This window comes from Bacteroides sp. OM05-10AA (assembly GCF_003439055.1).
Taxonomy (GTDB): Bacteria; Bacteroidota; Bacteroidia; order Bacteroidales; family Bacteroidaceae; genus Bacteroides; species Bacteroides intestinigallinarum.
In genome coordinates this window covers 1-57,671 of the sequence record NZ_QSUR01000015.1, presented here as the reverse complement: position 1 = coordinate 57,671, position 57,671 = coordinate 1, and the positions used below count along the sequence as shown (strand labels likewise).

General features: G+C 42.3%; 39 protein-coding genes (1 of these 39 running past the window's edge). 24 read left to right on the top strand and 15 right to left on the bottom strand.

The annotated features are described in order from the left end of the window. The 5 genes from DXB58_RS13300 to DXB58_RS13280 form a co-directional block, all read right to left on the bottom strand. A protein-coding gene (locus tag DXB58_RS13300; protein WP_117935592.1) for a fimbrillin family protein crosses the window boundary here: on the bottom strand, window positions 1-307 show its start. Its footprint begins 1,319 nt before the window's first position; 307 of the gene's 1,626 nt are visible here — the first part of the coding sequence; it begins with the start codon at window positions 305-307; the stop codon falls past the left edge of the window. A gap of 35 nt (window positions 308-342) precedes the next feature. Next, window positions 343-1,854 (bottom strand): DUF6850 family outer membrane beta-barrel protein, encoded by a 1,512-nt coding sequence (locus tag DXB58_RS13295; RefSeq protein ID WP_122137041.1) that lies wholly within the window; start codon window positions 1,852-1,854, stop codon window positions 343-345. Next, window positions 1,847-3,079, bottom strand: coding sequence for a DUF4876 domain-containing protein (locus tag DXB58_RS13290; RefSeq protein WP_122137087.1), 1,233 nt, complete (start codon window positions 3,077-3,079; stop codon window positions 1,847-1,849). Before DXB58_RS13290 ends, DXB58_RS13295 begins: the two co-directional genes overlap by 8 nt. A 4-nt stretch (window positions 3,080-3,083) precedes the next feature. Then, complete coding sequence (locus tag DXB58_RS13285; RefSeq protein ID WP_122137040.1) at window positions 3,084-5,894, bottom strand: TonB-dependent receptor; 2,811 nt, start codon at window positions 5,892-5,894, stop codon at window positions 3,084-3,086. Window positions 5,895-6,134: 240 nt separating this feature from the next. After that, window positions 6,135-7,142: an aspartate-semialdehyde dehydrogenase gene (locus tag DXB58_RS13280; RefSeq protein ID WP_122137039.1), complete on the bottom strand. Its 1,008-nt coding sequence runs from the start codon at window positions 7,140-7,142 to the stop codon at window positions 6,135-6,137. Between the two features lie 252 nt (window positions 7,143-7,394). On the opposite strand from DXB58_RS13280, the gene DXB58_RS13275 reads away from it, so the two are divergent. The 3 genes from DXB58_RS13275 to DXB58_RS13265 are packed head-to-tail and all read left to right on the top strand — an operon-like array spanning window position 7,395 to window position 10,910. Then, a complete protein-coding gene (locus tag DXB58_RS13275; protein ID WP_122137038.1) occupies window positions 7,395-9,530 on the top strand; it encodes a cation:proton antiporter in 2,136 nt (711 codons plus the stop codon). Further along, a complete protein-coding gene (locus DXB58_RS13270; protein WP_122137037.1) occupies window positions 9,512-10,246 on the top strand; it encodes a ThiF family adenylyltransferase in 735 nt (244 codons plus the stop codon). The genes DXB58_RS13275 and DXB58_RS13270 overlap by 19 nt, the downstream gene beginning before the upstream one ends. A 7-nt stretch (window positions 10,247-10,253) precedes the next feature. Further along, window positions 10,254-10,910 (top strand): ABC transporter ATP-binding protein, encoded by a 657-nt coding sequence (locus DXB58_RS13265; RefSeq protein WP_122137086.1) that lies wholly within the window; start codon window positions 10,254-10,256, stop codon window positions 10,908-10,910. Between the two features lie 182 nt (window positions 10,911-11,092). Here DXB58_RS13265 and DXB58_RS13260 read toward each other — a convergent pair whose 3' ends face one another. Together DXB58_RS13260 and DXB58_RS13255 are read right to left on the bottom strand one after the other, a co-directional pair. After that, window positions 11,093-12,010 (bottom strand): helix-hairpin-helix domain-containing protein, encoded by a 918-nt coding sequence (locus DXB58_RS13260; RefSeq protein WP_122137036.1) that lies wholly within the window; start codon window positions 12,008-12,010, stop codon window positions 11,093-11,095. Then, window positions 12,010-13,380 carry a sodium-dependent transporter gene (locus DXB58_RS13255; protein WP_122137035.1) on the bottom strand — a complete coding sequence of 457 codons (1,371 nt, stop codon included), beginning with the start codon at window positions 13,378-13,380 and terminating at the stop codon, window positions 12,010-12,012. The genes DXB58_RS13260 and DXB58_RS13255 overlap by 1 nt, the downstream gene beginning before the upstream one ends. Before the next feature lie 103 nt (window positions 13,381-13,483). Here DXB58_RS13255 and DXB58_RS13250 point away from each other — a divergent pair, with 103 nt between their 5' ends. Beyond that, on the top strand, window positions 13,484-13,876 hold the full coding sequence (locus tag DXB58_RS13250; RefSeq protein WP_117935458.1) for a VanZ family protein: 393 nt from the start codon (window positions 13,484-13,486) through the stop codon (window positions 13,874-13,876). Between the two features lie 118 nt (window positions 13,877-13,994). Here the strand turns inward: DXB58_RS13250 and murF are convergent, their stop codons facing one another. Together murF and DXB58_RS13240 are read right to left on the bottom strand one after the other, a co-directional pair. Continuing rightward, a complete protein-coding gene (murF, locus tag DXB58_RS13245; protein ID WP_122137034.1) occupies window positions 13,995-15,290 on the bottom strand; it encodes a UDP-N-acetylmuramoyl-tripeptide--D-alanyl-D-alanine ligase in 1,296 nt (431 codons plus the stop codon). 77 nt (window positions 15,291-15,367) lie between these two features. Then, entirely contained in the window at window positions 15,368-17,383 is a 2,016-nt protein-coding gene (locus tag DXB58_RS13240; protein ID WP_122137033.1) for a HAMP domain-containing sensor histidine kinase, read from the bottom strand. A gap of 117 nt (window positions 17,384-17,500) precedes the next feature. Between DXB58_RS13240 and folP the strand changes: the two genes are divergently transcribed. The 7 genes from folP (at window position 17,501) to DXB58_RS13205 (ending at window position 28,742) form a co-directional block, all read left to right on the top strand. Further along, on the top strand, window positions 17,501-18,400 hold the full coding sequence (gene folP / locus DXB58_RS13235; RefSeq protein ID WP_199487955.1) for a dihydropteroate synthase: 900 nt from the start codon (window positions 17,501-17,503) through the stop codon (window positions 18,398-18,400). Further along, window positions 18,379-19,143, top strand: coding sequence for a diadenylate cyclase CdaA (cdaA, locus tag DXB58_RS13230; protein WP_004309664.1), 765 nt, complete (start codon window positions 18,379-18,381; stop codon window positions 19,141-19,143). The genes folP and cdaA overlap by 22 nt, the downstream gene beginning before the upstream one ends. A gap of 205 nt (window positions 19,144-19,348) precedes the next feature. Further along, window positions 19,349-21,685, top strand: coding sequence for a beta-galactosidase (locus tag DXB58_RS13225; protein WP_122137032.1), 2,337 nt, complete (start codon window positions 19,349-19,351; stop codon window positions 21,683-21,685). Between the two features lie 45 nt (window positions 21,686-21,730). Next, on the top strand, window positions 21,731-22,708 hold the full coding sequence (locus DXB58_RS13220) for a glycoside hydrolase family 43 protein (RefSeq protein WP_032842920.1): 978 nt from the start codon (window positions 21,731-21,733) through the stop codon (window positions 22,706-22,708). Window positions 22,709-23,028: 320 nt separating this feature from the next. Then, on the top strand, window positions 23,029-25,494 hold the full coding sequence (locus DXB58_RS13215) for an alpha-L-arabinofuranosidase C-terminal domain-containing protein (protein ID WP_122137031.1): 2,466 nt from the start codon (window positions 23,029-23,031) through the stop codon (window positions 25,492-25,494). Between the two features lie 35 nt (window positions 25,495-25,529). Beyond that, window positions 25,530-27,500, top strand: coding sequence for a glycoside hydrolase family 97 protein (locus DXB58_RS13210; protein WP_122137030.1), 1,971 nt, complete (start codon window positions 25,530-25,532; stop codon window positions 27,498-27,500). 96 nt (window positions 27,501-27,596) lie between these two features. Further along, window positions 27,597-28,742 (top strand): ATP-binding protein, encoded by a 1,146-nt coding sequence (locus DXB58_RS13205; protein ID WP_122137084.1) that lies wholly within the window; start codon window positions 27,597-27,599, stop codon window positions 28,740-28,742. A 609-nt stretch (window positions 28,743-29,351) separates the two neighbouring features. Here DXB58_RS13205 and DXB58_RS13200 read toward each other — a convergent pair. Beyond that, window positions 29,352-31,832, bottom strand: a complete 2,481-nt coding sequence (locus tag DXB58_RS13200) for a glycoside hydrolase family 31 protein (protein WP_122137029.1) — start codon at window positions 31,830-31,832, stop codon at window positions 29,352-29,354. An 84-nt stretch (window positions 31,833-31,916) separates the two neighbouring features. Next, a complete protein-coding gene (locus DXB58_RS13195) occupies window positions 31,917-34,508 on the bottom strand; it encodes a helix-turn-helix domain-containing protein (protein ID WP_122137028.1) in 2,592 nt (863 codons plus the stop codon). 205 nt (window positions 34,509-34,713) lie between these two features. Here DXB58_RS13195 and DXB58_RS13190 point away from each other — a divergent pair, with 205 nt between their 5' ends. From DXB58_RS13190 to DXB58_RS13170, 5 genes are all read left to right on the top strand, one after another. After that, on the top strand, window positions 34,714-36,714 hold the full coding sequence (locus DXB58_RS13190; RefSeq protein WP_122137027.1) for a DUF2264 domain-containing protein: 2,001 nt from the start codon (window positions 34,714-34,716) through the stop codon (window positions 36,712-36,714). Window positions 36,715-36,763: 49 nt separating this feature from the next. Continuing rightward, window positions 36,764-38,497 carry a BNR repeat-containing protein gene (locus DXB58_RS13185; protein WP_122137026.1) on the top strand — a complete coding sequence of 578 codons (1,734 nt, stop codon included), beginning with the start codon at window positions 36,764-36,766 and terminating at the stop codon, window positions 38,495-38,497. A gap of 222 nt (window positions 38,498-38,719) precedes the next feature. Continuing rightward, window positions 38,720-39,760: a glycoside hydrolase family 43 protein gene (locus tag DXB58_RS13180; RefSeq protein ID WP_199487957.1), complete on the top strand. Its 1,041-nt coding sequence runs from the start codon at window positions 38,720-38,722 to the stop codon at window positions 39,758-39,760. A gap of 9 nt (window positions 39,761-39,769) precedes the next feature. Next, window positions 39,770-41,065: a BNR repeat-containing protein gene (locus DXB58_RS13175; protein ID WP_122137025.1), complete on the top strand. Its 1,296-nt coding sequence runs from the start codon at window positions 39,770-39,772 to the stop codon at window positions 41,063-41,065. Window positions 41,066-41,069: 4 nt separating this feature from the next. Further along, on the top strand, window positions 41,070-42,203 hold the full coding sequence (locus DXB58_RS13170; protein ID WP_122137082.1) for a glycoside hydrolase family 88 protein: 1,134 nt from the start codon (window positions 41,070-41,072) through the stop codon (window positions 42,201-42,203). Between the two features lie 69 nt (window positions 42,204-42,272). Here DXB58_RS13170 and DXB58_RS13165 read toward each other — a convergent pair whose 3' ends face one another. The 4 genes from DXB58_RS13165 to DXB58_RS13150 are packed head-to-tail and all read right to left on the bottom strand — an operon-like array spanning window position 42,273 to window position 45,411. Then, window positions 42,273-43,289 carry a GNAT family N-acetyltransferase gene (locus DXB58_RS13165; protein ID WP_122137024.1) on the bottom strand — a complete coding sequence of 339 codons (1,017 nt, stop codon included), beginning with the start codon at window positions 43,287-43,289 and terminating at the stop codon, window positions 42,273-42,275. Between the two features lie 13 nt (window positions 43,290-43,302). Beyond that, window positions 43,303-44,220 (bottom strand): DUF2156 domain-containing protein, encoded by a 918-nt coding sequence (locus DXB58_RS13160; protein WP_122137023.1) that lies wholly within the window; start codon window positions 44,218-44,220, stop codon window positions 43,303-43,305. A 55-nt stretch (window positions 44,221-44,275) separates the two neighbouring features. Continuing rightward, a complete protein-coding gene (locus DXB58_RS13155) occupies window positions 44,276-44,971 on the bottom strand; it encodes an LrgB family protein (RefSeq protein WP_004299735.1) in 696 nt (231 codons plus the stop codon). After that, complete coding sequence (locus tag DXB58_RS13150) at window positions 44,968-45,411, bottom strand: CidA/LrgA family protein (RefSeq protein ID WP_004299736.1); 444 nt, start codon at window positions 45,409-45,411, stop codon at window positions 44,968-44,970. The genes DXB58_RS13155 and DXB58_RS13150 overlap by 4 nt, the downstream gene beginning before the upstream one ends. Window positions 45,412-46,116: 705 nt before the next feature. Here DXB58_RS13150 and DXB58_RS13145 point away from each other — a divergent pair. The 8 genes from DXB58_RS13145 to DXB58_RS13110 all read left to right on the top strand — a co-directional run bounded on the left by DXB58_RS13145 (window position 46,117) and on the right by DXB58_RS13110 (window position 57,571). Further along, complete coding sequence (locus DXB58_RS13145) at window positions 46,117-47,349, top strand: PEGA domain-containing protein (RefSeq protein ID WP_233527293.1); 1,233 nt, start codon at window positions 46,117-46,119, stop codon at window positions 47,347-47,349. Between the two features lie 25 nt (window positions 47,350-47,374). Next, a complete protein-coding gene (locus DXB58_RS13140) occupies window positions 47,375-49,015 on the top strand; it encodes a hypothetical protein (RefSeq protein ID WP_147338729.1) in 1,641 nt (546 codons plus the stop codon). Between the two features lie 10 nt (window positions 49,016-49,025). Continuing rightward, complete coding sequence (locus DXB58_RS13135) at window positions 49,026-51,110, top strand: leucine-rich repeat domain-containing protein (protein WP_158571567.1); 2,085 nt, start codon at window positions 49,026-49,028, stop codon at window positions 51,108-51,110. A 14-nt stretch (window positions 51,111-51,124) separates the two neighbouring features. Further along, window positions 51,125-52,930: an LPP20 family lipoprotein gene (locus tag DXB58_RS13130; RefSeq protein WP_122137019.1), complete on the top strand. Its 1,806-nt coding sequence runs from the start codon at window positions 51,125-51,127 to the stop codon at window positions 52,928-52,930. Between the two features lie 82 nt (window positions 52,931-53,012). Next, window positions 53,013-53,696: a hypothetical protein gene (locus tag DXB58_RS13125; protein WP_122137018.1), complete on the top strand. Its 684-nt coding sequence runs from the start codon at window positions 53,013-53,015 to the stop codon at window positions 53,694-53,696. A gap of 32 nt (window positions 53,697-53,728) precedes the next feature. Further along, entirely contained in the window at window positions 53,729-55,177 is a 1,449-nt protein-coding gene (locus tag DXB58_RS13120) for a hypothetical protein (protein ID WP_122137081.1), read from the top strand. Between the two features lie 135 nt (window positions 55,178-55,312). Then, window positions 55,313-56,332, top strand: a complete 1,020-nt coding sequence (pta, locus tag DXB58_RS13115) for a phosphate acetyltransferase (protein ID WP_117935486.1) — start codon at window positions 55,313-55,315, stop codon at window positions 56,330-56,332. Window positions 56,333-56,371: 39 nt separating this feature from the next. After that, window positions 56,372-57,571 carry an acetate kinase gene (locus tag DXB58_RS13110; protein WP_122137017.1) on the top strand — a complete coding sequence of 400 codons (1,200 nt, stop codon included), beginning with the start codon at window positions 56,372-56,374 and terminating at the stop codon, window positions 57,569-57,571. Window positions 57,572-57,671 lie beyond the last annotated feature (100 nt).

The window sequence follows — 57,671 nt, the reverse complement described above, 5'->3', positions numbered from 1 at the left end:
TGCCCTCTTTATAGGGATAATAGGCTACTATTTGCGATTTGTCATTTCCTTCCGGGTACCAGAGTAAATCACCTGCAAATATTCCGTTACTATATGTCATCTGCTTATTCTCTGCATATACGAAGTCACCGTTTTGGGTGATTGTAACACCGATTTTATCTCCGGTCTCAAAGTTAACTTCCGTAGCACGTGTAATAATAGGAGAGATAGTAATGCGACTGTTTGCAGGAGTCGTAGCTTCGTTCTCCTCTTGTTGGCAAGATACCAAAAGTGCTGCTGCAAAGATAAATGTCAAACTCTTTTTCATTGCTTAATAATTTAGTTTATATATATTCATTGTTCTCAAAAAGTATATCCTAATTTGATAGTCTCGTTCCAACGGTTCGAACCATCTATATATTGCAGGTTGAAACCGTGCGTATAACTACCCTGTACTTCCGCATAAATTCCATAGTTGAAATGATAGCGCAATCCGAGATGAAATGTAGCTTGTGGGGTAGTTGCATATTCATTTTTCAGATTGTAATAATCTGTCAGCCGATAAGGCGGATCACCCGGTTCCGTATCTGTTGCCGTAGTCCTGTTTTTCTCGGTAAAGTTTCCTATGGCAAAGGATGCAGCCGCTTTCAGGTCGAGTTTCCCCAGATGAAATACACCGGAGATATAAGTCTGGCTACAAATCATCTTTTCCGAAGCCACATAAGGATACATCTGTGTGGTCAGTCGTCTGAATGTTGATATATTCGTTCCCAGGCGAAGTTCCGTGCGGGGACTAATCCATTCATATTCGGGATGGACAGAGAAAACATCCTGCTCAAAAATACGATTGGAACCGTGTACGTGAGTGGTCGTTATCCCGTTTACCGTTTCCTTGGTTATCACATTCTCATTGTTGACCAGATGTGACCATTGCAAGTTCAGTCGTAGAAAATGCTCTTTCTTTCCCTGTTTGAAATGATAACTCAAATGGGAGGTAATCCGGTGGGTTGGAAATTTAAACCAGATAGCATCCCTTTCACCGGCAGAACCTGAAGAATAGGTGTATTCAGCATCTCCGTAAAATCCTTTCCATTGAAGTTGCAAGGCTCCCCCGTTCGACAATTCTTTGATGGGGAAACCGTTGACACCCGATTCACTAAGATGGATTCCACTCCCGTCCCATGCCTCATAAGCTCCATACATAAGTCCTTTATCCAGAAAAGCATTGTAAGAGTTTTCGGCTGTACCGATGACTTCTGCTTTTACTGATTCGCTATTTTTGCCGAGAATATAGGAAAAGCCGATCGCCATATCTCCCGAATGATACATGATGCTGGGGGCTATTTTCAAATCCAGTCGGTAATTGGTATGCCGCAAGTCCTTTCGTTTGGAATAGTTGGAAGCGGCAAAGTCAATCTTTCCTCCTAATCGCCAGTTGGGGGAAATATCAGTTGCAATACCACCCATGAAAGCGTAAGTTTGCAAGTCTTTACGTCCGGGTGTGAACTCCAGGAGGTCTACGGGATAAAATCCCGGGTGGATAAACATCGAACCGCTCATATCCTTGCCTGAAGTATGATCGAATGAGAATGAACCCGTCAGTGAATAGCCTTTCAGATGAGTGATGGACTTTGCTACCGCTCCGGCACTCCATGCTTCTTTTGCTTCGTAATAGTTGCGGAAATCACCGTGGTTATTCTTTCCATACAGTTCGGCATAGGAAGCGGAAATACTGTCCATCATGATGCCTGTGACATTTGCCCCGGCATTCCAGGAGTTACGCCGTTCGATGATGTCATAAGTCTGTGCCGAAACTCCGGATGTCAGACATAGGATCCAAAGACCTGTTATATATATTTTCTTCATCTCACTCATGCAAAGATTGTTTTTCCCGTTCATAAAAATCGGTAGAAGAGTTGTTTGTATCTACCAGTACTTCGTAACCCGCTTCCTGTGTCGCTTCTTCATCCACATGACGGTATAAACTGCGTCCGTTGTATGTGGCACTTTGAGTGACATATCCCGCATCGATGGATGGAGAAATACGCTTTTTATTGTTGGAAGAACCGCCATAATATACTTCCGTGCCATCAATCACCCAATCGAGTGGTACCGCTATCACCTGATCCGTAGTGCTTCCCGGTTTTTGTATGATGCTTCCCTCTTTAAGAACAAAGTCCTGTATCGTGGTATCCTTGGCTTTAAAAATAACCGCGGCAGGAGAAAATATCGAGAATGAATAGGCGTTCGCCTGGCCAGTCTTCAACACTACGTTCAGGTAATGATCCGGTGTGATCTGGTCGCCCGGAGCCGGATGATACTGTGTGTTCGGAAAATAAACATTATTATAGCATACAAAATATCCGGGTTTGTTCAGGTTGACAGATTGCGGATATTGTGCCGCATGGTCAACCGCTCCGTTGATGGCAATCACTGCATCTTCTCCCGGCTGAAGTGGGAACGTTTTACCGGTACCGCCAAATTGCCAGATGCACTGAACGATGGGAGCGAAGTCCTTGAAGATGGTTGCTCCGGTTGCTTCATCCTGTGTCACCCATACATTAGTGGCTTGTGAATTGTAAGGGTCGAGTGCTCCGAAGCATAAACTATCCAGATATTGCACTTCCGAGTCGTTATTATGCAGGATAATGTACTTGTCGGACTGATAATTTCCTTCCAGCGGTAACTTTGTGCATCCTCCGCAGTAAATCTCTTTAATAATGATCGTCCCGGCCTTGGAATGAATGAGCGGGAGATTAAAAGACATGTCTCCGCTGGTTAGTTTGACATTATCAGCTAATCCGTTGAAAATATCCTTTCCGTCTTTGTCGCTGACTTGTACGCGGTATATACCTTTGGTCAAAGAGAATTGTGCGACTCCATTCTTGTCGGTTTTAGCCTTGTAAGAATTCCCACGGTCGACATCTTCAATCTTTACGGTCACTCCTTCCCGGAGATGCTCCGTGTATCCGTCCGGATATACGGCAGTAACCTGCAGGCTGTGCAACTGGTTGTCATACGGATTCTCTTTATCGATATCCGTGCATCCTGCAAAGATGCCAGTCACTGTTAGTAATAATATGTAGATGGATTGCTTCATATAGTTAGAATTTGATACGGCAAGTAAGTCCATAATAGAAATCCGGGGTGAAGAGAGCGCTTACACCCGTTGCATGAGATTTTACATAAGGCCGTGAGTTGGTGAAATTAATCGCATTGAGAGAAAGAGATACATAGTCTCCAATCTCTTTAGTGATATTGATATTGGCAGAAAAATAAGGATCATATCCGTCTGCTGCAAATGTATAGGCATTGCCCGATTTACGTATCAGATAGGAAAATTCCGGATTCGCGGCTTCCGCTGATGTGAAAGGATGCATCTCATTATTCAGGTCGAGGTATGCCACCGGCCAGATGGCAGTATAAGAGTCACCGTCATAGATGCTTCCCCCGGTTTGGGTATTACTGCTTTCGCTCACATTGAAAGCATATTCTTTTCCTTGATACTCGGAGATGTTCTGAGAACGCTTCACAAGCGAAGCTTCCAGTCGGCACGAGATAATCAGTCTGGCTTTCGGAATACGGGTGATGGCTGTGATATTGGCATCCAGTGAGTGGGTACGCTTGCCGTTGGCGTAGATACCTACATATTGGTAAGAACGATTGGCAAGACTGGTGTGCGACCATCCATTCTGATAATAATACGATAAAGAGTTGTCGATGTATTTCGTATAAGTATAAGCGGCATCTACCCGGAATTGCGTGCGAATCGGGGTAATTTCCGGGAAATCAACAATCATTTCCGCTCCGCGACGAATCACGTCCATTCCATTATCGGGAGACGTTGACTTTACAAAAGTCTGGTCGGTCACTTTGACATCCATAGGAGTCCAGTAACTAGATGCATTGTCGCGTATGTAAACCATCCCTGTTTGGTTATCTACATTGATTTGCGGGTTAGTCGGCATCGTGAATCCATCCGGCAATTGGAGCACATCGTAGGAGAACGGAGTATAAGTACTTGTGTACTTATACGGCAGCTTGGTGCGGTTGAAATAACCGACTAATGAAATCCGGGTACGGGCGATGTTGACGTCCAGACCGATTTCTGCGTTCTGATTCCGTTGCCAGCGTAGGTTTTCATTGTGCAATAACGTGTAGGGCTGACTATAATATATATAAGATGATTCAATCTTATTATAAGAAAAGCCGAAAGTCTGTATATCCCGATATTCCTGTTTGGGATACAAGGTATAGAAAGAGGGAAGTTTTTCGGTAATTCCCCAGCCGCCACGGATAGCGATATATTCGTTCAACTGCCATCTGGCATTGAAACGTGGAGACAGAGTATTCAGATTTTTATATTTCGTTCCCTTGATAAACAAATGTTCCCAACGTACCCCTGCCATCAGTCTAAGCATGGTATTTCCCACAGGAAATGAGAGACTTTCTTCTGCATAAAGTGAAACATTATGCATATATGGATAAGTAGTGTAAGGACGGGGACGATAACCGTTCGGAGCCAATGCTGGGTCTTTGTAATATTCTCCTTCGCCCACATTGCCTGTTGCTTTCCATTGAACGCCCGCTTTCAGGTTGCTGTTTACAGTCTTAAATCGTCTGTTCCATTCATATTTTAACGATGCGGCATAATCCAGTTCTTTGGAGTCGATGATTTGGTCGGCAAAGTAAGTATATGGCAGTTTGTTTGCCATAAAATATCCTTCCTCTGTGGCATGAACAGCCGGTTGCTCCGATGCATACGAGTAGAACGTATGCGCGTGGGAGTTGTTATCATTGTAGTATATTGATGCGTCGAACTTAAGGTTGGTTATCCACGATTTGTTGAGCAGCCAGGCCAGTGAAGTGTTTGCCCGGAATACGTTATCTCTCACTTTGTTGTATTCTCCCGAATAGGCATCAGGATCATCTTTGGTATTCATTCCTCCGATATTGCCTGTAACACCGATGTCGAATCTCAATACGTTGCGGAACGTGTTGCTATATCCGGCAGAGAATCCCCTTCTTGTATAAGAAGAATAGGGAGATACCAACTTTTGAGTAGCCTTGGTCCACTCACCGTTTATGTTGATGACACCTTTATCGTTTCCTAAATCCAATCCTTTAGCAAATGAAACCTGTTCGGTGCGAGGATTGATAGACAGCAATATGTTCCAGGGTGTTTTCCCTTTCCGGGTGTGAATCTTGACCATACCACTATTCAAGTCTCCATATTCTGCCGAAGGCACTCCGGTGATGACTTCCACCGATTCAATATCTGCAACAGTGATATTCCGGGTATCCACTCCGCTCATATTGCCAAACGAACCATTGTTTCCAATACGAACTCCATCCACTTCTACGGCTGTTCCAAATGCGGCATTACCGGCTGTTGAGCCTCCGTCACGTAATGAGAAGATATGATTGACGGTAAGATCCGGTACTTTGGTCTTTCCTCCCGGAAGGAGAGCGGAGATATCGCTCACGTTGGACACCTGTAGATGTTCCAATGCATGATTTCCGATAGTGAGCGTCGTGTTTAATTCATTCTTGGGTGCTTGTGCAGTAACGACTACATCATCCAGTGCAAGTGTATTTTCTTTGAGTATGATAGGAAAGTTATTGATATTGCTGCGTACATTTACGGGAATTGTTGCCGGTACATAACCAAGAAAAGAGACCTCCAGATTATATTTCCCCTCCTGTACTCCTTGTATCATAAATTCTCCTTTCTGATTGGAAACGGCCCATAAATAGGTGCCTTTAATGAGAATAGAAGCACCGGGCAGGGGGGAATTCGTTTTTGCCTCGGTCACACGTCCCGAGATTGTATAGATGTTTGAATTAGCTGCGGCCTCAAATAAATTGAAAAATAGTAGCCCCCAAAATGCTATATTAAAAAGACAATACTTCATAGATAAGTTTTGCGCAAAATTCGATAAAAACCGAGTTTGTATCAATCGCTATAAATAGTTATTTTGGCAAATCCTGATACCTACAACTAGTGACTCATTACCTGCGAATAGGTATTTTTTCCCTAATTGCAGCTTGGAGAATAAAAAACCGGCTTGCATTGCGATTACTATCACATTGCAAGCCGGCTGATTTATTGGGCTTATCTATAGTTGTCCGGATATTATTTCCAGTCCGCTATATTAGACATTTTTTACTTTAATCAGATATTCGGCAATCTGAACAGCGTTCAGGGCAGCCCCCTTCTTGATCTGGTCACCTACAATCCAGAAAGTCAATCCGTTTTCGTTTGTCAGGTCTTTGCGGATACGGCCTACGTATACCGGATCTTTACCTGCCAGGAACAACGGCATCGGGTATTCTTTTTCGGCAGGATTGTCCTGCAGAACCAGACCTTCACCGTTAGCGAATGCTTCACGAGCCTCTTCTACGGAAATCGGACGTTCAGTTTCTACCCAAATACTTTCAGAGTGAGCACGTAATGCAGGAACGCGTACACAAGTTGCACTAACTTTTACGTCAGAATGCATGATCTTGCGTGTTTCATTATACATTTTCATCTCTTCTTTCGTATAACCGTTTTCTGTAAACACGTCGATCTGCGGAATCAGGTTGAAAGCCAACTGATAGGCAAACTTCTCTACAGTCACAGGTTCGTTTGCCAATACCTGACGATATTGTTCGTACAATTCGTCCATGGCAGCGGCACCCGCACCACTTGCTGCCTGATAGGTAGACACGTGCACGGTTTTTATATGAGAAAGCTTTTCGATGGCTTTCAGTGCAACTACCATTTGGATAGTCGTACAATTCGGGTTGGCGATAACGCCGCGCGGACGTTCCAATGCATCCTCTGCATTTACTTCAGGCACCACCAAAGGCACATCGGCATCCATACGGAAAGCGCTGGAGTTGTCGATCATCACAGCACCATACTTGGTGATTGTTTTCTCGAACTCCTTAGATGTTCCTGCACCGGCAGAAGTGAAAGCAATGTCTACCCCTTTAAAGTCATCGTTGTGTTGTAAGAGTTTCACCTCGATCTGTTTACCGCGGAAAGTATATGTTGTTCCGGCACTACGTTTAGAACCGAACAAAACTAACTCGTCCATCGGGAAGTTTCTCTCATCGAGCACGCGCAGGAACTCTTGTCCTACGGCTCCGCTTACGCCAACAATAGCTACTTTCATCTTTTTCTTTTGTTAAATTGTGAATATTGAATTTCTCTCCTTATCCTGTCGAATAGAAAAGATTTGGCTGCAAAATTATAACAATTTAGCATATAAACATCGATTTTGAGAGAAATATTTCAGTTTTTCGGCGGATTACTCATGCTTCCGTATAGTTGGACGTGGTTATTGGAGTAAAATGACCATTAGACATTCATTGGATTCTGCAAACTTTTTTGTTCCTTTGCAGAAAATTCCTAAAAAACACAGCCTATGAACCTGTTTGATCTCAATTTAACGCTGCCGATTTCTGATCCGACCTGGGTGTTCTTTTTGGTACTAATTATCATTCTTTTTGCTCCGATGATTTTGGGGCGTCTCCATATACCTCATATTATAGGCATGATTCTGGCGGGTGTGCTGATTGGCGAACACGGCTTTCATGTGCTCGACCGCGACAGTAGTTTTGAACTGTTCGGCAAAGTAGGACTCTATTACATCATGTTCCTTGCCGGTCTTGAGATGGATATGGAGGACTTTAAGAAGAACCGGACGAAAAGTTTCGTGTTCGGCTGGCTCACCTTTCTGATTCCTATGGCGTTGGGAATATGGAGTAGTATGAGTATGCTGGGATATGGTTTTCTCACGGCGGTGCTGTTGGCAAGTATGTATGCTTCCCATACCTTAATTGCTTATCCTATTATTAGCCGTTACGGATTGTCTCGTTTGCGCAGTGTCAATATCACCATTGGTGGTACTGCTGTCACCGTCACCCTTGCTTTGATTATTCTTGCTGTCATAGGAGGCATGTTTAAGGGAACTGTCGATGGCTGGTTCTGGGTATTTCTTGTGGCAAAAGTGGCTTTCCTCGGATTTCTGATTGTGTTCTTTTTCCCCCGTATCGGACGCTGGTTCTTCCGGAAGTACGATGACAGCGTGATGCAGTTTGTATTTGTGCTGGCGATGGTTTTCCTCGGAGGAGGATTGATGGAATTTGTAGGAATGGAAGGAATCTTAGGAGCTTTCCTGGCGGGCTTGGTATTGAATCGCCTGATTCCTCATGTATCTCCTTTGATGAACCGGTTGGAATTTGTGGGAAATGCACTGTTTATTCCCTATTTTCTGATTGGCGTCGGAATGATTATTGATGTAAGAAGCCTGTTTACCGGAGGTGAAGCATTGAAAGTGGCTATTGTGATGACAGTGGTGGCAACCTTTAGTAAATGGCTGGCTGCCTGGATCACACAAAAGATCTATCGGATGCAGTCGAATGAACGGAGCATGATATTCGGTTTAAGTAATGCGCAGGCCGCAGCTACACTGGCAGCAGTGTTGATCGGTCATGAAATCATTATGGAGAATGGAGAACGGTTGCTGAATGATGATGTATTGAACGGTACGGTAGTGATGATACTTTTCACTTGTGTCATCAGTTCTTTGGTAACCGAACGTTCGGCACGTCGTTTTGCTCTGGATGAAAATGTGCAGGCGGAAGAAGAAGCTAAGAAAGTAAATACGGAACAAATCTTGATTCCGGTGGCTAACCCGGAGACGATTGAAGATTTGATTAATCTGGCTTTAGTAATAAAGGATGCCAAGCAGAAAAATGCATTGGTGGCATTGAACGTTATCAATGACAATAATAGTTCGGAGAAGAAAGAGCAGCAGGGTAAACGTAACCTGGAAAAGGCTGCCATGATTGCCGCTGCTGCCGATGTGCCTGTTACAATGGTGAGCCGCTATGATTTGAATATTGCTTCGGGGATTATTCATACAATCAAGGAGTATGAAGCTACGGATATTGTGATCGGTCTGCACCGGAAAGCAAATATTGTCGACTCTTTCTTCGGACATCTGGCCGAAAGTCTGTTGAAAGGTACGCATCGTGAAGTGATGATTGCCAAATTCCTGATGCCTGTTAATACCCTGCGTCGAATCAATATTGCCGTTCCGCCAAAGGCCGAATATGAATCGGGATTCTCTAAATGGGTGGAACACTTCTGCCGTATGGGAAGTATCCTGGGCTGTCGGGTGCATTTCTTTGCCAATGAGCGTACGTTGATGCGTATTCAGCAACTTGTGAAAAAGCGACATGCAGGTACCCCGACGGAATTCTCCATATTGGAGGAGTGGGAGGATCTCTTGCTGTTGACAGGGCAGGTGAATTATGACCATTTATTGGTAGTTATCTCTGCCCGTCGCGGATCTATCTCTTATGATCCCTCTTTTGAACGTCTCCCGGCACAATTAGGAAAATATTTCTCTAATAATAGTTTGATAATCCTGTATCCCGACCAGTTTGGCGAACCGCAGGAAATTGTGTCATTCTCCGATCCTCGTGGACATAATGAGTCTCAACATTATGAGAAGGTCGGCAAATGGTTCTATAAATGGTTAAAGAAAAACTAATGGAAAGATACGACTGGCAACAGAGAACGGAACTCCTGTTAGGGGAGGAAAAGATGGAACGCATCCGGAACGCGCACGTATTGGTCGTGGGACTGGGTGGAGTAGGTGCTTATGCCGCCGAGATGATTTGCCGTGCAGGTGTCGGGCGGATGACGATTGTAGATGCCGATACAGTGCAGCCCACCAATATGAATCGTCAGTTGCCGGCCATGCATTCCACACTTGGGAGGACGAAAGCGGAGGTGTTGGCAGCCCGTTATAAAGATATAAATCCGGAGATTGAGCTGGCTGTCCTGCCTGTTTACCTGAAGGATGAAAATATACCGGAACTGCTGGATGCCGATAAATATGATTTTATAGTAGATGCTATTGATACGATCAGTCCGAAATGTTTTCTGATTTATGAAGCGATGAAACGTCATATAAAGATAGTTTCCAGTATGGGAGCAGGGGCGAAGAGTGATATCACCCAGGTTCGTTTTGCTGATCTTTGGGAGACGTATCATTGCGGTTTGAGTAAGGCTGTGCGGAAGCGTTTGCAGAAGATGGGAATGAAACGGAAACTTCCGGTGGTATTCAGTACGGAACAAGCCGATCCGAAAGCAGTATTGCTGACGGAGGATGAACAGAATAAGAAATCGACATGTGGAACAGTTAGTTATATGCCGGCCGTGTTTGGGTGCTATCTGGCTGAATATGTCATTAAACGATTATAAGGCTATGATGATAAAACTAGAAGGGATTATGAAGAGTTTCGGCTCATTACAGGTGTTGAAAGGCATTGATCTGGAAATCAACAAAGGAGAAGTTGTTAGTATTGTAGGCCCGAGCGGTGCGGGTAAAACTACGTTATTGCAGATAATGGGCACTTTAGATGAACCGGACGCAGGGGTGGTACAGATTGACGGAACAGTGGTGAGCCGGATGAAAGAGAAAGAACTATCTGCATTTCGTAATAAGAATATTGGTTTTGTTTTCCAGTTTCACCAACTACTGCCGGAGTTCACGGCATTGGAAAATGTGATGATTCCCGCCCTAATCGCCGGAGTATCTTCGAAGGAGGCGCACGAACGCGCAATGAAGATTCTGGATTTTATGGGACTGGTTGACAGGGCTTCTCATAAACCGAATGAATTGTCGGGAGGCGAGAAACAACGGGTAGCGGTAGCGAGGGCTTTAATCAACGATCCGGCAGTTATTCTGGCAGACGAACCATCCGGTAGTCTGGATACACATAATAAAGAAGATTTACATCAACTGTTCTTCGATTTGAGAGACCGGCTAGGGCAGACTTTTGTCATTGTGACGCATGACGAAGGGCTTGCCAAAATTACGGACCGGACCGTTCATATGGTGGATGGTATGATTAAAAAAGATTAATTAGAGAACCTAATTTCTAAAAATGTATACCAAAAAGGTAGAGCCTTGCAAGTGTTCTATCTTTTAGCTATATATTTATAGTCGCTTCTCTACGGAAGTCTGTGAAGATGATAGTAGAGTGTTTGTTTTGTTTGTGTGTGATGCATTCTTGTCTGGTGTGATAGGAATGCATCTTTTTTTTATTAATTATAACAAATGTAGGGCTCTAGCCGTTCAAGATCAATAGGAGTGAACTCCTCGTAGAGAGATAATTGCTTCAGACTTTTTAAGAATCCTTTCTTTTTCCGATATTCTATGATAACCTTTGCTTGGTAGTAGTTTATGTATGGATGATGCATCATTCGTTCCATACCGGCTTTATTTACATTGATGCGGCGTGTCTGATGGGTGTCAATGGAAAACCACGGACGGAGTTTCTCTGCCTTTAGATGAATCTCCTGTAACTGCTCTATCTGGAAAAAGCCTCCCAGCCGTTCGCGGTAATTCACAATCATCCGGGCAATGCTGCTTCCGATTCCCGGGATCTTCTTCAGTTCGGTGGTATCTGCGGAGTTGAGGCTGATGATAGTTCCCGGGAGATATTTCACAAGGGTGTCCCGTTGTATGCTTGGTGTGGTTAACAATCGTACCGTGTCTTTATTTGTCGAACTGAAATCTTCTGTAATTTGTATATAAGGACGAAGAGTCCGGTATTGTTCTTCCGTGAGTCCATATATCTTTCGGAAATCTTCTGGGTGGCGGAATTTACCTTGTTTATAGCGATAGTGCAGGATATTCTTTATCATCCAGGATGGCAATCCAAGCGAAAGAAAAGTAGTAGAGTCCGCGATGTTCGGATCGAACACCGCAAGTTTGATTTCCCTTTGAGGGGATGATTGAAAAGAATGACCGGACTTTTGGTGAGGTTGGGTTTCCCGGAGGGAGGAAATAAAGTCGTTGTATTCCTTATCGAACTTCTCGTTCTCTCTGCAGTCGGTATCTTCAGCGCGTGTGAAAAAGGAGAAGAGCTTAGGGGTGGCATATACTCCTAAAATAAGAACGACAAGGACGATAATGCCTTGTCGTTCAGTTTTAGTATAATAAAGGAAGTCTTTCCACATTATAGCTTGATTAATCCCAGTTCATTGATAAATATCAGTGAGATGGCGATTGGGGCGATATATTTTAATATAAAGATAATGAGTTTGTATACCGGTACCTTTAATGAACCGTCATTGGTAATCTCCGACCATACAATCTTCTTGTCCAGATACCATCCGGTAAAGAGGGAGATGCACAATCCGCCTAGTGGTAACATGATTTTAGCTGTTACAAAGTCGAAGAGGTCGAACATGCCCAGTCCGAAAACGGTAAATCCTTTCATGACTCCCAGTGATAATGAGCAGAATATTCCGAGAAAGACACAACCGCCGGTGACTAATCTTGCTGCTTTTCCACGGGAGAGGTTGAACTCCTCATGTAAATAAGCGGTTACTACTTCGTGCAAGGAAATAGTAGAAGTTAAAGCAGCCATTGCCAACAACGCGTAGAACATGACAGAGAATATATATGCCAGTATGGGAACTCCGCTAAATGCCTGTTGGAATACATTAGGCAGGGTGATAAAGATCAGACTCGGACCAGAATCAGGTTGTATGCCTACGGAAAAAGCTGCCGGGAAGATGATAAATCCGGCTAGTATCGCCACAAAGGTATCAATGATTCCTACGCTGAAAGCTGTTTTAGTCAGGTTGGTTTCTTTGCTGAAATAGGAGGCGTACGTACAAAGGCATCCCATTCCCAAACTCAATGAGAAGAACGCCTGTCCCATGGCACTCAAAAATACATTTCCGTCCACTTTGCTAAAGTCGGGCTTGAGCAGGAATTCGATACCTGCACCGGCTCCCGGCAGAGTGACCGAGCAAACAACCAGTATGAGGATGATGATAAACAGGGTGGGCATCATGATCTTGGAGGATTTTTCGATTCCTTTTTCTACCCCTTTCACAATGATGAAATGAGTAATCAACAAGAATGCCACCAACCATACAACCGGTCTCCATGGGCTGCTGGAGAATTGTTGAAAAGAGGATATGAACTCTCCGGAGGTTTTTCCGGCAAAGCCATTAGTAGCAGCCTCAAAAATATATTCGAGCGTCCATCCTGCTACTACAGCATAATAACTAAGTATCAGGAAGCCTGCCAATACTCCCATGCGTCCTACCCAACGCCAATGTGTTCCAGGCGCTAATTTCTGATATGCTCTAGCTGTGTTAGCTCTCGAACGACGTCCTATCAGGAACTCGGCAATCATAATAGGCAATCCCAGGAGAAAAATGCAACCCAGATAGATCAATATAAAAGCAGCGCCTCCATGGTTTCCTGTTTCATAGGGAAACCTCCATATATTACCCAATCCGACTGCAGAGCCGGCAGAAGCGAGTATGACCCCTAATTTACTGCCGAAGTTTGCTCTATCATTTTTTGCCATAAATCTTGTTTTATCTTACAAATCGTTATAAAATATACGTATTAAAGTGCAAATATAGAAAATGATACTTATATTTGCACGAAAATTGTAACATTATTTAGATATGCTATCTTATATTAAGAAATATCCGATCTCGCTTTTTATCATTCTGACAGTGATTTATCTGTCGTTCTTTAAACCGCCTAAGACGGATTTAAATGAAATTCCCAACCTCGACAAACTGGTTCATGTTTGTATGTATTTTGGTATGTCGGGAATGTTGTGGTTGGAATTTTTGCGTGCGCATCGCAGGGATCATGCTCCGATGTGGCATGCATGGGTAGGCGCATTCCTTTGCCCTGTACTTTTTAGTGGTTGTGTGGAATTACTACAGGAATATTGCACTACTTACCGGGGGGGAGACTGGTTGGATTTTGCAGCTAATACTACGGGAGCGATTCTGGCTAGTTTAATAGCCTATTATGTCGTACGACCGAGGATGATGAAGGCTGATTGAAATTTGCTGGCTAGAAGGATTTTCAGGCACGGATTACGCGGATTACACGGATTTTAGAATTAGCATTTATAAAGCAACCGTGTAATCCGCGTAATCCGTGCCTGAAAAAATAGTATAATTATAAGTATTCTACCGTTGAGCTAAGTTTGATTCCGTTAGAGCCTTTGATAAGAATAGTATATCCTTTGGGTTTGTCAGCTTGCAGGTCCTTTATAACTTCCTGCGCATTGGCATAAGTCTTAAAAGAATGTTCGCTTGCGGCAAACAGTTCTCCTACGAGCCATACTTTCTCAAAACCACTTTCCTTTATGTAGTCAACGATTTTCTGATGTTCGGCCGGGCTTTCAGCACCCAGTTCGCGCATATCTCCTAATATGAGCATTTTGTGGGGGACTGTCATGTTCCGGAAGTTTTGCAAAGCAGCCATCATGCTGGTTGGATTTGCATTATATGCGTCGATGATAAGCGTGTTATCTTCTGTCTTTTTAAGTTGGGAGCGATTGTTCTGTGGCGTATAGCTTGCCAAAGCCTCATCAATCTTCTTCGCTTCCACTCCGAAGAAACGTCCGATAGTGATGGCAGCCAGGGCATTCGGGAAATTATATTCTCCGATCAACTGTGTGCGAACTTGATGGCGTTCACCGTCCTTACCGGCTTTCCATTCGAAAGCGAGATAAGGCGAATTGTCAGTAATTTGTCCGTTGACATAGAGATCATCTTCAGTTCCATAAGAAATCAGGTTCAATCCCTGCGCGATATTCATTAAATAAGCGTTATTGTGATGAATAAAGGTGATGGCATCTTTCTTACGGAGGAAGTCATATAACTCTCCTTTAGTCTTAATCACTCCTTCGAAAGAACCGAATCCTTCCAGGTGAGCTTTACCTACATTGGTGATAATGCCATAATCCGGTTCGGCTATTTCACAAAGAAACTTGATTTCTCCCGGATGATTGGCACCCATCTCGATAACAGCAAGGTCATGCTCCGGTTTCAAACGCAATAGAGTGGTCGGTACACCGATGTGGTTGTTGAGATTACCTAAAGTATAAAGCACGTTATGGGCTTGGCAGAGAACACTGGATATTAATTCTTTGGTGGTCGTTTTCCCATTAGTGCCCGTAATACCGATCACACGCGTTCCGAGTTGGCGGCGATGATAGTTGGCAAGTTGCTGCATTGTCTGCAAGCAGTTGTCTACAAGTATATATCGTTTATCACCTTCTACGGCATATTCGGCTTCATCAATAATGGCAAATGCGCATCCGGAGTCTAGCGCTAGTTTTGCGAATGCATTACCGTTGAACGACTCACCCTTCAAGGCGATAAACAAAGAACCGTCCGGGCAGTTCCGGCTATCAGTAGTTACTGATTGGCAATCCAGAAAAATCTGGTAAAGAGCAGAAAGTTTCATAACCTGATCTTTTATTTAAAACGCTGCAAAGATAGGCTATTCTTTCGGATTTGATGGGAGTTCGGACAGATTTTTACTTAGGCATATACCAAAGGAAGAGTCAGTATCATCCGGCATCCGTCCGTATAAGAAGAGTCGATCCGGAGGTTGCCTCCTAACTTCTCGGCAATGCTCCGGCATATCGGCAGTCCGAGACCGGTGCCCTGTGTGAAAGAATTCATTTTGTAGAAACGTTGAAATACCGCCTCCTGCTGATCTTTCGGGATACCAGTTCCTGTATCGGTGACACTGATTTCAATTTTCTTTTCAGCTTCCAGTACGGAATAAGCTATGCGGATACTGCCGTGAGTTGTAAATTTGGCGGCATTATGCGCCAAGTTGTTCAACACCTGTGATATGCGTTCCGAATTACTGCGTATGAGCAGGTTTTCTTTTGCAGGTTCGAACAGAACTTCCACATCCTTTTGCCTGTTGTCTTTGGCCACTTCAGAGGCAAGCTGACAGATCGTATTCATATCTGTTTCATCATCTGTGGGCAGTTGCTCATATTGATCCAATTCCGACAGGGCGAGCACGTCAGTGACCAGTCGGAGCAAGTCGTTACTGTTACTCTTGATAATATTAACAAACTCCTGTGTTTCCGGACTATTGCTGTAGTGATCGCTTAACACCTGCGAGAAGCCTACAATAGAGTTGAGCGGTGTACGGATTTCATGGGTCATGCTCTGGATGAACGTTGTCTTCATCCGGCTGCTCGCTTCCGCTATGTCTTTGGCTTTACGTAATTCTTCCCTCGACACCGTAAGTTCCTCATTCTTTGTTTTGAGTTCTGCTTCCGAAACCTTCAGTTTGCGTTTCAGGAAGTTTTCTCTATAAAGGAATAAGAATAGAATACCTAATAAAATAATCAATGAGATAATCAATGTTGTTTTATTATGCAACTCCTTTTCCTGTGCCTGGAGCATTAGTTCTTTCTTTTCGGCATTGAGTTTCTCAACGTTTAGCAAGGTGGCAAATTCGCTGCTGGCTACTTGCTCATTGGCTATTTTTAAGGAGTCATCGGTGTTGATATACATTTGCAGATATTTGACTGCCATGTTCATATTCCCCATCTTCTGGTAGATTTCTCCCTGTGTGCGATAGTGACTGCTGCTAAGTATACTTTCGCTTAAACGGTGCTCTTCCTTTTCTTGCATCTCTGCAGCTTCCAGTGCTTTTTGATATTGCTTGGTCTGCTGATAGTACAAACATTCTATATTATACAGTCTCTTTTTGATCGATTCCAGTCTTTTATCCTGTTCGAATGCAATCTGACATTCCTTCAATATTTTTTCGGCTGCCTGAAAGTCACCGAACTTGCTGTAGTAGTTAACGTACTCCAACTTGGCAGATATTTGCTGTGTAGAAGAATTGGCTGTCGAAACGGCCTTTTCCACAGCTCTCAATGCTTCTTTTTGCTTTTTCTGGCTGATGTAATAGTTGGCTATCTGGGCATACGTCTGGGAAATATTATAGTTTTCGATATTGTATTTTTCAGTTAGTTCGATTTCCTTCAACCGCCATTCGAAGGCCATCGAATCGAATCTTTTGATAGTGTAGATTTGCGACATAATGTTGTAGCAACGGGACAAACCGGTTTTGTCATCCTCTTCCTGAGCTTCTTTTAACATATTTTGCACTTCATAAAGTGCTATGTTTGTTCTGCTTGTTTTTAGATAATAGGTAATAAGTCTGTTAGCCCATGCAAAATAATAATATTTAGGCTGATGGGTGGCTTTGGCGAATTCTTTTACTTTGTTGGTATAGTGAATAACACTATCTTCATTGGTTCCCTGAAAATAATAGTAATCCAGTCGGGTGGCTATGGCTACTGCCTGCATTCGTTCATCATGCCGTTCACCGGCCATTCTGAACAATGTGTCGGACATGCTAAGCACAACAGGCTCTAGTAAGTATTCTTGACAACGTTGATAATATTCATAGAGAGTAGAGTCAACATTGAAAGTTTCAGCCTCTTTTTGAGCTTTAGCAGTAGTGGTAAAGAACAAAATGAGGAAAAGAAATCCTACGTGAAATAGGGTTAATCGGCTCATGGTATGAATTTTTCGGTTTCTTCTATAGTTTGCAAATATACGTTTATTTCTTCTTTTTAGTACGAATACTTGCTTTTTTTATCTACATTTGTAGGCGATCTAAAAGGAATGTTGTCAATGATGAAACCTATATCTCCTATTTATATAAATGTAAAAGGGCGGTTGCTCGATCTTGCTACTCCGCAGGTGATGGGAATATTGAATGTAACTCCCGATTCTTTTTATTCCGGCAGCCGGATGCAGACCAAAGAGGACATTGCTGCCCGGGCCCGTCAGATACTTGATGAAGGTGCTTCGATTATTGATATAGGCGCCTATTCTTCACGGCCGAATGCCGAACATATTTCTGCTGAAGAAGAGATGAACAGACTGCGTACCGGTCTGGAAATCCTGAACCGTAATCATCCGGAAGCCATTATCTCTGTTGATACTTTCCGGGCTGATGTAGCCGAAGAATGTGTGAAAGATTATGGAGTTGCTATGATTAATGATATAGCTGCCGGTGAAATGGACCACCGGATGTTTCAGACAGTAGCCGATTTGGGAGTGCCCTATATTATGATGCATATGCAGGGAACTCCCCAAAGTATGCAGAAAGAACCGTCTTATGATAACCTGATTAAAGACGTTTTCCTGTATTTCGCTCGTAAAGTGCAGCAACTTCGCGACTTGGGAGTGAAAGATATCATTCTCGATCCGGGATTCGGATTCGGAAAAACATTGGAGCATAATTATGAACTGATGGCGCATCTGGAAGAATTCCACATATTCGAACTTCCCGTTTTAGTGGGAGTTTCGCGGAAATCAATGATTTATAAATTATTGGGAGGAACCCCGCAAGATTCATTAAACGGGACAACCGTATTGGACACTGTTGCGTTAATGAAAGGAGCGCACATCCTGCGTGTACATGATGTGCGTGAGGCGGTGGAAGCTGTCCGGATCACAGAGAAATTAAAAATAGAGAGTGGATATGACAAATATGAGGAGGGTGCATGTTTTTTGAGTTTGGCATAAAAGATTTTATAGATATCCTGCTGGTAGCTTTTGTTTTGTACTATACCTACAAACTGATGAAAGCTTCCGGCTCCATCAAGGTATTCACCGGAATTTTGGTTTTTATTCTGATCTGGCTGGTGGTGACACAAGTGCTGGAGATGAAACTGTTGGGTTCTATTTTCGACACATTGATGAATGTGGGTGTAATAGCGTTGATTGTGCTTTTTCAGGATGAGATACGCCGTTTTCTTTTGACTTTGGGATCTCACCGGCATGTCAGTGCATTGGCCCGTCTCTTTAGCGGATCGAAGAAAGAATCGTTGAAGCACGATGATATCATGCCTGTGGTAATGGCCTGTTTAAGCATGGGGAAACAAAAAGTTGGCGCATTGATTGTCATTGAGCATAATACTCCTTTAGATGAAGTCGTTCGTACAGGCGAATTGATTGATGCGGCAATCAATCAGCGTTTAATCGAGAATATATTTTTCAAGAATAGTCCATTGCACGATGGAGCGATGGTTATCAGCAAAAAACGTATCAAGGCGGCGGGATGTATCCTTCCTGTTTCCCATGATTTGAATATACCGAAGGAACTTGGTTTGCGGCATCGCGCAGCGATGGGAATCTCTCAACAGTCGGATGCACATGCCATTATTGTTTCAGAGGAAACGGGCGCTATCTCCGTAGCCTATCGCGGACAATTCTACCTCCGCCTGAATGCGGAAGAACTGGAAAGTCTATTGACAAAAGAAAACTGATTTCATTGTAATCACATACCGGACAAATGGTCGGAAGATGAGAGGCATTTTACCATGCTCATCTTCCGACCATTGTTGTTTTATCTGCTATTTGGCGCTATTTTGCTTTATTTCCAACCCTTTTTGAATGATAATTATGCCCTCCTTTTTAGGTGAATCGCCTACCTTTGCCGTATACTATTAAAATTCTATTTTTGAATAAACCATGAAAAACAGATTGATTGCTTTACTGGTACTTTTTACAGTTATTTTCTTTAGTACTGCACAGGCGCAAACTACTGCACGGAAGTTTGAGGCAGGCAAGAACACATTCTTGCTGGATGGAAAACCGTTTGTGGTGAAGGCTGCCGAGTTGCATTACACCCGCATCCCGCAAGCTTATTGGGAGCATCGCATTGAGATGTGCAAGGCGTTAGGCATGAATACTATTTGTATTTATATTTTCTGGAATATCCATGAACAGGAAGAAGGAAAGTTCGATTTTTCCGGTCAGAATGATATTGCAGCTTTCTGCCGTGCGGCACAGAAACACGGTATGTATGTCATTGTCCGTCCTGGTCCGTATGTATGTGCGGAGTGGGAGATGGGGGGACTTCCCTGGTGGCTGTTGAAGAAAAAAGATATAGCCTTGCGTACGCTCGATCCCTATTATATGGAACGGGTAGGCATCTTTATGAAAGAGGTCGGTAAGCAACTGGCTCCGCTGCAAGTGAATAAAGGAGGAAATATCATCATGGTACAGGTAGAGAATGAATACGGTTCTTATGGAATCGACAAACCTTATGTTTCTGCCGTGCGCGACCTGGTTCGTGAATCCGGTTTTACCGATGTACCTCTGTTTCAATGCGACTGGAGCAGTAACTTCACCAATAACGCGCTCGATGACCTGATTTGGACCGTGAACTTTGGAACAGGTGCCAATATCGACCAGCAATTTAAAAAACTCAAAGAACTTCGTCCCGAAACTCCGTTGATGTGTAGCGAGTTCTGGAGCGGATGGTTCGACCACTGGGGACGCAAACATGAGACACGTCCTGCAAAAGATATGGTACAGGGCATCAAGGATATGCTCGACCGGAACATCTCTTTCAGTCTGTATATGACTCACGGAGGAACGACTTTCGGACATTGGGGAGGTGCGAACAACCCAGCTTATTCCGCCATGTGCAGCTCATACGATTATGATGCTCCGATTAGCGAACCCGGATGGACGACCGATAAGTTTTTCTTGCTTCGTGACTTGTTGAAAAACTATCTTCCGGCAGGTGAGACGTTGCCCGCAGTGCCCGCAGCTCTGCCTGTTATTGAAATCCCCGAGTTTCATTTCCATAAAGTGGCTCCGCTTTTCTCAAATCTGCCGGAGGCAAAACAAACGGTGGATATTCAACCGATGGAACAATTCAACCAGGGATGGGGAACGATTCTGTATCGTACCACATTGTCCGAAACGACTCTTGCAGGCACCACTTTGAAAATTACGGAAGTGCATGACTGGGCGCAGATATATGCCGACGGTAAACTGCTGGCACGCTTGGATCGTCGTAAGGGAGAATTTACAACGACCCTGCCCGCGCTGAAAAAAGGCACACAACTGGATATTCTTGTGGAAGCAATGGGACGTGTTAACTTTGACAAATCCATCCACGACCGCAAAGGAATCACCGAAAAGGTGGAACTTATTTCGGGTAACCAGACTAAGGAATTGAAAAACTGGACTGTGTATAACTTCCCGGTAGATTATTCCTTTATAAAAGATAAGAAATATAGCGATACAAAGATATTACCGACTATGCCTGCCTATTATAAGAGTACCTTTACACTGGATAAAGTAGGAGATACTTTCCTGGATATGAGTACATGGGGAAAAGGTATGGTCTGGGTGAACGGTCATGCAATGGGGCGTTTTTGGGAAATCGGTCCGCAGCAGACTCTCTTTATGCCGGGTTGCTGGCTGAAAGAAGGAGAGAATGAAATCCTCGTTCTGGATTTGAAAGGTCCTACCCGGGCTTCCATCAAAGGTTTGAAGAAACCAATTCTCAATGTACTTCGTGAAAAAGCTCCCGAAACACACCGCAAGGATGGAGAAAAACTGAAACTGACGGGTGAGAAAGTGGCCCATGAAGGAGCTTTCACTCCGGGTAACGGCTGGCAGGAAGTGCGATTTGCCACTCCGGTGAAAGGACGTTATTTCTGTCTGGAAGCACTTTCTCCGCAAGCAAATGATAACATCGCAGCGATAGCAGAGTTTGATGTCCTGGGAGCTGATGGTAAACCGGTATCCCGCGAACATTGGAAGATTCGTTATGCCGATAGTGAAGAAACGCGTAGTGGCAACCGTACAGCCGACAAGATATTCGACTTGCAGGAATCCACTTTCTGGATGACAGTGGACAATGTTCCTTATCCTCATCAATTGGTAATTGACTTGAGCAAAGTGGAAAATGTGACCGGTTTCCGCTATCTGCCCCGCGCCGAAAAAGGGTATCCGGGTATGATTAAGGAATATCGTGTATATGTGAAACCTGCTGATTTCAACTACTAAACAGTGAATGAACAAGAATAAAACAATGGATGAAAAAGCATTGAAATGATGATGAATATGAAGAAAAATATAATTCTTTTCGCATTCCTATTTGTGGGAGTGTTGACTGGGTATTGCCAGCAATCTGCTTACCTGTTTGTTTACTTCACCGGCAATCGCATGAGTGAAGAAGCCGTTCGGATGGCTGTTAGCCTCGATGGATATAATTATAAAGCCTTGAATGGAAATCAGCCGGTACTTGATTCCCGTGTGATTAGTTCAACAGGTGGAGTACGTGATCCCCATATCTTGCGCTGTGAAGATGGGAAGACATTTTATATGGTGGTGACAGATATGGTATCCGGCAATGGATGGAGTTCTAACCGTGCCATGATATTATTGAAATCAAAAGACCTTGTACACTGGACTTCCAATATCGTGAATATCCAGAAAAAATATCCCAATCAGGAGGATTTGAAACGTGTGTGGGCTCCACAAACTATTTATGATAGGGAAGCAGGAAAGTACATGGTTTACTGGTCCATGCAACATGGCAATGGTCCCGATATCATTTATTATGCTTATGCCAACAAAGATTTTACCGATATAGAAGGAGAGCCGAAGCCACTGTTTCTTCCGGAAAACAAAAAATCATGTATTGACGGCGACATTATTTACAAAGATGGACTCTATCATTTGTTCTACAAAACGGAAGGGAATGGAAATGGAATTAAAAAGGCCACTACCTCCTCTCTAACCTCCGGCCAATGGACAGAATCGGATGACTATAAACAGCAGACGAAGGATCCGGTAGAAGGTTCGGGTATTTTCCCGCTGGTTGGTTCCGATAAGTATATTTTGATGTATGATGTATATACGAAAGGTAAATACCAGTTTACTGAAAGTTCCGATCTGGAACATTTCAAAGTGATTGACCATGCTATCAGTATGGATTTCCATCCGCGCCATGGCACTGTCATACCGATTACCCCAAAAGAGTTGAAACGCCTCTTCAAGGTCTATGGTAAACCCGAAGGTTTCTGAACTAAAATATCTCGTGGGACAGGAGAAAAACACCTGTCCCAGATTTGTTAAACCAATTGTTTTTCAGGCGGGTAATCTTCGCTTCCCAGTGAGTATTCCCATCTTTTTGTTTTCTTTTGAGTTATTCTGATAAGATGGATTCAACTAGTTGTAATCCAGGAAAACAGTATACGATACGGGAAAAAGTGTATATTTTACCCTTGTTTACTTGTTTCTTATATATTTTTAAGTGTATAATTACCAATTATTATATGAAACACGCTTGTTAGAATGATGAAAATCTTAACTTTGCGATTGATAATCTTAATGCAATATATACCATGAGAAAATTATTCCTCTTTTTAGTTGTCTTGTTTTTGTCGTTTCAGCAGGTCACTTTAGCTGCAATCAAAGAAATGACGAGTACACCCGATTCGGTTTATCTGTTTTCTTTTGCAACTTCCGGAGACGACGGACGCAGCGGACTCCGTTTTGCCTGGAGTACAGATAAAGAAAATTGGTTTGAAATTGGCCGGAACTACGGATATCTCCGGTGCGATTATAGCCGCTGGGGATCACAGAAGAAAATGCTCGATCCTTATTTGAAACAATCGCCCGATGGCGAATGGATTTGTACCTGGAAACTGAATGACCATGATGGATACGGCCAGGCTACTTCCAAGGATTTAATCAACTGGACCAGTCAGAAATATCCCCGTACTACGCCGGATTTTGACGGAGTGAGAGTGAAAGCTATTGTTGCCGGAGAAGAGCAGAAAGGAAATATCAACCGGGTAGCTTGGACCTTGGTGGATGGATTGGATAAAAATTATGGCTGGAATCAATATCGGAACTCATTACATGGAGAACGTCCGGTACAGGATGGAGAACGTTTTGCCGGTTTGAAGCCTGTAAAAGCAACGGTCACTGTACAACCGGAAGGCGCAAAAGCCATTAGTGATGTGTTGCTGGGCGCTTTTTTTGAAGACATCAATTATTCTGCAGACGGAGGACTCTATGCAGAACTTATCCAAAACCGCGACTTCGAGTACGACCCTTCGGACAGGGAAGGAGATAAGAACTGGAACAGCACTCATTCCTGGGCACTGAAAGGAGAGAAAACGACTTTCACTATTGATACTACCGACCCTATTCATATCAATAACCCACATTATGCCGTGCTGAATGTAGAACAGCCGGGAGCTGCATTAGAAAATACAGGTTTTGATGGAATCGCACTGAACACCGGAGAGAAATATGATTTTTCCATCTTCGCCCGTGTTCCGCAGGGTAAATCAAATAATTTGCAGGTTCGTCTGGTAGATGGAAAAGGAAATGTGTGTGGAGAAACTTCTCTAACAGTGTCTTCCCGTCAATGGAAAACATATAAAGCAGTGATAACTGCTAAAGCTACTGCGGACACTCATCTCGAAATCATCCCTCAATCTGTTGGTGAATTAAATCTGGACATGATTTCCCTATTCCCGCAGAATACATTTAAAGGACGTAAGAACGGGCTTCGCAAAGATCTGGCTCAAGTGTTGGCTGATATTCATCCCCGTTTCATCCGTTTCCCCGGTGGCTGTGTGGCTCATGGTGATGGCTTGAAAAACATTTATCAATGGAAAAATACAGTAGGTCCGTTGGAAGCAAGAAAAGCACAGCGTAACCTTTGGGGATACCATCAAAGCATGGGATTGGGTTATTTTGAATATTTCCAGTTTTGCGAAGATATTGGTGCGGAACCGCTTCCAGTGCTGGCGGCCGGTGTTCCTTGCCAGAACTCTGCCTGTCACGGCGACTTGAGAGGAGGACAACAAGGTGGTATCCCGATGAGCGAAATGGGAGCTTATATTCAGGATATTCTTGATCTGATAGAATGGGCAAACGGTGACGCTAAGAAGACAAAGTGGGGAAAGGTACGTGCCGAAGCCGGGCATCCGAAACCATTCAATCTGAAATACATCGGTATCGGAAATGAAGATCTTATCACTGATATCTTCGAAGAACGCTTCACGATGATCTTCAATGCCATCAAAGAAAAATATCCTGAAATGATTGTTGTCGGTACAGTGGGACCGTTCAATGAGGGTACAGACTACGTGGAAGGATGGAAGCTGGCGGACAAACTGGGTATTCCGATGGTCGACGAACATTATTACCAGACTCCGGGATGGTTCCTGAACAACCAGGATTTCTACGACAAATACGATCGTTCGAAAAAGACAAAAGTATACTTGGGCGAATATGCAACTCACATACCGGGACGAAAGGCGAATATCGAAACAGCACTGACAGAAGCTCTTTATCTTGCAGCCTTGGAACGTAATGGAGATGTTGTACACATGACTTCCTATGCCCCTCTTCTCGCTAAAGAAGGACATACCCAGTGGAATCCGGATTTGATTTACTTCAATAACCGGGAAGTGAAACCTACCACCGGCTACTATGTTCAGAAACTCTACGGACAGAATGCCGGAAATGAATATTTGCCGTCAAAGATCACTCTTGATAATAGAGACGATCAAGTGCGGAAACGCATTGCTTCTTCTATTGTCCGTGACTCGGCAAGTGGTGACGTGATTGTGAAACTGGTCAATTTACTTCCCGTAGAAGTGAATACGAATGTCGACCTTTCCGGAATCGGTGCTATACAGTCTTCTGCAAAAAGAACCGTACTGACCGGCAAACCGACCGATACCCCGCTACCTGTTGAAGACACGATGGAAGTAGCAGAAAAGTTTGACTATCAATTACCTGCCTATTCTTTTACGGTGATCCGCATAAAGAAGGCAAATGAGAAATAACAGAAAAAAGTGAAGATAATAACGACATAAATAATATGAAGAAGATAATAAGTACCCTGCTGGCTAGTTGCTGTCTGACTTCTCTGATAGCACAGGAAGTGGTAGTGAAAGGGCCGGATGAAAAACTGCAATTGGTTGTATCTGCTTCTCCAGCCGAAAAGCCAAGTTATTCGATTACCTACAATGGAAAGACAATGTTGGAGAAATCTCCTTTGGGTATGAATACGAATATCGGTGACTTTGCAAAAGGCATGAAATTTACAGGACACGCTGTTACTCCGATTGATACTGTCTATCATCAGGGTCGTATTAAAACCTTCAAAGTGCATTATCAGGCAAACGAACTGATTTGTAATTTTGAGAATCCGAAAGGGCAGAAAATAGATGTAGTCTTTCGTGTCAGCAATCACGATGTAGCTTTTCGCTATACTCTTCCGCGTCAGGATGGAAAAGGAAGTGTAACGGTAACTGCTGAAGAAACCGGCTTTCGCTTTCCGCAACAAACAACTACTTTCTTATGTCCGCAAAGCGATGCCATGATAGGTTGGAAGCGTACCAAACCCAGTTATGAGGAAGAGTATAAGGCAGATGCTCCCATGAGTGACCGTTCGCAGTACGGGCATGGCTACACATTCCCTTGTCTGTTCCGTATCGGTGACGATGGTTGGGTATTAGTCAGCGAAACAGGTGTGGACAGTCGTTATTGCGGTTCTCGTTTGAGCGATGTAAGCGAAGGTAATCTGTATACGGTTGCTTTCCCGATGGCAGCAGAAAATAACGGTAACGGAACTTCTGCTCCGGCGTTTGCCCTTCCCGGTGCTACTCCCTGGCGTACCATAACTGTTGGCGAAACCTTGAAACCGATTGTGGAAACAACCGTTATATGGGATGTCGTACGTCCTCTTTATGAAACGAAGCATGACTACCGTTTCGGACGCGGCACATGGAGCTGGATTCTCTGGCAGGATGGTAGTATTAACTATGACGATCAGGTGCGCTATATTGATTTTGCAGCTGCAATGGGGTATGAGTATGCTTTGATCGATAACTGGTGGGATACGAACATCGGCCGTGACCGCATGAAATCTTTGATAGAATACGCACGAAGCAAAGGAGTGGAACTCTTCTTATGGTATAGCTCTTCCGGCTATTGGAATGATATTGAGCAGGGGCCGGTGAATCACATGGACAATGCTATTATCCGCAAACGTGAAATGAAATGGTTGCAAAGCCTTGGAGTGAAAGGAATCAAAGTTGATTTCTTTGGTGGCGACAAGCAGGAAACGATGCGCCTGTATGAAGATATTTTGAGTGATGCTGACGACCACGGTCTGATGGTAATCTTCCACGGTTGCACCATCCCTCGCGGATGGGAACGTATGTACCCGAACTATGTAGGCAGCGAGGCTGTACTGGCCTCCGAAAATATGGTTTTCGGCCAGCACTTCTGTGATGAAGAGGCTTTCAATGCCTGTCTGCATCCGTTTATCCGCAACGCGGTGGGTTGCATGGAATTCGGTGGTTGTTTCTTGAACAAACGCCTGAATCGCAACAACGACGGAGGAACTACCCGCCGTACTACTGATATCTTTCAATTAGCCACTACCGTATTATTCCAGAATCCGGTACAGAATTTTGCGCTTGCCCCCAACAACCTGAAAGATGTTTCCCCTGTTTGTATGGACTATATGAAAGCGGTTCCTACTACGTGGGATGAGACACGTTTCATTGACGGATATCCGGGAAAATATGTAGTCTTGGCACGTCGCCACGGTGACACCTGGTATTTGGCGGCTGTGAATGCCGGGAAAGAAATCGTAAAGTTGAAACTGGATTTAGATATGTTTGCCGGAAAAACCATTTCTCTGTATAAGGATGATAAAAAAGGAGAACCTCAACTTGTGCCGTTGAAAGTAAAAGAAAGCGGAAAAGTGCAACTGGAAATCCTTCCACAGGGAGGCGTTGTATTGGTGAATAGAAGCGTGGCGGGATCATATGGGAAATGATTGTTCGGCAAAAGTTTGGTAAAATCAATATTTATAGCGTAATTTGTGTAGCATAAAAAGTGCTACAACAATTACGCTATAAATAATTGCTTGAATATGAATGACGTAAATAATCCTTTTTTGATTTATGCCTATGCTGGTCCTAAGTATTTCTGTGATCGGATAGAAGAAACGGAACATTTGATTTCCGCTTTACGGAATGGAAGAAATGTGACCTTAATGAGTCCTCGCCGTATGGGTAAGACCGGATTAATACAGAACGTCTTTCATCAGATACGACGGGAGTATCCGGAGACAGCTTGTTTTTACATGGATATTTTTTCTACGACATGTCTGGATGATTTTATCATTCAGTTCGGGCAGACTGTGATTGGTAAATTAGATAATTTATCGCAGAAGACGTTGGCGGCAATCAGTGGCTTTTTTAAAAGTTGTCGTTTAGTGTTTTCCCCCGATGTTTTAACGGGAGTGCCACAAGCAACTCTTGATTTTCAACCTTCCCAGGCACAAGCAACATTAAAAGAGATTTTTGATTACCTGGAACATTCGGGAAAAGAATGTTATATCGCTATTGATGAGTTTCAGCAGATCACTGAATATCCGGAAAAAGGGGTAGAAGGCTTGTTGCGCTCTTACATCCAGTTTTTACCTCATGTACATTTCATTTTCTCAGGAAGCAAACAACATCTGATGGCAGAAATGTTTGGTTCAGCAAAACGTCCTTTTTACCGGAGTACGGAAAAGATGAATCTGACATCCATCCCTTTAGAGCATTATTCTCTTTTTGCCATACGTTGGATGCAGGCCGGAGGAAAAGATTTGAGTGATGAACTCTTTCAGATAATTTATCAACGTTTTAATGGGCATACATGGTATATACAGTATGTGTTGAACCGACTTTATGAACAAAAGGAACCCATATTGAATGAAACTATATTTGAGAAATGTTTGGCAGATATAGTTCGTTCCGAGGTGGATGAATACCAGCGCTTATATGGTATGTTGACCGAAAATCAATCAACTTTGTTGCGCGCTATCGCCCGGGAGCAATTCGTAGCGGCTATTAATAGTTCTATATTTATTAAGAAATATGGATTGAAAGGTTCGAGTAGTATTAATGCAGCCCTTAAATTTTTGATTAATAAAGAATATGTATTTAAGGCGGAAGAGGGATATTGTGTATACGACCGTTTTATGGAATTGTGGTTGCAGACATTGCCTTACGCTGGTATACTAAAATAATCATATTCAAGAAAATACCCTTCACCTTTCACAATGCCCTATTCATCGGCATTAGCGGGTGAAGGGCAGGCTTTCACTTTCCTTTCACCTTTCTACCCTGGCTTTCACAGATTGTCTTCTGCTAAATCTTTTATCTATAGTTGGCAGAAGAAGTGTTAGCAGATAGCTTCCGGACTATTATAGGAAAACTTCTTTTCTATAAGGGATAAACTTCCTTTGTATAGGGACCAAACTTTCTTTGCATCATAAGAAAACTATAAATGCAAGCTTTGATTGTATAAATGAAACTTGCATTTATATAATCAAAGCTTTTGTTTTTATAAACGCAACTTGCAATTATAGATTGCATTTAATGAAAAGCAAGTTTACATACTGGTAATAAGAAGTTTACCAGTAATCAAAAGAAAGTTTGTTATTAATGAAAAAGAAGTTAGTTAGTAATGAGTGGGAAACAGGTTAGATATGTCTTTAGAAGTAACAGGTGGAGAAGAATTATACAGGGTTAAGAAAACGGAGGGTGAAAGGCGGATGAAAGAGCAGCCTTCACCCGATAATGCCGATGAATAGGGCATTGTGAAGGGTGAAGGCTGTATTTGTAAAGTTGAAACTTTATAATTTTAAGTCTACTCTCTTTCCCCTATAAGAAACAGATTGATCGAATGTCGTAGCATCACCGTCACCACAACCTTTTCCCGGTTCTACAATGATAATGTTGAATTTACGATTTTTCAGCATTCCTTTGTAGTTACCTTGCCGGTCGTTAATCGTCAGGGTGCGGTCTTTATCATTCCATTTCATGGCAATGGTAGTGTATGCTCCCTTTTCGTAATTGTAGTTGTCGAACTCATCTTCGTAAAGAGTAAATTCAGCGTCGGCACCCGGATAAATGCGAAGTGTCAGATTATCCCATTTCTTTTCGGTGGAATATTGTACAGCCGGTCCCCAGGGTAGGATAGAACCTGCACGGACATAGACAGGCATGATGTCGATAGGCACTTCACGCTGGATGGTTTGTCCGCCTTTCAGGCTTTTTCCAGTCCAGAAATCAATCCATTGGGCACCTGCGGGTAGATAAACATCTGTCTTTCCTATCTTATTCATATTCTTCTGATAGCCGTTCTGTTTGTCGTCCTGCCATGTATAAAGCGAATCAGTTACGGGGCGGACAAGGAAATTACGGCCAAACATATACTCTGTATCCATCTCGAGTACTTTCTTATCTTTAGGAAAATCCATCATGAGTGGTCGGATGATGCTGCCCGCTTTGTTGGTAACTTCCCATGAAGTGCTGTAGAGATAGGGCAAAAGGCGATAGCGCAGGTGAGTATATTTTTCGAGTGCGTCATAAGCCCAGTCTCCTTTCTTGCCGAACTGGTATATTTCCACAGCTACCGGACTGGAATTGTGTGAACGCATGATCGGCTGGAATGCTCCCCACTGATACCAGCGCACGTGCAATTCATGATAAGCGATATTGTGTACATTATTGTTATATTTCCATGCGAAGAAGCCTCCTAGGTCGGTATTCCAGTATGGTATGCCGCATAGTGAGTAATTTAGTCCTGCCGCCAGTTGTTTCTTCATCACTTCCCAGGTAGAGACTACATCGCCGCTCCATGAATGTGACGCATAACGTTGCTGTCCTAGGAAAGACGAACGTGTGAGCAGGAATACCCGCTTGTCGGAAGTGGTGGCACGTTGATGTTCGTATACACCCTTATTGGACATCAAAGGAAAAGCGTTGTGCACTCTGCGGAATGAACCCAGATAAGTGGGGGTATCGAAATCTTTGTCCTTGATTTCCAGATGATCCGGCTCGGTAGAGTCGAGCCACCAGCCATCCATTCCGAGATCGAAGATATTCTTTTTCATTTCTGCCCAATACATATCGCGTGCTGTCGGATTGAACGGGTCGTAAGGTTTTACTCCGGCTTTGGGAGGCCATGTCTCGAAGTGAAGCAATGCTTTCAGGCTATCCATTTTCTGGTACATCTCTGTCCACGGACCGAACGAGGCCCATACTGAAATCATGATATGTGCATTCTGTTTATGTACATAGTCGATCATTTCTTTCGGACTTTTGATGCGTGGCGTTCCATAATTAGCATTTCTGTCTTCTCCGTTCGGGAGGAATTTCATGTATTCCGGATCACCCATTTTGTTGATATAGCGTGGGTTTTGGAATTTCATCGAGTTCCAGTTTTCATTGCATCCCCAGTATTGCCAGTCCTGGATGATACCGTCCAGAGGTACTTTCAGTTCACGGTACTTGTCTACTACTTCGCAGAGTTCGTCCGGACTTTTATAGCGTTCGCGGCATTGCCAGAATCCCAGTGTCCAGAGCGGATAGAGCGGGGCCTGACCGGTCAGCTCGCGCACTCCGGCTATTACACCGTCCGCATTGCCACCGTAAATGAAATAATAATCAGCGCAATCGCCTACTTCCGAGTCGAACGACATCTCTTGCGGATTGTCGAGGAAAGTAGTGGGAGAGTAATTATCCCAATAAAGGGCATATCCTTTGACGGAATGAATAAACGGAATACAGATACTCATATTTTGATTGCGGAGAAACAGTTTCTGATTGCGTTGGTTCACTTTACCCGTCTGCTGCTGTCCCAAACCGTAGATTACTTCGTCTTTATCCAGCAAAAAAGCCTGGCGGACATTGAAAGACGGAACACCTGCATCATTGAAAGGAGTGAATTGTGTTCCGTAATCCTTGTCCGTCAACAGACGTTGGCCGGACGAATCGAAAAAATGGATACCACCAGTCTCCGGGTTCACTTCCACTTGGATAAGACGGCTGCTTAATGTCACTTTTTTCCCCTTTTCACCGAAAGAAACAGGAGTCGACTCGGGCGTTTTGACAATGACCAGACTTTCTTTATTGCAAGATTTCTGACTGGGCGTCTTATAAACCCTGACAATGGAGGGTGAATAAAACTCTACGTTGACATCCATCCCCTGTGTGGCACACTTGATGCCTTGTGAGGTACGCTGTACATTTTGTGCTGTACCATTGCCTGCTGCAACCATTGTTGCACATACAAGCAAGAAACCGGCTTTTCTAATAAGATTCATTTTCATGGTTTTTTTAAGTGCTTTATGATGCAGCAAAAGTAGGGCGGAGGCAAGCAAAACGGACAACAATCAGGTTGAAACAAACAGTAATCACGTTGATTTCTTCGCTTTTTCGGCATATTCTGATGGGCGGCATCCATACATTTCCTGAAAACATTTGCTTAAATAACTGGAACTGCTAAAACCTGTGTGTTCCGCAATTTCTGTAATACTTAGCTTGCCCTCTGTTATCAGTTGTGCTGCCCGTTGCAGGCGAATGTTACGGATAAAGAGGCTGGGAGACTGATCGAGCATAGTCACCAGTTTGCGGTATAATCCCGTTCGCTCCATACAGAGATCGCGGCTTAGTTGCTCCACCGAATAGCCATTGACGTGCAGATTCTGTTCCACCAGTTTGATGGCTTGTGCCAGAAATGCAGACTCTTCCGTATCCTGTTGCTGATGGTCGGGAGACGTTTCTTCTATGCCACAGGTTAGAGAATTATTTTGTTCGATCAGGTTGCGGATACGGAGTAATAGAATCTCTTCTTTATGCTTGCGTTCCATTTCCTTTCTGCTCCAATAGATATACAATCGGATACCGGTGAAAGCAATCAGTAATAAAATGACTGCATACAGGATATAAGCCGTGGTTGTTTTCCACCACGGTGCATGGATGGTTAATTTTATAGCTGTCACTTTGCCGTTCCACTGAAGAGGATTGTCCGAGGCCATGACTTTGAATGTATAATCTCCCGGTGGTAAATTGGTGTAAACAGCTTGAAGAAGACCTTTCCCCACAGTCGCATTTCCCTGTCTTCCTGCAAATGTACTCATCCATTGCGGGTCGATACCTTCCAGTTGATAACGGTAGTATGTGCGTTCATGATTGATATAATTCAATGCTGAAAATTCGAAAGTCAGGAAGTTTTGGTTATAGTCCAGTTCGGTTTCGGTTGTATAAGGAGCAGCCTTGGACAGGATGATGCGGTTGCCATATTCTTTTCCTGTATTCACTTTTTCTCCATACAAGCGTAAGGCTGTGAAAACAGGCGGATCAGGAAGCATCGGATGAATGGAGTCCTTGTCGGGATGGAATATGCTAAAGCCATCAATACCACCCAAATAGAGAGTGCCGTCGGAAGAACTGAATACGGCATCTTTTATGTATTCGCCGTCCAAAGCACCGTCCAACTGATTGAACCGGGTGAAACTGATGTTCTTATTCTCCGGATTTATGTGGATGCGTGTGACACCGTTACTGGTCGTTACCCAGATGTCTCGATATTTGTCCTCAATAATGCCTTGGATAAAGTTATTGCTCAATCCGTTTTCACGATAGAAGATACGTGGGGCAGAGTCGTTTTCGCTGGTAAAAAGTTCCAGCCCGTCAGGAGTTCCTGCCCATGTCCATCCGCGTGTGTCGGTATATAATGTATTGTATACTTTATTTCTGAAATGATGGTTCTTGTTGGGGTTCAACCGATTCAGTATTTCAGGAGAGACAGACGGGATAGCTGCTGACTTTAATACATAGGATTTTTGTTCATTAGCTGTCAGTCGATAAATTCGGGAATGAGCTTTCAGATAGATATTTCCATTTTTATCTTCGGCGAAAGATTCAATATTGATTTCTTCTTCGGGGGAGACGGGAAATGCATTGCGACCTATATGAGTCAGTTTATGCATGGACGGGTGATGATATAATAATCCCCGATTGAAAGTTCCGAGCCATAACCCTCCTTGTCGGTCTTGAAAGACAGTGCTGATTTCGGTAGAGACAATCTGTCCGTTTCCGGTTTCCAATAGGGGAATGTATTTTTGTGTTCCTGTGTGGAGGTCAATCATCCAAACCCCGTGAACGCAACTGATATAGGCTTTCTCACCATTAGGGGTAATGATAAGGGTGTTGAGAGTATAGTTCTGTTCGAAGAGTTTTTTCCATGTGCGCTCGTGGCTATTGAAATAGAATAAACCGCCTTTACGCCCGTTGCGTAGTTGATAGAAGCCGTCTGCACTTTTGACGACGAGAGAAGTCTTTTGATATTCAGCCTGTTCGGATGCAGGATAAGCGGCTATATTGTATACAGTTTTTTGGTCGGCTATGTGATAACAGGACACTTCGCCTGTGTCATAGAATAAATATAGGGAGGTACTGTCGGCATTCAGGTCCTGCAATTTTCCGGAATACTTGTCGGGCAAGGTTATACGGGTCTTGTTGTTTAATTCCAGTAATTCGTTAGCAATGAGTAGCCAGGTGTGTCCTGAATCGTCTACAAAAAGGTCTTCTACGGGGGCTTGTATCTCTCTATTCTTAAAGTAAGCATCTAAATCAGGAATGTATTCCTCTCTGTACAGGTCAATGCACATCAGTTTGTGAGTATCTTTAATCCATAAAAGAGAATCCCCACTCTGGTAAATGCGGTAATGCCCGTTATATTGGTTTAATGGATATACGTATTCCGTGGTGCGGTGAAGATAGCTGAAATGTACACCGTCGTATAAATTTACATTACCGCTGGTGGTGAATACCATTCTTCCGTCGGGCAATTGGAGGATATAACGTATTTGGTTATCACTCAATCCTTGCGACGCATTGATGGTGGTGAACAGGAATTCACCGGCATATATGAACGGTGTCATCCTGAAACAGAAAAATAAGCAGAGCAGAATCCGTATGTTTCTCAAACTATTGGTAGTCATGGCTATGTTTCAAGATTACAAAGATAAAAAAAGTCGGCTTATGAAGCACGACTTTTCTATCTGTTAAAGGCAGTTATTTATCATTCAGCTGAAAAAAGTGGCATTTTGACTTAAATTTGGGCTTTTATGAATGATATTCAGACGAATGTTTGTATATAAAGCTTTACTTTTGCGATGAATCTGACATTATAAACATATCATTACCATGAAAGCAAGATTTGCATTATTTTTATTGTTTGCTATTTTATCATTAAAACTCTCTGTGGTCTTTGCGCAGGAAAACATATTCACCGTCCGGCAGCCGGATTATCAGAAAAGCCCTTATACGGGAATGACTCGTCAGCACTGGATACAGGCGGGCGAGTATTTATTAAAAGGTGCATTTAACTATATACACACATTAGACGATCAAATGTACTTTCCGAAGCAGCTGGATAAAACATATCCGAGAAATACGGGAGAAATTCCGGTAGCAAAGCTGGAAGGTTTGGCACGGACTCTATTTGTAGCTGCTCCTCTTTTGAAAGATAATCCAGAACTGGAGATGAACGGGATAAAAGTGGCAGACTATTATCGTTATCAACTGATAAATATCTCTAACCCTGAAAGTAAAAGTTATATTCCGCATCGTACGGGAGGTCCCAGTCAGACATTGTTGGAACTGGGCTCTTTGGCAATCTCGATGAAAGCTGCACAGGAAGTATTATGGAATCCTCTCACTAAGAAACAGAAAGATTCACTGGCTGCTACCATGTTGAGTTATGGAGAGGGACCGACTATTGGTTCCAACTGGATGTTTTTCAATGTCTTTATCTTGAGTTTTCTGAAAGATCAGGGATATGCCGTGAATGAAAGCTACCTGGAGTCGAACCTGCAAAAACTTCTTGCACGCTATCGGGGCGAAGGCTGGTACAATGATGCTCCGGCTTATGACTATTATAGTGCGTGGGCTTATCAGACTTACGGACCTATTTGGGCGGAAATGTTCGGGAAGAAACAATATCCTCAATATGCAAGGCAGTTTATGGAAAATCAGCATGACATGGTTGATAATTATCCATTTCTGTTCAGCCGTGATGGCAGGATGAATATGTGGGGGCGGAGTATCTGTTATCGTTTTGCCGTTACTGCTCCTTTGTCTTTGTATGAATATGACAAAAGTGGTAATGTGAATTATGGATGGATGAGAAGGATAGCTTCTTCTACGTTGTTGCAATTTTTAGAACGTCCGGAATTTCTGGAAGATGGTGTTCCGACAATGGGTTTCTACGGACCTTTTGCTCCTGCTGTTCAGATTTATAGTTGCCGGGGTAGTGTTTATTGGTGCGGAAAAGCTTTTCTTAGTTTGTTGTTGCCGGAAAACTCTAACTATTGGTCGGCTACAGAAAATAACGGTCCTTGGGAGAAAGAACTGAAAAAAGGGGAAGTGTATAATAAGTTCCAGCAGGGAACTAATCTATTGATAACCAATTACCCGAATTGTGGCGGATCTGAAATGCGTTCATGGTGTCATGAGACTGTGGCAAAAGATTGGCAGAAATTCCGGAGTACCGAGAATTATAATAAACTGGTTTACCATACAGAGTTCCCCTGGATGGCAGATGGGAAGAATGGGGAGATTTCCATGAATTATGGAACAAGGAATAAAAAAGGGGAATGGGAAGTGTTGCGGTTGTATACGTTCAAAAGTTTCGAAAATGGAATTTATCGTCGTGACGCTGTGCTCGAAACGGATAGCACTGTGAAGTATCAGTTGGCGGATATTCCTCTGCCGGATGGAATTCTGCGGGTAGATAAGGTGACTGTTTCAGAACCGGCGGAGATTTGTTTGGGACATTATTCCCTGCCTCGTCTGGATTCCGATATAAAGGAAACAGGTTGTAAGGTGGGTAAACAGAATATTCCGGTACTCTCTAACGGAAAATATGAATTGGCAATGATACCATTGACAGGTTGGGAGAAAACATATACGGTATATCCGGAGGGAGTGCATCCTGTAAGTGAGAAATGTGCATTAAATATGGTTTCCGATCAGTTATCCGGTGAAAAAATATATGTGACACTTCAATTATGGAAGAAGAATGAGAAAAGAGGTTTTACTTCAAAAGAGCTGACACCGGTGAAATCTGTCCATGTGTCAGAGGATAAGAAACAGGTGACGGTTTGTTTATCAAACGGTGAAATAAAAACTATTTCGTTTGAGTAATGAATCCCATTCAAGTAACTGATATTTAATTAAGAAACATATTGCTATCATGAAAGAGAAGATTGTTTGGATTTTTGTCGTTTTATATCTATGTAGCTTTCATTTGAATGCCCAAAATGCAGAAAATAATCCTACTGGCGGTGGGTATCAAGTTGCAGCTGAAGGAGCTTGGTGTTGGTTTGCCGATCCGAGAGCCTTGCATTATGAAAACAAGGAGGGAACTATAAATAAGACATATATCGGTTACATCGATATTCATGGTAATATAAAGGCGATGCAGTATGACTTTCAAAAGAAGGAACAGGAAGAAGTATTGATCCGTTCGTATTTTCAGCCGGACGATCATAACAATCCCACTTTTCTTGTATTGCCCGATGAAAGAATCATGATTTTCTATTCAAGACATACGGATGAACCTTGTTTTTATTACAGAGTCTCCCGAATCCCGGGGGATATTACTACTTTAGGTGAAGAAAAGAGGATTGAAACAAAAAATAATACGACTTATCCTTCTCCGTTTATTCTGTCGGATGATCCTGAACATATTTATTTATGCTGGCGTGGAATCGGTTGGCATCCGACTATTGCCAAGCTTTCATTACCGGACGACAAAGATGAGGTGGATGTAGTATGGGGACCGTATCAAATCGTACAATCTACCGGCGCCCGTCCGTATGCGAAATACATGTCTAACGGGAAAGATAAGATTTATTTGACTTACACCACGGGACATCCGGATAATGAACTTCCCAACTTCCTTTATTTTAATTATATCGATATCAAAACATTGCAGTTGACTGATGTCAGGGGAACCGTACTTTCTACTATTGCCGACGGTACATTTAAGGTGAACAAGACAGGTGATTATGCGAAGCAATACCCGTCTACGGTAGTGGATAATCCTTCTGAACGTGACTGGGTATGGCAAATAGCTTCGGACAGGAACGGAAATCCGGTGATAGCAATGGTACGTATCAGCGATAATAAAGAATCTCATGATTATTACTATGCAAAATGGAACGGACACGAGTGGAAAAAGACTTTTCTTATTAATGCCGGTGGACATTTTCATCAGACGCCGAATTTAGAAAAGTGTTATAGTGCCGGTATGGCTATCGATCCGTCGAATGTTAATGAGGTATATTGCTCATTACCGGTAGAGGGAAAATATGGTAAGGTGTATGAGATTGTAAGATTTATCATGAGTGAAGATGGAGAGGTTATTTCTAAGGAGGCAGTCACAAAAGACTCGCAACTGAATAATGTCCGTCCTTATATGATACCGGCTTCAGAGGGTACCCCATTGCGGCTGACTTGGATGTATGGCAACTATTATGATTGGATTGTCAGTTTACAACATCCACAAGGCTATTCTACAGGAATAGCCTGCGACTTCAAAGGATTCCCCGATAGAAAAAAGAAGAAGATGATAGCGGCATCCGGCAAAGAAATACGATTTAATCCTGAAAAGCCTTTTGTGCTGGAACAGACGATTACTCTTGGCGCAGATAATTATCAAGGTTGCTTGTTGCAACTCGGTGATCTGGAATATTATCTAAACGGAGAAACGATGAAACCTGAAATCAGATATAAAGGGAAGGTATGTACCAGCACAAATGTATTGGGAACATCGGATTGTTGGAAAACACAGGCTCGTGGAACCGGTGGCAAGTGGTATACTCCGCAGAAATATGGAGAGGTTCGTTTGAGGATGGAATATAAGAAAGGTGTTTTATGTGTATATATAAATGACTTGCTCGATCAGAGAATTGACTTTGATTGAAAGCGAGCGAACTTTTTTATGGAGTAGGCTAATAAGTGGAATCCTCGTTTATATCGTATTATATAATAAATGAGGACTAAGTTCGAAGTACAAATTTTCCATAATATCATACATTTAATAGAGAATGATTGTTTTTAGCCCTTTTTTGACATATAAGTAGACCTTTATATTTTATGTATCATCTATCTTTGCAGACAAGAAATCTTATTTAATATCATGAATATGAATAGACATTGTGGAATAATTAAGTTTATATTATTAGGGGTGGTTTGTATATCATTACTGCCTGTATCAGTGCATGCACAGAAGTATACGGAGTTTATCCCCGGTGAAGTTTGGAAAGATACGGACGGGAATCCGATCAATGCCCATGGTGGTGGACTTCTATATCATAACGGCACTTACTATTGGTATGGTGAATACAAGAAAGGGAAAACCATTTTGCCTGACTGGGCTACGTGGGAGTGTTATCGTACGGATGTGACCGGAGTAGGTTGTTACTCTTCTAAAGACTTGCTGAATTGGAAATTTGAGGGTATTGTACTTCCGGCAGTTAAAGACGATCCGAATCATGACCTGCATCCCTCCAAAGTATTGGAACGTCCGAAAGTGGTTTATAATAAGAATACGGGCAAATTTGTAATGTGGGCCCATGTGGAAAGTGCTGATTACAGTAAGGCTTGTGCCGGAGTGGCAGTTTCCGATTCTCCTGTCGGTCCGTTCGTTTATCAGGGAAGTTTTCGTCCGAACAATGCGATGAGCCGCGATCAGACTGTTTTTGTGGATGATGATGGACGTGCTTATCAGTTTTATTCTTCAGAAAATAATGAAACGATGTATATCAGCCTTCTGACTGATGATTATCTGAAACCGAGCGGACGTTTTACACGCAATTTCGTAAAAGAATCGAGAGAGGCTCCGGCAGTATTTAAATATAATGGTAAATATTATATGTTAAGCTCCGGTTGTACTGGCTGGGATCCTAATATAGCCGAGATCGCAGTAGCCGATTCTATTATGGGAACATGGAAGACAATCGGAAATCCTTGTACGGGACCGGATGCGGATAAAACGTTTTATGCCCAGAGTACTTATGTCCAGCCTGTTGTCGGAAAGAAGGATGCATATATTGCCATGTTCGACCGTTGGAAGAAGAAGGATTTGGAAGATTCCCGTTATGTATGGTTGCCTGTGTTGGTAAAAGAAGGGAAAATAACTATCCCTTGGCATGAAAAATGGAACCTTTCTATCTTTGACAAATAAAAAATAAATATGAAACGGATACTGCTACTACTTTGCGGAATAATGCTCGTTCCCGTTATTGCCTGTTCCCAGCATTTGGTTGAAGTGGGAAAGGGGTATAGCTGTACTTCGGTCAATACGACGGTCTTTCGGAATAACTCGCTGGTTACACACGGTGATGAACAATATATCAGTTATTACGATGACGATGGCTATCTGGTACTTGGGAAGCGGAAACTGGATTCGGAACAATGGACATTACATCGCACCCAATATCAGGGAAATGTGAAGGATGCTCATAATATAATTAGTATGATGATAGATGGAGAAGGATATATACACGTATCTTTTGACCATCATGGACATCCATTGAATTACTGCCGGAGCATTGCTCCCGGTTCTCTGGAACTGGGGGATAAAATGCCCATGACCGGAGTTGACGAAGGAAATGTCACCTATCCGGAGTTCTATCCTTTATCCGGAGGAGATTTATTGTTTGTTTACCGCTCCGGTTCTTCGGGTCGTGGAAATCTGGTAATGAACCGTTATTCGCTGAAAGAACATAAATGGACTCGTGTGCAGGATATATTGATCGACGGGGAAAATAAACGGAATGCCTATTGGCAGTTATATGTTGATGAGAAAGGGACGATTCATCTTTCATGGGTATGGCGCGAGACTTGGCATGTGGAAACAAACCATGATATTTGTTATGCCCGTTCTTTTGATAATGGGGTAACTTGGTATAAGACGAGTGGAGAACGATATGAACTCCCGATCAAATTGTCCAATGCGGAGTATGCCTGTCGGTTACCTCAAAACTGTGAGTTGATAAATCAGACGAGTATGAGTGCCGATGCGGGAGGAAATCCGTATATAGCTACTTATTGGCGGGAACCCGATAGTGATGTTCCTCAATACCGCATCGTCTGGAATGATGGGAAGATGTGGCATCAACGGCAGATAACCGATCGCCGGACACCTTTTACCTTGAAGGGCGGAGGTACGAAAATGATCCCTATTGCCCGTCCGCGTATTGTGGTAGAAGGTGGAGAAGTCTTTTATATTTTCCGTGACGAAGAACGGGGAAGCCGTGTGTCGATGGCACATGCGACTGATGTGGGTACCAGTAAGTGGACGATAACGGATCTGACGGATTTTTCGGTGGATGCCTGGGAACCCTCTCATGATACGGAACTTTGGAAAAAGCAGCGGAAACTGCATCTCTTTGTACAACACACCCGTCAGGGAGACGGTGAACGCACAGCGGAAATTGAGCCTCAAATGATATATGTATTGGAAACGAATATGGATACAAATAAATAAAGATATGAAGAAACTATATGCAACTCTTTTTTCTGCACTCTTTCTAGGCGGTGCAATCTGTGCAAGTTGTACGGATAAGAAGGATGTTTCTGCTGAAGAAGTGATAAACACCATTCATAAAGTGAATCATTATTGGCAGACGAATCATCCGGAACACGGACGTTCTTTTTGGGATAATGCCGCCTATCACACCGGAAATATGGAAGCTTATTTTTTGACTAAGCAGCCGGAGTATTTGGAATACTCGAAAGCCTGGGCGGAACATAATGAATGGAAAGGGGCAAAATCAGAGCATAAGGAAAACTGGAAGTACAGTTACGGTGAAAGTGATGATTATGTGCTTTTCGGTGACTATCAGATTTGTTTTCAGACGTATGCCGATCTCTATAATCTGGAACCGGATACACAGAAAATAGCCCGCGCCCGCGAAGTGATGGAATATCAGATGAGTACCCCCAATCATGATTATTGGTGGTGGGCAGATGGCTTATATATGGTCATGCCGGTCATGACAAAGATGTATAACATAACTAAGAATCCGCTCTATTTGGAGAAACTGCATGAATACCTCGCCTATGCTGATAGTATTATGTATGATGAAGAGGCCGGACTTTATTACCGGGATGGAAAATACGTGTATCCTAAACACAAGAGTGTGAACGGCAAAAAGGATTTCTGGGCACGTGGAGACGGCTGGGTATTGGCCGGATTGGCAAAAGTCTTGAAAGAACTTCCTGAAACAGATAAGTATCGTCCGGAATATATAGATCGTTTCCGTACCCTGGCTAAGTCGGTTGCTGCTTGTCAACAGCCGGAAGGTTACTGGACACGCAGTATGCTCGATCCTCTGCATGCACCGGGACCGGAAACCAGTGGAACGGCTTTCTTTACCTATGGTTTACAATGGGGAATCAATAACGGTTTTCTGGATGCTACAGAATATCAGCCGGTGGTTGAAAAAGCATGGAAATATCTCTCAACAGTTGCTTTGCAGCCTGATGGCAAGATTGGTTATGTGCAACCGATTGGTGAGAAAGCGATACCCGGTCAGGTGGTAGACGCAAACTCAACTTCGAATTTTGGAGTAGGTGCGTTTCTATTGGCAGCCTGCGAACGGGTTCGTTATTTGAATAAATAAATACAGGCACGGATTACACGGATTTTACAGCTCTTAGAGGCATGCCTTAATATAAGTCAACAGCGTATTTTAATTCAGCATCAAGCTCATATATGGCTTTAACGGCTGAAATATTCTATTGGTTAATTCACTAATATTCATTTGTATGTGTGCACCGGGCAGTCGCTCGGTATTATACATGCATTTTCCTTTGCATAGGTAATAATATCCGTTATTGACAGATAATTGTTTATCCGATAATTCCAACTGCATTTCATCTTCGGGAAAAGCCGCAGCATAGACTTGCAGCACTTCTTTGGCATTGATGATACGTGCCATGCCTAGCGGATGTTGAGGCTGTTTATCTTCGGGAGGCAGCAGTTGAACCATGCGCTTGCATCCGGTGTGTTGCCTGATCGCATACAATAAACTATATTCCACATCCTTATCATCAGCGCAAAGTTCATTGATAATGATATGTCTCTCTCTTTTATATATAATGGCTAGTCCCTTGATCTCGTTTTCCTGTCTGGCTACAAATAAATAACCTCCACTAATGGCAAGATCGGTCATAATAACCTGAAAGTCTTCCGATGTGTGCTGAATGCAGCAAGCTCGTTCGGAAAGCTTCTTATTCAAATAAGAATAGACTTCCTCCTGAAATTCTGAAACAACACTGACCGCTATCTCTTTAGAAGGAATAAACTCGGGCAAAACGATCTCTTTAGTTGAATACTTGAATACCGAAGCATATCCCATACGGGCATAATAATCAAACAACCAGGGTTCTGCCGGTATCAATGTGCTGAAGTGTACTCCATTCCGTAACATCCGGGCGAAAGACTGTGATAAAAGCTCGCGCATGACTCCTTTGCTTCGAAAATCGGGATGCGTACAGGCTCCTGAAATATAGGAGGTCTGTACAGTCTCTCCACCAAAAGTCATCGGATAAGGAAGCATTTGAAGGGCAGAGATTACCTCATCACCACTTTTGATGGCAACGTTCACCTCTGTCTTATAGCGTAGTCTGAAGTACATCTCGACGAATTCTTCACTATCGTCAAAACAGACTTTCCACAATGCTTTTACTTGCTCCTTTATCATCATATTTATAAAGAGTTTACCATTTAACCATATTCATGGGATGCTCTTTGAGACAAGCCATGTATTTTTCCAGAATCGTCACCGGTTGGTAAGACAATTTGGCTTTGCGCAAACCTTCGAGACCTAAATCCTCTTCCCGGTTAATATAGATATATTGTTCGGGAATCCGGTTGGCAAATTCATAATTAATCATAGCATACGCGCCTTCAATGCTGGTATCCGCTTTTTCTACATGCACGCCGAACGTTTCATGATTGATAGGCATACCGAATGTAAATGCTACGATTTTACCGTTCACATGAAGAATTCCACCCGTCAGTCCGAGTGCTTCGAAGTTGTGGAGGGCATAAATCAGGGCACGACGTTCATTGCCCGTCCCTTCCTGTTGGTCGCAATTATTCACTTTACACCATTCCGCTTCCAAATCCAGGCATTCCTGAATACGGTCCGGAGTGATCGGTGTATATTCATAATCCGGATAAGTGTTGCGGAACCGGTTGATATGATTTCTTTTCGCTTGGAATTTCTTACCCTTCAGTGTTGAAAGATCACTTCTCAAATAGATATAATCCGCATAGTCGCGGTCTTCTGTAAATGTGAACTGTTCCGGAAGGATAGCTTCGAGATCAGCACGCATATTACTGCACACTCCCAACATACAGAAATGCTGGTTCTCTTTGCGGGCATCCTCTATCAGTTCCCACAATATTGCTTTCAAATCTCCCGTACCTACGGGCATCATATAAGCAAGTTGATCTCCTGCCCAGAATTTGAACACTAAGAAATTGTCGACCACTGCAAATAGAGTATTATATAGGAATCTCCAACTACAAAGATTGGAAAATGAAAGATCGCAATTACGGCGATTACTTTTCATTGTGAATGAGGTGATTGTGTCTTTGTCTGCTAACGTGATGTCTTTAAATGGAATCATAAAATTGTTTTTGGTGTTTAACTCCTTATATAACGGAAAAATAGGAGATTTTGTTTTACAGGATACCTAATAATCGAAGGATAGTAGGTGTTAGCAGTGCAGTGAATATTCCATTCAGTGTCAGTCCCAGGCTGGCGTATGCTCCATATTTGCTGCTGATATCCATTGCAGTGGAGGTTCCGACGGCATGAGCGGCTGTTCCCATCGAAAGCCCTTGGGCGATCGGACTGCCTACACGCATGATTTTCATTGTCTTAAAGCCACAGATAGCCCCTAATAAACCTACTGCAACAACAACTGCCGCCGTTAGTGACGGAATACCGCCGATCGCTTTGGTTACTTCCATCGCAATCGGGGTCGTAACTGATTTCGGAGCCAGTGACAGGATTACCTCTTGTGAGGCTCCCATAAATTTCGCAATCAGTACTACTGAAATAACTCCGACGATGCAGCCTGCCAGTTGAGACAGTAGAATAGGCAATAACTGCTTTTTTATCATTTCCAGTTGAAGATATAAAGGTACGCCTAAAGCCACAACGGCCGGGCGTAGCCAGAATTCGATCAGATGTCCTCCTTTATTATATGTCTCATAAGAGATATTGGTCATTTTAAGGAAGATGATTAATAGTGCGATGGTCAGCAATATAGGATTTAATAATACCAGTCCTGTTTTCTTCTGAAGTAGTTTGGCAAAGAAGAAAATCCCGAAGGTAATGGCTAGCAGGAAGAAATTATTTTCTAAGAAGCTCATTTGTCTTTATTCGTTAAGTTGATTTTATCTTTAAGGTGTAGTTTCTCCGGCAGATGGAAATCTGACAGATGAAGTTTGCGTGCCAGTTTGATCTGACGCGCCAGCCTGAACTTGCGGACGATCTGATGTACCCATCCCGTTACAACAAGTACAAGTGCGGTACTGACAATGGTAGCTATCACAATCGGCCAGAATTCAGCTGCAATAACATCAAAGTACAACATAAGAGCCACACCGGGTGGAACGAAAAAGAATCCCAAGTTAGCAACCAGAAAGTCGGACAATCCCTGTACCCAGTGTAACTTAATCCAACCTAATTTTAAAAAGAGGGTGAGCAGCAGCATACCGATGATGCTGGAGGGGAGCTTGATACCCGTAAGATAAACTATTAATTCACCCAAAGCCAAACAGCCAAATAAAATGGCGCACTGACGTATCATAACTAATAACCTATTGATTTTGTTTGAAAACACTGCAAAGGTAGTGTATTCTCTTAGACTAGCTTTCTGTGAATGATATGTTTGCAATCTACATTAACATTTTTTGTTTGTCTTGTTAGTCTGCCGCTTCATTTTGACTAAAATGCTTTATACTTGGTTTAAAAGGTTGATTTCTGTGAATAAGTGGAAAAAATACTGGATGACGAAGTCTGTAGGTTTGATATAGGTAGTCATTACTATTGAAATAATTTGCTTTGTATTTATATTGTTTAAGAGAATTTGTTCTATATTTGCAGCAAGTCTTGCGAGCTTTGAGATAGCTCCGGAGAGAAAAAGACTTAAGATTAAGAAAAAACGCAAGAAGCGAAAAGTTATTATCCTAGAATTCGGAATCTGGTAAATTCAAAAAATGGCCGGGATAATAGCAACAGTTGCTTCACGTCTATGTTATAAATAGGCGTGGGGACTGTTGTCTATTTAGGTCATTGGGCTTACCAGAGCCTCGAATTCTAAGATAGACAATAACAGTCCTCGCGCTTTCTTTATATATAACTCCGCCATGGAGGACAGACGGAAGAAACTGAAATACACATGACAAAAAACAAACAAAGATTTGTGTTGTGGGGTTGGTTCTTATTTTTTCTATTTTTGAGTATTTTTGAAATAGATGCCCAAAATAAGATACGAGTGAATTCTTTCCAACGTATGGAAACAGATGTTACCGCTCGTATCACTTCCCCAAAGAGAGATCAAAACGGCGAGGTTTGTGCGCTTATCCGCATTGTTACTACTGAAAAGGAATTGATGTTTGAAGCTGATGCGCTAGGCATCACGGCACGCGAAAATAAACCAGGTGAAATCTGGATTTATGTACCGCGTGGGGCTCGTCGTATTTCGATTATGCACAATGATTATGGAGTACTCCGTAATTACTTCTATCCTGATATTATTGAGAAAGCTGTTGTCTATGAAATGGAACTTAGTGTGGGAGATGCTGTGCAGAGGGTGGTAAGTGATACCAATACGCAATTGTTGGTAATGCGTCCTGAACCGATTATGGCTGATATATATATTGATGAAGAAAAAGCTCCTGTTGAGAATGGATTGTTTACGGCAACAATGAAGAAGGGGATGCATACATATCGGGTAGAGGCACCGATGTATGCTCCTGAAGTTGGCGTTATAGATCTTGGTAGTGAGCAAAAAGTAATGAGTGTAACCCTGCGTCCCCGTTTTGGCTATTTAGAAATATTCTCTCTTCCCGAACAAGAAGCAAAAGTATATATTGACAGTGTGCAGGTTGGAGTGACTCCTTACAAGAGTGACCGTATGCCGTTACGTAACTATCGGATAAGGGTAGAGAAAGATTTTTTCTTCCCGATGGATAGCGTTGTGGGAGTTGCAGCTGGCGAGACAAGAACTTTGTCGTTTAAAATGACTTCAACGATTAAGCCGCGTTCTTCCCGGCGTATGCTGGTGATGGCGGATGTGGGTTATCAATCTTCTCAGTTGTCTTATGGTGGAATGATTGGCTTTGTCCGTGACAATGGTGCTTATATCCGTTTTCGCAGTGACTTTGGTTCTGTTTCCACCCATTTAGAATGTGATGATACGGGTACTTTAGTGTCAGGTGGTGAGGGAAAACCTTACTATCATACAGGTGTAGAACAGAAATCTCGTATGTCGGTTGTTGCCGGTTATCTTCGCCATTTGTGGAAACCGATTTATGTCTATGTTGGTGGGGGATATGGGCAACGGACATTAGCATGGGAAACTGTGGATGGAGAATTGGTTAAAAATATAGATCATTCTGCCTCCGGAGTGGCTGCTGAAATGGGGCTTCTATTGAATGTAGGAAAACTGGCTTTTTCCTTGGGATACCATACGGTGAGCTTTAAGAATCATGAGCTTGGTGCAAGTGTCGGTGTCATGTTTTAGCTGTCTAAACTAATTCTTTATAATTATGTGTTACAAGGTTTTGTTTTTCGCATGTGGCGTATTGCTACTATGTATGTTCGGTTGTAGTAAAGATTCTGTATCGGAAAATGAGATGCCAACATTGACTGTTGATGAGGCTTCAGCTATCAGCCGGAAGACAGCGGTTATCTCGGGGAGCATCTCGGTGCCGGAAGGAACAGAAATCAAGAGTTGTGGTTTCCTTTATTCTACAGTTTCTTCATTGCCAGAGACTGATTCTAAAGTGGTAAGTGTTATATTGAAAGGGCTTTCTAATACTTATGAGACAACACTTACGGGGCTTACGCCCAATACTAAGTATTATTATTGTTTGTATGCCAGCAGTGGATATACCACAACTCGGAGTAGTATACGGGAATTTACTACGGCTATTGACGGAGTGCCTGCCTTGGAAGTCTCAACTTCAATTTCGGTGTCGGAAACTTCTCTCACTTTGGCAAGTAAAATTGTAGATGATGGGGGAAGTAGTATCCAAAAGTTTGGTTTTGCATATAAGGAAACTGACTCATCGGATGCGGAAAAGCTAGTGGAAGCTTTAGACAAAACAAATGATGGCAGGTACACTTTCACTATAACCGGGTTGATTGCAGAGGCGAGTTATGATGTACGTGCTTTTGCAACTAATGCAAAAGGTACAGGATATGGAGAAAAAATTATATTGGTAACTTCTGCTCCTGAAACTCCTATTCTCCAGGCTGAAACTAAAGAGCCGGGAAGTGCATCTATTGAAATATCGGCTAAGTTGATGAATGATAATGATCTTACTTCCAGCCTCACGGAAGTCGGCTTCTGTTGGAGTAAGGATCAACAAGAACCGACTATGGATGATAGCAAAGTAATCAGCCAGTTGAATGGAAAGGGATTTAGTTCTATTGTTAAAGAACTGGTTTCTGAAACTACCTATTATATTCGTGCATATGCTATTAATAAACGTACTAAGATAGGATATAGCAATGTGATAACCTTTACTACTACAAAATCGGCTGTGCCCAAACTGGATGTCACCACGGCTGTAGCTATTGAAGAAACATCTGTTACGCTGCAAAGTAAAATACTAGATAATGGAGGTCATGATATTACAAAGTTTGGTTTTGCGTATAAGATAGGAAACAACGGTACTGAAACACTGAAAGAAGTTCCTGTTTTAGAACTGAAAGAAGATGGAACTTTCCAATATACATTAACGGGATTTTTGCCGGAAACGGTTTATGAAGTAAGGGCTTTTGCCGTAAACAGCATGGGAACTGGATATGGAGCAAGTTGTCAAGTTACTACTCTGGAACAGAAAGCTCCCCAAGTTTCATTGACAATGGGGGACCCAGGGACCCATTCTGTAATTGCAACAGCTGTTATTCAAAATGCAGGAGGTACATCTTCCATAGTGCGCGAAGTTGGCTTTTGTTGGTCTACCAGCTCTACGCCTACTCTTATAGATGATAAGATAAAAGCTATTTTGGATGGAATTTCATTCAATAGCAATATATCCGGGCTTAAAGCAGAGACGAAGTATTATATCCGGGCTTACGCTATCAATGAAGCAAAAGTAGGATATAGTGAGACTATAGAAATTATGACTGCGGTATCTAATGAACCGGATGTGGATGATAATGTGTCACCTGATAAATAATAAAGTAGCTATGAGAAATTTTATATATATTTTAATCAGCATTAGTTTTTTGTGTTTAAGTTCTTGTATGAATTTAATGGATTTAGAAAATCCTCAAGTGGAAGATGTGAAAACGAGAAATGCAAATTGGGAAACGGTAGAAATAGTATTAGAAACACCTGGTATATTATCAAAAAAGCTTGGCGATAAAGCTGCTGTGGTGGAGAAATTGATCATTTCAGGATCTTTTGATGCGGATGATGTGACTACGTTGCGGGCATTGCCTAATTTGCAATCTTTAAATATGAGGGACGTTACAATTGTAGGAGGTAATAAGACTTATCATTCAACAATTAATGGAATAGTTTCAAAGCTAAAGGACAATGCTATTGGTGACTATATGTTCAATGGCATGAAGTTGTCGGAAATAATACTTCCATCCAATATTGTTTCAATTGGAGCAATAGCTTTTGGTGCAGATAATGGCTTGGATAGTCATCAAACTTTTGAAACTATAGTGATTCCGGAAACTGTGAAAAGCATAGGAGATGCGGCTTTTCGTGGATGTAAAAAGCTACGAGCAATTATATTGCCCGAACAAGTTAAGGAATTTGGGAAGGAAATATTTCATGGATGTTGTAGTTTGGAAGAGGTTACGCTACCAAGCTTTATGGAAAGTATTCCGGGATTTATGTTTCATGGTTGCTCAAGTCTTGAACATATTGAAATACCTCAAGATGTTAAAAGGTTGGAGAATAGTGCATTTGCTGGATGCCTGGCACTGAAAAGTATTTCTTTACCATCAAAGTTAGAGTACATTGGCGGAGCTTTTTGGGATAGTGGACTTACTTCTATTACTATACCTGATGGAGTTACAAAAATAGAATCTGGTAAGCCGATTGGAATCACTGATCCTGTGGGTGCCTTTGAAGGATGTAAATCCTTGTCTTTGGTAAATTTATCTAATACATTAACTGATATGGGTAAAAGGGCATTTGCTAACTGTACAGCATTGACAGCTATTAAGATTCCTGAAAGTGTATTGGCTATTTCTAATTCGTGCTTTATTTCCTCTGGGTTGACTAATATTGAATTACCTCATACTTTGCACAGTATCAAGGAATATGCTTTTGCTTATACTCCTATTGAAAACATAATACTTCCTGATGGTTTGGCGGATATTGCTTTTAGGGCTTTCCTTGGCTGCAAGAAACTAAAGAGTATAATTATTCCAAAGAGTGTAACATCAGTTGGAGGAGGTGCGTTTGGTTACTGTTATGGGCTGACGTCTATTTTCTGGAACACTTCCATTCCATTTCCTAATATACATTATTATCAAAGTCAATGGGAAATTACTAATGGAGGAAATTTAAACTGTTTACTCTATTTGGCGGACGAAAATACGAAAAATGATTATAAAGGTTGGAAAAATATTATCATAAATGGAGTTGCCGACCAGATAGTGCTCTCTTCGGATGAAGGAGATTTTTATTGTCCACAATCCTTTAAAGCCCTCAATATATCATATACGAAGAACTTTAAATACAATACCTTTCCTGGAGAGGCAGCTGGATGGGAAAGTCTTTCATTACCTTTTACGGTCACTCGTGTCACGCATGAAGATGGTAGAGTTTTGGCACCTTTTAATAGCAACGTTGATGGTAGCAAGCCTTTTTGGCTGCGCAGGCTGACGCTTAACGGATTTAAAGATGTCACTACTATTGAGGCAAATATACCTTATATTATTGCGATGCCTAACAATAACAAATATACTTCAGATTTTAATTTGAAAGGAAAAGTGACATTTTCTGCCAAAGATGTTACGGTTCCTATAACCCCTTCATTATCTAAAGAAGAAGGACCTGATTTTATGTTTTGTACTAATTATAAGTATGGTGAAGGAAGTGCCTCTATTTATACATTAAATAAGGAGGACTCTGAACTAAAACCTGGAAGTGTTTTTCTTCGTTCGGAACCTTATATTTATGCTTTTGAAGCTTATGTAATTAATAAAATCACTTCTTTGCAATCTCCGTTCATGTTTAGTATAGGGGGCAAAGTTGCGACGCGAAGTTACCGCACAGTCGGGAATAAACCAAGTGTAGATGATATGTAACTTTCTATATTGCAATGAATAAACATATTTTTTTTATTTCAGTTATCCTGCTGATCTCTTCTACTATTTGTGCCCAAACGGTAGAAGAGATTCAGCAAAGCGATGAATATCTTTGGGGTACAGGGAATGCTCTGACTTTGAAACAAGCGGATAATGATGCGTTGGTTTCATTAGTTAGCCAAATCTCTACGAGTGTTTCTTCACGCTTTGAGCAGTTGACCGAGTCGTGTGCTAATGGGGATAAAATCATAGCAAACGATAAAGTTAAGTCCATTATTCAGACTTATTCCCGTGCCACACTGAACAATACACTGCGTATTGTTATAAAGAATGAGCCTGATGCTGCCGTCATGCGCTATATTAAAAAATCAGAAATAGAGAGAATCTTCGAGGGAAGGAGGAATAAACTGCTGGATTTTACTAGCGAAGCGGAACGGTTGGAAAAGAAAATGCAAGTAGCTGATGCTTTGCGCTATTATTATTGGGCGTTCGTGTTGTTACAGAGCTATCCTGACGGCAATTTTTTGACAATGAAAGATGATAGTGGCACTGAACGACTATTAGTTTCGTGGATACCCCGGCAGATGAATGAGATTTTTACGAATATCACTCTGTCTACTGAGGCTGTGAGGCAAGAGAATAACTTGAAGATAATAACTGTAAAGGTGTTTTATAAAGGAAAACCTGCCTGTAATTACGATTACTCTTATTTTGATGGGCGGGACTGGTCGAATATTTATTCTGCTAAAGACGGTACAGGTATCATAGAACTACCAGTGATGGCTAATATAGACAATCTTCCTGTGAAAACGGAATATATGTTTGAAGGAGAATCCAATATAGACAATGAATTGGCAGAAGTGATGGGAAGTGTAACACCTATTGTAATGCGAAATTCATATCTGAAGCTTGAAGGTGAAAAAACAAAAATGGAAAATGAAATTTTGTCTGCTGCAGTTGATGAAGAAAAGAAAAACAGTGGATTACATTATCTGATGCTTCAAGAAGCTACTCCTTATCTGGAAACAATGCGGCAGGTGGAGGCTATCATTCGTAATCGCAATTATAGTGCCTTGAAAAATTTATGCTCTGAAAGAGGATATAACATGTTCAAACATCTCATTGAATATGGAAATGGACAGATTATTCGTCAGCCTGATTTTAAGTTTTTGGAGTACAATGGCGGAGTGACATGCCGGAGTCTTGTCATGAGTTTCAGTTTTAAGAATAATCATCGGACATTTGTGGAGGATGTTGTATTTCGGTTGAATAGGGAAGGAAAAATCGATGAACTTTCTTTTGGATTGAATAAAACTGCTGTTGATGATATTATGAATCAAACGGCTTGGGGGGACACTGCACGACAAGTGCTTATTAACTTTTTGGAGAACTATAAAACTGCTTATGCCTTGAAACGACTGGAATATATTCATAGTATTTTTTCGGATGATGCTCTCATAATAACTGGCTCTGTTCTGAAGAATTCCGGCTATGGAGAGAAGCAATTGCTCAATAAGCGATTAGTACGATATACCAGGCAAAGTAAAGAGGAGTATATAAAGAAGTTGAATCATATTTTTAAGAGTAACGAGTTCGTCAATCTTCGTTTTGCTGACAATCAAGTGCGAAAGTCGGGCGTGGGAGGTGAAATTTACGGTATTCAGATTAAACAAGATTATTTTTCATCCAGCTATGGTGATACAGGATATTTGTTTTTGATGGTAGATTTAAATAATCCGCAGGAACCGCTCATTCATGTTCGTACTTGGCAACCTGAGAAAGATCCAAACTTTGGACTGATTGATCTGAGCTATTTTTAGTTTAGTCATGAACTGACTGTATAAGTATAATCGGTGAAATGAGGATTCACTAACAATATTAATCATTAAAAGAACAATTACAATGAAAAAGAATTTGTTAATCAATGCCCTTGTGGCATTTGTTATGATGTTGGCTGTCAATGTTGCTGCGCAAGAAAGAGCAACCGGAAAGGATTTTAAGAACTTAAAAGAGCGTGAAAAAGTTCTGGATAAAGATTTGCGAAAGAAGGCGATAAAGAATGCACGTAGTGAAGCCAAGAAGCTGGAGAAAGAAGGCTTCAAGACACCGGTGGGTAAATTGCCTTTGGCTAAACAAATAGAAACGTCATGGGAAAAACAGGCAGAATTGGATATGGATGGAAATCCGTATTGGTATGTCGCTTCATCTAGAATTATTGGTGCCAATCAGTCTGCCGCTGCTATGCAAGCTACTAATACTGCCAAGATAGAGCTTGCCGGACAGATCCAAACTAAAGTGTCTCAACTGATTGAAGCTAAAGTAGCCAATGATGATATGGGGCAAGAAGAAGCTGCTGGGCTGTCGAGCGTAGTAGCTGCCAGTAAGAGCGTTATCTTTTCAACGTTGGGACGTATCATTCCTTTGGTAGAAGTTTATAGGACATTGCCCAACCATAATGTGGAAGTAATGGTAACAATAGGTTACAGCATACAGGAGGCCAATAAAGAGGCTGTCAATGCTATCCGTAAAGAACTGGCTGCTAAATCAGAAGACTTGGTTAAAGAGTTGGATAAATTGGGCTACTAATAGGGGTATTTGCTTATAAATCTATGATGCAAATGAATAAGATGAAGGAGGGGGCGGTGGCTTGTGCTGTCTATTTTTTATCAGTGACGTCTCTTTACGCACAAAACATAGAGAAAGATTTCGATGAATTTAGGAAAAAACAACAGATGGAATTCAACGATTTTAGGAGTAAGGCAGATGTGGAGTTTGAAACGTTTCTCCGGGAAACTTGGACAAAATATGATGCGTTTACTCCCATTCCTGCTCCGACACGCCCTGAGCCTCCAAGACCAGTGATATTTGATAAGACAAACACAGTCCGACCTCCGATAGTCGTCAAACCGATTTCTGGAGGTAACGTAAAGAGAAGAACTAATATTCCAGTGAAAGTGGAAATACCGTTGATAAAGCCGGGTAGAAGTGTAAACCGTACTACGATTGATTTTTACGGAACAGACTTTGATGTAGCGACTGATGTTATTGGTCATGTTTCTTTATTGGATAATCAGGAAGCTAGTGTGGCAGATGCTTGGAAAGAGTTATGCCGAAAGGATTATGGACAATTGCTAAGTGATTGTCTGACCCTCAAAAAAGAAAGAAAGTTGAACGACTGGGCCTATTTGCTTTTTACAAAGTGCATTGGCGAGCAGGTGTGTGGGAAGGATTGTACCAATGATATTGTTTTCCTACAAATGTTTCTGCTTAATAAATCCGGTTATAAGGTACGTTTGGCTAAGATTGATAATAAACTAAAGCTATTGGTTGCCACAGAAGGAATTATCTATGCTGCTCCTTTCTTGGAAATGGATGGGGATAAATATTATGTTTTTGAGCCAAACCCGAAAAGTTCAACAAGCATTTATACCTATCGTCGGAATTTTGCAGATGCTAAAAACTTGGTTTGTCTCCAAATAAGAAATGTTCCAGTATTCTCAATGGAAAGGCAGGAACGTATGCTTTCTTCGTCGGACAGCAAACTGAAAGTGCGGGTTATGGTTAACAAGAATCTGATAGATTTCTATCATGATTATCCCCAATGCGATGTGGCGACACATTACAAGACTCCGATGAGTGAGGAATTGCACTCTTCTTTATATTCACAACTGAAAAAAGCGATTGATGGCAAATCTCAAGCCGATGCTGCTGATCTGCTCCTGAACTTTGTGCAAACTGCTTTTCAATATAAGACAGATGGTGAACAATTCGGTTATGAAAAACCGAATTTTCCGGATGAGACTTTCTACTATCCTTATTGTGACTGTGAAGACCGGGCTATGCTTTATGCTATTTTGGTAAAAGATTTATTGAAATTGGACACTATTCTGCTAGATTATCCTAATCATATAGCTTCTGCTGTTTGTTTCATGGAAGAGGTTCCCGGGGATTATGTTGTGCTGGAAAATGGCGTTAAATATCTGATTTGTGACCCTACTTATATAGGAGCACCTATCGGTACTTGTATGGAACGATATAAGAGTGTGGCGCCTAAGATTATCTTTTAGTGTTAAATATTACAATATTTTAGACTTGAAAGAGAAAAATAGGCGAAATTGTAATGTGGATATTGCAAAATTGAGTACTTTTGCACCGCAAATTACAAATTGTAATGAGGTTTTATAATAATATTCAATATATCTATGCTCAATTTAATCAACCAAATCGTGGCGCGTGCGAAAGCAAATCGCCAACGTATTGTTCTTCCGGAAGGAACTGAAGAACGCACATTGAAAGCTGCCAATATGATTTTGACAGATGAAGTAGCCGATCTAATTTTACTGGGTAAACCGGATGAAATTAATGAACTTGCTACAAAATGGGGATTGGGAAACATCGGTAAAGCTACTATCATTGATCCTGAAACTTCTCCGAAACACGAAGAATATGCACAGTTGTTGTGTGAACTTCGTAAAAAGAAGGGGATGACTATCGAAGAAGCCCGCAAATTGACGAGCGATCCTTTGTTCTATGGTTGTTTAATGATTAAGAGCGGTGATGCTGACGGTCAGTTGGCTGGTGCCCGTAACACTACTGGTAACGTATTGCGTCCTGCTTTGCAGATTATCAAGACTGCGCCGGGAATCACTTGCGTGTCTGGTGCTATGTTGCTTTTGACTCATGCTCCTGAATACGGAAAGAATGGTATTCTGGTCATGGGTGATGTTGCTGTAACTCCGGTTCCGGATGCAAATCAGCTGGCACAGATAGCTATTTGTACTGCGCAGACAGCGAAAGCCGTTGCCGGTATTGAAAATCCGAAAGTAGCTCTGTTGAGCTTCTCTACCAAGGGTTCCGCTAAACACGAAGTAGTGGATAAAGTGGTAGAAGCTACTAAGATTGCAAAAGAGATGGCTCCTACTCTTGATTTGGATGGTGAAATGCAGGCTGACGCTGCTCTTGTACCGGAAGTGGGTGCTAGCAAAGCGCCGGGTTCTCCAGTAGCCGGAGAAGCAAATGTGCTGATCGTTCCAAGTCTGGAAGTTGGTAATATTTCTTATAAATTAGTTCAACGTCTGGGACATGCTGACGCTGTTGGTCCGATTCTTCAGGGTATTGCCTGTCCGGTAAACGACTTGTCTCGTGGTTGTTCTATCGAAGATGTATATCGCATGATTGCTATCACAGCTAATCAGGCCATTGCAGCAAAAGCGAATAAATAAGTATTAGATATAAAGTATTAAGTATAAATCGACAACGACATGAAGATTCTGGTATTGAACTGCGGAAGTTCATCTATTAAATATAAATTGTTCGATATGACCACCAAAGAGGTGATTGCACAAGGTGGTATCGAAAAAATCGGTCTGAAAGGATCATTCTTGAAACTTACTTTGCCGAATGGTGAAAAGAAAATATTGGAGAAAGATATTCCTGAACATACAGTAGGAGTAGAGTTTATCCTGAACACGCTGATTAATCCTGAATATGGCGCTATTAAATCTTTGGATGAGATCAATGCAGTAGGTCACCGTATGGTACACGGAGGCGAGCGTTTCAGCGAATCTGTATTGCTGAACAAGGAAGTGCTGGAAGCTTTCGCTGCTTGCAATGACTTGGCTCCGCTTCACAATCCTGCTAACTTGAAAGGGGTAAATGCAGTTTCTGCTATTCTTCCTAACATTCCGCAGGTAGGTGTATTCGATACGGCTTTCCATCAGACAATGCCGGATTATGCTTACATGTATGCTATTCCTCACGAACTGTATGAAAAGTATGGTGTACGTCGTTATGGCTTCCACGGAACTTCTCATCGTTATGTGTCAAAACGTGTATGTGAATTCCTGGGTGTAAATCCGGTAGGACAGAAAATTATCACTTGCCACATTGGTAACGGTGGTTCTATCGCTGCTATCAAAGATGGTAAATGTATGGATACTACTATGGGCTTGACTCCATTGGAAGGCTTGATGATGGGTACTCGTAGCGGTGATATTGATGCCGGTGCAGTAACATTTATCATGGAAAAAGAAGGCTTGAACACAACCGGTGTTTCCAATCTGTTGAATAAGAAGAGTGGTGTACTGGGTGTTTCGGGTGTATCAAGCGATATGCGTGAACTCTTGGCTGCTTGTGCAGCTGGCAATGAGAAAGCTATCCTTGCTGAAAAGATGTACTATTACCGTATTAAGAAATATATCGGCGCTTATGCTGCAGCATTGGGCGGTGTAGATATTATCCTGTTTACCGGTGGTGTAGGTGAGAACCAGATGGAATGTCGTCGTGAAGTTTGTAAGGATATGGAATTCATGGGTATCGAACTTGATAACGAAGTAAATGCTAAGATTCGCGGTGAAGAAGCAATCATTTCTACTCCTGCTTCTAAAGTGAAAGTAGTAGTGATTCCAACAGACGAAGAACTGTTGATCGCATCAGATACAATGGATATTCTGAAAAAATAATAACTGAACTGGTTTTATATTGTACGGGGATGTGCCAAGATTGGTGCATCCCCGTCTTTGTACGCTCGGCATGAGCATTATCTAACGGGTGTAAGTCCCG

What these genes read in the sequence shown, in the direction of transcription:
- DXB58_RS13280 (WP_122137039.1), bottom strand. Translation starts at nt 7,142, where the DNA reads ATGAAAGTAGCTATTGTTGGCGTAAGCGGAGCCGTAGGACAAGAGTTC.
- DXB58_RS13240 (WP_122137033.1), bottom strand. Translation starts at nt 17,383, where the DNA reads ATGAGCCGATTAACCCTATTTCACGTAGGATTTCTTTTCCTCATTTTG.
- DXB58_RS13175 (WP_122137025.1), top strand. Translation starts at nt 39,770, where the DNA reads ATGAAACGGATACTGCTACTACTTTGCGGAATAATGCTCGTTCCCGTT.
- DXB58_RS13160 (WP_122137023.1), bottom strand. Translation starts at nt 44,220, where the DNA reads ATGATTCCATTTAAAGACATCACGTTAGCAGACAAAGACACAATCACC.
- DXB58_RS13205 (WP_122137084.1), top strand. Translation starts at nt 27,597, where the DNA reads ATGAATGACGTAAATAATCCTTTTTTGATTTATGCCTATGCTGGTCCT.
- DXB58_RS13210 (WP_122137030.1), top strand. Translation starts at nt 25,530, where the DNA reads ATGAAGAAGATAATAAGTACCCTGCTGGCTAGTTGCTGTCTGACTTCT.
- DXB58_RS13110 (WP_122137017.1), top strand. Translation starts at nt 56,372, where the DNA reads ATGAAGATTCTGGTATTGAACTGCGGAAGTTCATCTATTAAATATAAA.
- DXB58_RS13190 (WP_122137027.1), top strand. Translation starts at nt 34,714, where the DNA reads ATGAAAGCAAGATTTGCATTATTTTTATTGTTTGCTATTTTATCATTA.
- DXB58_RS13260 (WP_122137036.1), bottom strand. Translation starts at nt 12,010, where the DNA reads ATGTGGAAAGACTTCCTTTATTATACTAAAACTGAACGACAAGGCATT.
- DXB58_RS13120 (WP_122137081.1), top strand. Translation starts at nt 53,729, where the DNA reads ATGAATAAGATGAAGGAGGGGGCGGTGGCTTGTGCTGTCTATTTTTTA.
- DXB58_RS13270 (WP_122137037.1), top strand. Translation starts at nt 9,512, where the DNA reads ATGGTTAAAGAAAAACTAATGGAAAGATACGACTGGCAACAGAGAACG.
- DXB58_RS13225 (WP_122137032.1), top strand. Translation starts at nt 19,349, where the DNA reads ATGAAAAACAGATTGATTGCTTTACTGGTACTTTTTACAGTTATTTTC.
- DXB58_RS13250 (WP_117935458.1), top strand. Translation starts at nt 13,484, where the DNA reads ATGCTATCTTATATTAAGAAATATCCGATCTCGCTTTTTATCATTCTG.
- DXB58_RS13155 (WP_004299735.1), bottom strand. Translation starts at nt 44,971, where the DNA reads ATGAGCTTCTTAGAAAATAATTTCTTCCTGCTAGCCATTACCTTCGGG.
- folP (WP_199487955.1), top strand. Translation starts at nt 17,501, where the DNA reads ATGATGAAACCTATATCTCCTATTTATATAAATGTAAAAGGGCGGTTG.
- DXB58_RS13185 (WP_122137026.1), top strand. Translation starts at nt 36,764, where the DNA reads ATGAAAGAGAAGATTGTTTGGATTTTTGTCGTTTTATATCTATGTAGC.
- DXB58_RS13195 (WP_122137028.1), bottom strand. Translation starts at nt 34,508, where the DNA reads ATGACTACCAATAGTTTGAGAAACATACGGATTCTGCTCTGCTTATTT.
- cdaA (WP_004309664.1), top strand. Translation starts at nt 18,379, where the DNA reads ATGTTTTTTGAGTTTGGCATAAAAGATTTTATAGATATCCTGCTGGTA.
- DXB58_RS13215 (WP_122137031.1), top strand. Translation starts at nt 23,029, where the DNA reads ATGAGAAAATTATTCCTCTTTTTAGTTGTCTTGTTTTTGTCGTTTCAG.
- DXB58_RS13220 (WP_032842920.1), top strand. Translation starts at nt 21,731, where the DNA reads ATGATGATGAATATGAAGAAAAATATAATTCTTTTCGCATTCCTATTT.
- DXB58_RS13265 (WP_122137086.1), top strand. Translation starts at nt 10,254, where the DNA reads ATGATAAAACTAGAAGGGATTATGAAGAGTTTCGGCTCATTACAGGTG.
- DXB58_RS13255 (WP_122137035.1), bottom strand. Translation starts at nt 13,380, where the DNA reads ATGGCAAAAAATGATAGAGCAAACTTCGGCAGTAAATTAGGGGTCATA.
- DXB58_RS13165 (WP_122137024.1), bottom strand. Translation starts at nt 43,289, where the DNA reads ATGATGATAAAGGAGCAAGTAAAAGCATTGTGGAAAGTCTGTTTTGAC.
- DXB58_RS13125 (WP_122137018.1), top strand. Translation starts at nt 53,013, where the DNA reads ATGAAAAAGAATTTGTTAATCAATGCCCTTGTGGCATTTGTTATGATG.
- DXB58_RS13275 (WP_122137038.1), top strand. Translation starts at nt 7,395, where the DNA reads ATGAACCTGTTTGATCTCAATTTAACGCTGCCGATTTCTGATCCGACC.
- DXB58_RS13150 (WP_004299736.1), bottom strand. Translation starts at nt 45,411, where the DNA reads ATGATACGTCAGTGCGCCATTTTATTTGGCTGTTTGGCTTTGGGTGAA.
- DXB58_RS13200 (WP_122137029.1), bottom strand. Translation starts at nt 31,832, where the DNA reads ATGAAAATGAATCTTATTAGAAAAGCCGGTTTCTTGCTTGTATGTGCA.
- DXB58_RS13295 (WP_122137041.1), bottom strand. Translation starts at nt 1,854, where the DNA reads ATGAGTGAGATGAAGAAAATATATATAACAGGTCTTTGGATCCTATGT.
- DXB58_RS13135 (WP_158571567.1), top strand. Translation starts at nt 49,026, where the DNA reads ATGAGAAATTTTATATATATTTTAATCAGCATTAGTTTTTTGTGTTTA.
- DXB58_RS13180 (WP_199487957.1), top strand. Translation starts at nt 38,720, where the DNA reads ATGAATAGACATTGTGGAATAATTAAGTTTATATTATTAGGGGTGGTT.
- DXB58_RS13145 (WP_233527293.1), top strand. Translation starts at nt 46,117, where the DNA reads ATGGAAACAGATGTTACCGCTCGTATCACTTCCCCAAAGAGAGATCAA.
- DXB58_RS13290 (WP_122137087.1), bottom strand. Translation starts at nt 3,079, where the DNA reads ATGAAGCAATCCATCTACATATTATTACTAACAGTGACTGGCATCTTT.
- pta (WP_117935486.1), top strand. Translation starts at nt 55,313, where the DNA reads ATGCTCAATTTAATCAACCAAATCGTGGCGCGTGCGAAAGCAAATCGC.
- DXB58_RS13140 (WP_147338729.1), top strand. Translation starts at nt 47,375, where the DNA reads ATGTGTTACAAGGTTTTGTTTTTCGCATGTGGCGTATTGCTACTATGT.
- DXB58_RS13170 (WP_122137082.1), top strand. Translation starts at nt 41,070, where the DNA reads ATGAAGAAACTATATGCAACTCTTTTTTCTGCACTCTTTCTAGGCGGT.
- murF (WP_122137034.1), bottom strand. Translation starts at nt 15,290, where the DNA reads ATGAAACTTTCTGCTCTTTACCAGATTTTTCTGGATTGCCAATCAGTA.
- DXB58_RS13130 (WP_122137019.1), top strand. Translation starts at nt 51,125, where the DNA reads ATGAATAAACATATTTTTTTTATTTCAGTTATCCTGCTGATCTCTTCT.
- DXB58_RS13285 (WP_122137040.1), bottom strand. Translation starts at nt 5,894, where the DNA reads ATGAAGTATTGTCTTTTTAATATAGCATTTTGGGGGCTACTATTTTTC.